We start from the raw sequence: 54,854 nt of genomic DNA, 5'->3' as shown, positions 1-54,854 counted from the left end.
TTGGTTGAAGTTATTAGTCCTTACGGGGAAACTTCATCCCCTTCGCTTAGTAGCGAAGAATTCACCCATTGGCCGTTGTTTGTTATGTTACGGTATTGGATGTTTCCATAGCCTGATTCATTTTTGCAGATTGTGATAGGTATAACTTGATTTCCGGATAAAGAAAATTGACCGAGATCTTGGTTGCAATTTAAATCCTTTACTGCAATTACTCTGGTGTCAGAGCTCAATATGTATTTTCCATTGAGCTTGATTGTCATTGATGCCGCGTGTGCCGACATACTGCCAATGAGCATCACCGTTCCAATAAGTAGGTTCGTGAGCTTCATCAGAGGATTCCTTTAGAAGTCTGCCGAGTAACAGACCAAATAAGCTGTAGCCTCTAGCTACCTAGATGTCCAGTTGCCACTATCTCTGATGAATTGCTGGGGAAAGGTGATGTATCTATGTGCTAATCAATCTCACCTAGCCGAGGATGAAAGAGAAAGAGGATTCAGTGTTAAAGCTTTGTCCAGATGCTCTGGTGCTAGGTGTGCATAGATCATTGTGGTGGTGATGTCGGAGTGGCCCAGGATGTCTTTCAGGGTGCGTATGTCGCCCCCGGCCATGACGAAATGCGAGGCGAAGGTATGGCGCAGGATGTGGGTCAGTTGACCCGGAGTCTTGAAGCCGCAGCGTGCATAGGCTGTCTCATAGGCACCGCGAGCAGGGCCGAATAGCCGCTCAGTCGGCAATGCCACAGATAGCGCCTCTGCGATTAATGCCGGATCGACCGGCACCGTCCTATTCCGGCCGCTCTTGGTCGCTGTGTAGACGATGCGGTCACTCAGTAACTGTGACCGGCGCAGGCGTTCAGCCTCGGACCATCTGGCACCCGTGGCTAGAGCAATCTTGGCGATGATCAACACATAGGGATTCTGAGACTGGCTCAACTCGGCCAGCAGCTGCTTTATCTGTTCGAAGGAGAGGAACGCAAGAGCCTTCTGATCGACACGGAAGCGACGCATGCCATGCAGCGGGTTGGGGCTGTGGTAGTGGCCATGCCGAGCCAGCTCAGCGAACACCGACGAAACATAGATGTGTTCGATGTTGATCGTTGAGGCTGAGGCCGTCTTGAGGCGTTCGGTGCGATAGCGGGACCAGGTGGCGGCAGTGAAGTCGCACACCCGAGGGTTTTTCAGTCGCTCCGTAATCTGCTTGAGCGCCCGGTGACGACGAGCACCGTTTTTCAGGGTGACGCCGTGAACGTGATACCAGAGGTCTACAAGGTCGCTGAATCGCTCAACCGAACGGGCAGGGGAGGCCACGAAGTCACGCTCAAAGCGTTGTGCATGGGCCTTGCTGGCGAAGCCGCCGCGACGTACACGCTGACTACCTCGGCCATCGACGTAGAAGTCTACCGACCATTTGCCGTCAGGCTGCTTTCTGACGGTCATACAGCCCGCCCCCAACGCACATGACGTTCTTCTAGCAGTGCTTTGATGTGCTTGTAGAGGTCGCGTTCGCCCATACCCTTATCCGCGTAGTGGTCGCGGATCACTGGCCAGCATTCCCATTCGGTCAGACGCTTGAAGGCTTGTTTAGCGCCTACCCGTTCCCTGGCGAGCAGGCTGACGAAGTTTCCCAGAAACAGTTCGACGTTCTTGCCGGAGAAGCCGCGAGAGGTCTTGTGGTAGCGCTTGTAGTGGGTCTCATCGAACAGCGAATCAGCGGGGATATCGACTCGCACGTCATCGCGCATCACCGTCCAGATCGGCTCATAGACGCCGGGGCGGGAGAGGTACTTGAACTGATTCAGGCCATAGCGCCATAGGCCGTCCAGATGGCCCGCGAAGGCCGCAAACGAGGTGGTATCAATGGCTGCCCCGGTGTTGATATCTACGGAGCCACTGGCGAACTGCTGGACGATGGAATGGTGGTAGCGAAGCTCTAGACGCCATACGTCCTGCTCGGGGTTGTAGTTGGCCGGGTCGCCCTCGTCGAAGCTGTCACGACGACGCCAGACGGCTTGCCAATAGTCGAGCTTGTCAGACGATCGGGCCTGCTCGGTCTTGTTGTACAGGCAGAGCTGTATGCCATTGGCCGAGCCGAACATAGAAGTTTCGCCACGTCCGTAGACGCTGGATTTGGTGGCCCAAGAAATCTCATTGATGCCCGAGATATCGCGATGGGTGCGCGCTCGGCAGTGCATGCGCGCCACCAGATCCGCCGGAGGTCGCCAGCCTTGCAGGTCTAGGGCGATATGCACGGCACACTGGTTCAACTCGATATGGCTCAGCACCTCAGCGGCATAGAAGTCGAGGCGGGCTTGCAGACGCTCGGGGCTCAGGGAGTCGATTGCGTGGGGTGACACTTCGATTTTCAGGTGTGGGCCAATGGCGTCGATTTTGGCGTTGAAGTTCTTGATCAGGAGGACGAAGCCCAAGTCGGCATTCTGCAGCTTGTACTGGTAGCCGGAGTCACGGCCGACGCGGCCGGAGTGCCAGCGCTGGCCAGCGAAATCGACCAGGGTGCCGGGATTCTCGAATAGCTCCAGCACCTGGGGGCGAATCATGCCCCGATACAGCTGACGGACTGTATCGACACCACAGCGAAGGAGCCGAACGCCTGTGAGGTCGGTCAGCTCGGCTGAATCAGGATCAACGAAAAGCAGCCCCTTGCTGTCTTCCAGGCCAGTGATGGGGTCTAGACGATGATGATCAACCAGCTTCATGAGATTCCCTTTTCTAGATTGTTAGACTTTGCGTGCTGTTTAGATGGGTTTATCTGACGTGTTACAGGGACGTCCCGCGCGTGCTTTTGCGCCGCGCTCGCCGGCTCGCGCTGGCGCAAAAAGCTCCGCGCGCGGGACTGGTCTTCACCACTGAGAACGCCCCTTTTCGTAGTCCGCGACCGTGGTGCTTACCTTGGGTTGCGTAGCGGGTTGCTGCGGTGAGGTGTTGGTCGGTGTCGGGTTCTGTCGCTGCGCCATCTGCTGCTGTCCGAAGGCGTTCTTCGAGCGATCAGGAATGGCGGGATCGAAGTAGCCGTACTCCACCGTTTGCATGCAGAAGGCAAAGTCGGTCTGCACTCGAGTAGCTTGCTGGGTGTAGCACTGACACACCGTCTCCCGGCCGTTAACGATGGCGTGTGGCATGCGTGCAAAGTTGCGGGCGTAGGTGTCGGGATCGGTGCTGGACAGGCAGTACAGCCGCGGGAAGGACTGCGGCTTGGTCAGGTCGTCATACACCGGAGCCGAGGCCGGCAGGTTCGGTACCCGGGGGACATGTCTCGCGATGTACTGAGCCGGTGTCAGGGTCTTGTTCTCAGCCGGCGTGACGCCAGGAATTAGCGACTTGGCGATGTCCGTGACCGGATTGCCGGCCTGCTCCTTCGCGGGCGCATCACTGGGCGCATCAGGTGACTCCTGCCCCCAGATCAGGGCGTAGGCGCGCCAGGCGCAGAACAAACCGATACCAGCGGCCAACAGCAAGAAGACGAGTTTCTTCGAGGGTTTGAACTTGAAGTGATGCTCGGCCTTGGCGCTGCTGTAGACACCGAAGTAGCGTTTATCCAGGCCGATGATGGTGCGACTCGCATCCTTACAACCGTTGATCTTCTCGACGTCGTTGTAGACCCGTTCGATCTCATACCGAGAAACCTTGCTGCTGCCGAAGATTCGCCAGTAGTGGATGTGCTTGTTGCACAGGCGCCGGGCATGTACGTCGATGAAGCGCGGGTCTTGGGTGATCAGGTGCACTTCGTGGCCTTGCTTACGCATGATCTCGAAGCGGCTGATGTGCTCGGGGACTTCCTTGCGTGGATCACGCACACCAAACCAGCCCTGTGCCTCATCCACCACGATCAGGGCGTTATCAGGCAGCTCGAACCACTTGAGCGGATCTTCGAAGGGATACCACTCGGCCTGCAGCCTGCTCGGGTCGAGGTCGGTGACGTTGTGGAAGTAGACGGTGCGGCCCTCGGCCTTGGCCTTGGTATCCACTTCCTTGATGGTGTTGAGGGTCTTGCCATGGCCCTGCAGGCCTGTGCGGATATAGAGCATGATCAGGCCGTGAAGGTGGTGTTGTGCTGGAGCTTGGTACGGCGATCGGCAATGCGATCAATACCGTTGAGGGTCAGCCGGGTGACGATGGCGGCGAAGTAGATGTTCACCGCGACATCAAACTTGGCGAGGCCAAGGATCATTTGCAGTGACTGGGCCATGTTGCCGAGGTTGGCGATGGCGTAGTCCTTGGCCTCGTCGATGACGAGGTTGATGCCGACATAGGCAACCACGCCGATGCTCAGGGCTCGCAGAGCGGTTTTGATCAGCGGAACAACGATGATCAGGAATAGCTGCGCTAGATAGAAGAAATGCATCACTCACCTCCGAAGGCGCGGCCGACGTAGATGGCAGCCCAGATGCTCGCGACCGCGACGATCATCCAAGACAAGTCCGTCGCCAGCCGACAGAACGGCTCATAGCGAAATTCGAGGTTGCGGCCACTGCCCAGGGACAGGGATACCGTCTCCGGTGGTGGGCAGCCGGCAGGAAGAAAGCGGGTAGCTCCGCTGATGATGCTGGGGGCTTCGATCTCGGCTTCTTTCAGCTCGAAGTCGTCACCCTGGAACAACGATTCAATGTCGTTGCGCTTGTTGGGGAAGTCGGCCTGCTCTTCGGCAAAGCAGGTCTGTTTGTGCTGCTCACGTAGAACAGCGCAGTCGATGGCATCACCAGCACAAGCGAAGGTGTTGCTCTCACAGTCGCCCACCGATGCCTCGCGGGGCACCTCTTCTTCGCCTTCCTCTTCCTCTTTGCCGCCTTCGTCCGTGCACCCGGCCCCGGTGCAGGTAGTGGACTCGTTGCCCGGAGAACCATCGGCGTTGGTGCCCGAGGTTTTGGTTTCACTCTTGCCGGTAGTGGTGCACGGAGCGGTGCCCTTGCAGTCGGTTTTCGTGGTGTCGCTCTGGCTGGTGGTGCTGGTCGAGCCATCCGGGTTGTTGGTCTTGGTTTGCGTCTCGGTGGTGTTGGTTTCGCTGTGTGCAGGCGCTGGATTGCCCGAGGTACAACCCACAGTTGAACCACCGGAACCGCAATCCATCTTGCCGGGGTTGGTGGAGCTGGAGGACGACGTACAGGTACGGGTGCCGGTGTTATTGGACGTGGTGGTCCACTCGGTGCAGCCGCTCTCGTTGTTCTGCGTCGGAGTGGTATCGCTGGGTGGCTTCGACGGTGTTTGATCAAACGGATTGCCGGGCGATGGGTTGTCAGCAGTGCAGGAAATGCCGCTGCCCTTGTAGCGGTAACTGCAGTAAGCGCCGTCCTTGTCGGTGTTCTCGACGAAGCGATAGCAGCGCTGTACCTCGAAATCGAAGGAGTACTGGCAGGAGCCATTGCAGACGCTGCCGGGCGGCTCAGTGCGGGCACCACCGCCCAGGCCGCCAATGCGGTGTTCATGGTTGTAGAAGCTGCCTGCCGAAGACTCACAAGGGTCTTCCTTGGGGCCGCAGGTGCCGTTCTCCAGCATCGGGCTACCCTCAGGGCAGCCGCACAGTGCAGAGTTTGCCGTAGTAGGCGTTAAGGCCGTCTGACCAGACTCGCACTGACCCGCCACGCCAACGGTAAACGCCGATCCGTTGCCGTGCGTCCATGAGCACACAGCATCTGCCCCGTTGGGAGACCAGGTACGCACCGTGACGCGCAAGGTGCCCTGATGCAGATCAGTTTTACGGGACAGACAGGCGGCTTCGGCCGTTGCGTGGAGGCCGGTTTTGCCTACCCACATCCGCGCCGCATGGGCATTCAGAGAGACGCAGAAGAGGACGAGACAGATCAGCAGACGTTGCATGCAGGGCCTCACAGGCGCAGCAGCAAGGCGGCAAACGCCAGGGTCACGATGACGAGATAGAAGGTGTTGGGGTCGATGTGCATGGCGAAAGGGAAAACCCCGCCGAAGCGGGGTTTGTTGCCTTACACGGCGCGACGCATGTACTTGAACAGCGCCGCCACCACGACCAGACCGAGGGCGGCGTAGCCGATGGTTTCCACATCGGTTTCAGCGCCAGTGATCTTGGCGGCGGCTGCAGCGGCGTCGGCATAGGCCTGACCGATGCTGGTGGCGCCGATGACAGCGGAAGCACCAATGACGGTGCCGAACTTGCGCAGGGTGTTGCGTACTTTCATGGGAGTTACCTCGCGATTGCTTTGCGGATGACGAGGAACACAAACACCAGTGCGAATAGGCCAATGGCCGCATCGAGCAGGAGCTGGGTTTCTTCGTCAGTAAGGCCGGGAGAGATTTCCTCCCGGATTTCTTCGCCGGTAATGGCCACCAGTTGCCCGGCACACTGGATCTCTCCAGCGGCACCGACCGACCAGCTGCCATCACAGGCGATGAAATTCATGCGATGCGCTCCAGAACCGCAGGCTCGGAGCATTCGCGGGACTCCTGGCAATCCGGACACACCGCGAAGTGCGGTGCAGTGCCCTCGTCAGCCAGGAAGTCCGAATGCGAGGCGGGCTGGTGATGCAGCTGGCCCATGACGCAGAGGCACTCATCACAGAGAACACGGTCATGGATCAGCACGGCCCGCCCCTCCGGTTACGCCTGAGCGTCAGGCTTGTTGGGGGTGGCTGCCGGCTTGTTCGGGGCCGGGGTTTGTGGAGCGGCCTGGGAGGTGGTGCGGGCCTTCACGGGCTCGATGTGCAGCGCCAGATTCTTGCCGAGGTTCTTGCCGCCACGGGCTACGTCGAAGGTGATGCGGACAGGCTCTAGGGGCTCTAGGCCAGCGCAGGAGGAAAAGACCTCATCGGCCACGTCGTCCAAAACGCCCATGCCGATGACAGACAGACCGTGTTCGGTCTTGCCGTCCGGCTCATCGCCGTAGAACAGCTTCACGATCTTCACATCGTCGAACTCGGTCTTTTGAACACCGAGAAATGCAACTTCCATAGTCGAACGTGCCATCGTTTGTTTCCTCGCTAGTTGCGCGTTATTGCGCTGGTTTGCCTTTCTGCAGGCCGAGCGATCCCGGCAGGCGAACTTCGTGTGAAGTTTTTCGCCTGTGGTTACTCGGCTTGCGGGTGGTTATGCGTGCTTAGTTATACGTGCTCAGGAACGGCTTTTATCAGTTATCAATAAATATCATCCGTATTTAGAGATAGTTAGAGATTGAAGTTTTATGACGTTTTCAGATTGGTCTAACTATTAATTTCGTTAATGAAGATCAGGTAAACACCAAGGGCCTCGGCCCTTGTTATCCCGTTTCGCCACCGTCGCCCGCGACTGGTGGACCAGTCCCGGACGCCGGAGGCGATCTGGTCGGGGGATCGGTTGGAGCCGTGCAGGACTCGACCACCGATTGCATAGAGCGGGTGAAGATTTCTTCGATCAAATCGGCCTCTTCAGTGAGCTGCCATGTACTTAGGCCGATCCCGAGAGCGATGCCGATGATTACCGGGATGGCCCACTGGCCCAGGAGCCAGAACATGTAACGACCGAAGCTGACAGTGAGGCTCATTGCTCATCCCCTTCGACATCAGTGGCCGAGGTCTGGAATTGCACAGCCAGACGGCCCATTTCAGAGCAGCAATTGCAGCCGCAGAAGTCCCCGCCACACTTGGGGCAGCTCTCACGGTTCTGATGCTTGTCCAGGGTGTACGGCTCTGCATGGCCGCAATCCTGGCAAAGCACGTAACCGTCAGTGACTTCGGGGGTGCTGCTCATTGGCTCAGCTCTCCAACTCGAACGGCTCGCGGACTGGAACGAAGGGCGTTGGATTGCCCGAGTCGTATATAACGTTCCAGTACTTCGGGGGCCGGGGCGGTGGCGTGTGTTTCGCGCAGAGAAAGGCAGGGCTCGCCTTCCAGACACCATTTACCTTGGCCACTGACGCGGGGCGGCATTGGTCGCAGGGTGTGGACTGGCAGGGAGCGGGCGATGCCGGTAAACGACGGGACCAACATACAGAGCAGTCGCAGGCCTCGGCGTGGGGTAGGTGCAGATACCGATTCAGGCTCATTGGCTGCTACCTCCAGGGCGAAGCTCTGCTCAAGGCGAAGGATCAGCTCTGCATTCAGAGAGCGGTGGGCGCCTTGGGCGGCCAGCTCGACCCGAGAGCGAAGGGCAGGGGGCATGCGGAGCTTGAATTGCTGATCAGTGCGGCTCATGGCAGCGGCCTCAGCTGTAGTCGCCGGGCAAGAACTCGGTCTTGCCTGAGCAGAGGTCTTGAATCAGCTGGTGGACGTTGACAAGGGAGTGGCGGCCAACACGCACAGTGGGGAGGGTGGACTGGTTACACATGCCCAGCACGACGGAGCTGCCCTTTTCCTCAAGGCCGGTCAGACGGGCGAATTCCTCGCGAGTGCAGATCGGGGGAAGGACTATGAAAACGTTGCTCATCTGCTGCTCTCTCCCTTGATTTGTGCGCTTTCCATAGCCGGTAAGCCTCACAATGTCTGATAATCTCTAATCACAGGTGTTGACATAATATTTGTCATGTCGAAGTCATTGTGCGTGACAAAATATATGTCATCAATGACTTTGACGCATATTTTGAGATCAATTTGGAATATGGAAGAGCGTCTAAGAGAGGTTGCTAGGCATATAGGGCCGTCGCGACTTGCTGAGCAAACGTCGATCAAGAACAGGCGTCGCTGGCAAACCGTAGCCACAGAGCTGAAGACGAAGACCCGTGTTGAAGACCTCGTGGAGCTGCTGAAGGCGTTCCCGGAGTACGAGCAGTACATTCTGTTCGGAGTAGTTGACCCAGGTCGGGGGCAGATAAGCCCGACCTACACCGAAGCAGACCGAAAATTGGAAGAACCCAAAGCGGGCAGCAGATAACCGCAGAAGTGGCCCGCCGCTGGTTTAGCAGGGAGAGGCAGGGATGAAGGCTGACTGGGATGATGCCCCGATCTACATCAAGAAGAAGCCCAACGACACCCTACGCATAGGGATAGCCGTCGTTGCAGGCTGTGCAATTACCGCCGGAGCCTTGTTCTTAGGCTCCAAACAGCTTGAGCAGAGTGCTGCTCCAACACCCCCTACTACACAAGCCCAGCCGGAGCCCCAAGCCCAAGGCTCTGTCATGCGCCTCTCCGCCAATATTCAGCCGGACAGGCGAGTGGAAGAGGAGAAGGCCCAAGCGCTAGCCAACAAGCTCTCAAGCAGGCAGCAGCAAAGCCAAGTGCCTAGCTTCCATGATGGGAACTACACGCCGCGAGGCGCTGTGAACGTAGTTCCCTTTGAGCAACCTCAGACACAAGCTCAGAAACGCCAGCTTCAAGTCGTAGTCGTGGAAGAGGAAAAGCGCCCGGAAGATTGGTGCAGCGATTGGCACAGGCCTGGAAGCATTGAGCTGCGAGAATGTCGGATGCACGTTGACCTTGAGAGCAGGAATCAAAGCTATGGAGGCAATAGAGACCGATAGCACTTATTTTTTTGGTGCTATTAAATAGTTTGCGGCTCTTTAGATAGCAACCTATATTTCTTGTGGCGATGAAACATGAAGAGCATGAAAGATCCAAGGAAAAGGAAAAGTTTAAAGGTGATGAATGCTTTTGAGTTTAGGCCGACAAAGCCTTGGGAATGCTCGTAGTCTGCATATAAAAATAAAACCCCAAGGCTAAGTAATATAGAGTAAAAGGCAACTCCTGCCTCGGTATGGGCTTCATGATAGCCCTCTAGTCGTCGTGTCTTTATCTGATCTTTAATTACTTCGATTATGTAGAACACCATGACAAAGCTCCATTCTGCTTTGTATACGACAGATGAATATTCTCCTTTCATAAATAATATAAATAGGAATATCGCTAGCGGAGCCAGAATGAGCATCGCGTCGGAAAGTGCTAGGGCTGCTGGGGATAATTTTAGTGTGGTGGTGTTCATTTGTGAGTACTTGGCGTCGGACGGTATCGTAGTTGCGAAGCTGGGGTAGGGCGGAGGCGAAGCTTATGAGCCCTTCGAAGAAGGTTGGTTTAGCTTTCTTTATCTTGAGATGTTCAGGCGGTATTGGCAAGCAAGACCGTGACGATAAATGAAGTCTGACTCTGGAACGCTTTTTATCCTCTCGTGCCCAGATATGATGGTTTCATTCATGATGCAGAAGTGGCTCGCCGCTGGTTCAGCAAAAAGGGAAGGCTATGAAGGCAGATAAAGACGATGCTCTGGAGTACCTGAGAAAAAGCTAAGGCGTTGGCCGAACTGCTCGGCAAAGAGCAGCAGGGGGAAATGCCAGTAAAGCATGTCTCAAGCGAATGAGTGCGGCGAGTCCCTGCTATTTGCAAAGATAGATGGCGCTCTATTCCTTGTGGCCTCACTGGCTATGGGTGAACTGCTTCTAGTTTGTCCAGAATCTCTTGAAGATAGTTTCTTATAGTTCGAGGTTTCGCCCCGTCGGGCTGGACTGCTTCATAGGCATCTTTCAGCGTTTCTCGTCGACGATTGAGTGCGGGGTCCGCAATGAGAATGGCTAGCGCCTCAAGAGTATTAATCACTGTCTCAGGAGCAAGTTGACGTTGTCCAGGTTGGGATACATCTCGCTGAGTGGTTCTAGGGCTTGAAACGCTGTACCAGGAAAACATGTCCCACCTGCCCGCAAGACGATCTGTAAGATGGTCTCTGACTCGTAGGCCGATAGAGGTCCCAAAGGCCTTTCCTACATAAATTGACTTATAGTCAGAGTGCAGTACATATATGCCCTTTGCGCTCCAGAAATTAATCTGATGAGCTTTACCATTTTTCTTGATATTACCGAGAAGCTCTCCATTGCCGGCGCCACCACCTCCCCACTCTATAATGTCAGGGTTCCAGAGCTGTCCGTAGCATTTTACTAACATTGTGTGGTTGCTCCAATTTAGTTGCGTTTGTTGTGGAGTAGGTTTAGTAAGTTGTTAGGGTCGTTTTGATTGGATAGCGCAGCTGCATGCTCCTCTTTGGTTAAGCCATAAATTCCTATGGTTTCTGGTGATGTTGAGTCGTCCCAGACAAAATTATTGCTAGCATCTAGGTATTTTGCAGATCGAATGACTTCGAACTCTAATAAGCCGAACTGCCTAGGCTTTCCTACTCTTACAATGATGCATGAGGCATTGTGAAAGACTTTGTCGGATTCTTTTGGCATGACTCCAATGTTGAATCCGCCTTTGTCTTTTACGCTTGGAAAGGCAAGGGCTTTTGAGCTGTTTCTTGAATATATGGATTGAGTTAGTGCACGACTAAATAGATAGTTGTTGCCTGCTGCACTCGGGTCTGCAAGTATGTGTGAAAAGAATTTATCTATGTAAATCGTTCTTAGTGCTTCTGCTCTGGGGGCTGAGTTGATCAGCTTTGAAATGGTTAGGTCGGGGTCGCGCCCAGCAAAGTGCATGTAGCCATTTTTTTGAACATTTGAATACTCACCTATAACAGCCAGGTGAAGGGTTTCTTCTTTTAGTATTCTAAAGCCCGCTAATTGTATGAGCTGTCCTTCTTTTGAGTTTACCTCGGCAAGTGCTGTTTCTTTTTTTGCTGCAATATAAAAGCATGGGCTGCCCGTCTCATTTAGTCGGCCGACTTTGGCAAGATGTGGAGGGGGGTAGTCCATCTCTGAGAGATTGGAGTATGGCTCGTTTTCAATGGCGCGGGCACGCCAGAAAATGCTTCCTCTTCCGTATTCTAGTGAAAGTATCTTATAGTGCTTGAATAGTGGGTCTATTATGTAAAGAAACTCAGCCTCTGAAGTGCTGTTAGTCGCCTTTTGAAAAATGCGGTCGCATTCATCTAAATTCATGTTATGTGGTTTTTAGTGGGATGGTAGGAGGTTAGCTCTTTACGCTAACTGCTTTCCAGGCTCCAATGTATTGAAGCACCGCGCAGTCGCCGTCATCATTCCAGACTGCTTTTGTGAGCCCCCAGTAAAAGCGATGTACTGGCGTTCCTTTTTTGTTTTTAGTGGTTGTGTCACTTCCAGTTTTGGTCCAGACAGAAATTAAATCACCTTTCTTTACTTCCTTGTCTGGGAACCAGTAAGTGTGACGTAGTTTATTGGACACCTTCCCATCCCGAGTGAAGGTGGTGTCGCAAAGTTGAAATCTCCCCACGTCGCAGTCTTCAATAGCCTCTAGAAGCACATATTCTTCCTTGTGGTCGCCGTGTCCGTGTACCGAGAGAATTTTTAAGTCCATGGTTTCTCCTCGTTAATCCCAGTCATCATGACTCTGGAACTAATAGCACATCGCTATCTTTTTAACCAAGGAGGCAGTGTGGTGAGGGCGTACAGGTTCGAAGCCACAGAGGGATTCAGTGCCTACAAAGACCAGAGGTAACGAGGTTTTGTTAGCCTTTGGGGCACAAGAGCATAGGCAAGCTACCGTTCTGTGAGGGGTTGTTAGGGAATGTGAGGCTGGGGCTACCATACCGGCAAGTCACATGGAGGCCGTGATGCTGGAAACACAGTTGTACCAGTGCCCTTATTGTTGGGAACAGGCCGAGGCGGTGCTCGATCTCTCGGCTGGGGATCAAGAGTATGTCGAGGACTGTCCGGTGTGCTGCCGGCCGATTGTCTTCGAACTGCATACCGACGGTGAAACCTGGACGCTGGACGTGCGTGGGGAGAACGACTGATGCAGCGCATCTATGAGCCGCAGGACCTGCTGGAGGCCGAACTGCTGGTGGGCGTGCTGGCCAGAGAGGGGGTGGAGGCGCATCTGGCCGGGCGGCATCTGCTCGGTGCGGTGGGGGAGCTGCCGGCGCTGGGGTTGCTCGGTTTGCTGGTGGAGGACGACGATGCCGAGCACGCGCGGCGGTTGATCGCCGCGTACAATGCCGCCGCGCCGCTGCCGGGCGAGGAGCCCGAGGGGTTCCCCGGCGTGCTGCTCTGCTGATTCTTCCTTCCGCTGCCTCCTGTTACTGGAAACACCGCCGCCCATGAGTGGACGCTACGCCCTGTTCCGTTGGCCTCAGGCCCTGTCGAGCCTGCCGGGCTTTCCCGAAGGTTTTCCGCAGCGCTGGAATCTGGCGCCCGGTGCCCAGGTGCTGTTCATCCATCAGCCCGATGGCGAGCTGCAGGCCGCGGCCGGGCGCTGGGGTCTGACCCCTGCCTGGCTCGATGACCTGAGCAAGGCGCCATCTCATGCGCGAGCCGAGACCCTGGCCGAGCAACCGATGTTCCGTGAGGCTTTTCGTGAGCGCCGTTGCCTGCTGCCGGCCAACGGCTTCTACGAATGGCGCGGTCAGGCCAACCGCAAGCGTCCGTACTGGATAAGCAGCGAAGGACTGCAGTATTTCGCTGGGGTGTGGGAGGCCTACCCGACGGCGGGGCAGACCTACCTGAGCGTGGCGATGATCACCGCGCCGGCCAACTACCTGCGCCGCCCGGTGTTGCTTGATCAGGCCGCCACTCGCATCTGGCTCGATCCGCAGGCCTCGGTCGAGCAGTTGCAGGCATTGCTGGCGGCGCCGCAGCCGCCATTGCGCGAGCGGGCGCTGAGCACGCTGATCAACGATCCGGCCTTCGAGGGGCCGGAGTGCCTGACGCCGGCCTAGCCCGGCACCTCCTGATACTCTGGCCGCCGCGCCAAGCCTTCCTTCAATAGCTCCACCAGCAGGCGCACCTTGGGCGAGAGGTGGCGCTGCTGTGGGTACAGCGCCCATACGGCGGTGTGCGGTGGGCGCTGTTGCGGCAGCAGGTCGACCAGCGCGCCGCTGCGCAGGTGTGGCTGCACGTAGTAGTCCGGCAACTGGCACAGGCCGAAGCCGCGCAGGGCGGCGTCGAGCACCGCCTCGCCGCTGTTACAGCGCCAGTTGCCCTGCACCCGTTGGCTCAGCTCGCGACCGTCCTGCTGGAAGCTCCACTGATCGCTGCTGCCGACCAGGCAGTTGTGCCGGCCCAGTTCGGACAGCGAGTGCGGCCGGCCATAGCGCTCCAGGTAGGCGGGCGCTGCGCACAGGTGCATGACCCGCGGCGCCAGACGGGTGGCGACCAGTCGCGAGTCCTGCAATCGACCGAGGCGAATGGCCAGGTCCATGCTGCTGTGCAGCAGGTCTAGGGTCTGGTTGCTCAGTTCGATCTCCACCCGCAGCTGCGGATGGCGCGCCATGAATTCGTTGACCAGCGGAACGATGAAGCGCTCGCCATAGGCCACCGCGCAGGTCATGCGCAGCAGGCCCTTGGGCTCGTCGTTGAGGTCGCCGATGGCGCGCAGGGCTTCCTCGCGGGCGTCCTGCAGGCGCTGGCAGTGCTGCAGGAAGGTCTGCCCGGCCTCGGTCAGGGTCACCTTGCGCGTGCTGCGGTAGAACAGGCGGGTCTGCAGGCGTTCCTCGAGGCGCGCCACCTGGCGGCTGACCTGCGAGGTAGACAGCCCCAGGCGCTGCGCGGCGGCGGCGAAACGGCCGCATTCGGCGACCGCGACGAACTCGTCCAGGCCTTCCCAGTTGCTCATCGATTATCCCTGGCTGGCAATAATGTTTTGCTGATTGCCTGGATTATCCAGAAAAACGCCGAGGTCTACACTCTCGGCACTTTTCATCCACCGGAGAACGTCCATGATCAAGTCCCGTGCCGCCGTCGCGTTCGGCCCCAACCAGCCGCTCAAGATCGTCGAAGTGGACGTTGCTCCGCCGAAGGCCGGCGAGGTGCTGGTGCGCATCGTCGCCACCGGCGTGTGCCACACCGATGCCTACACCCTGTCCGGCGCCGACTCCGAGGGCGTGTTCCCGTCGATCCTGGGTCACGAGGGTGGTGGCATCGTCGAGGCGGTGGGCGAGGGCGTGACCTCGGTGCAGGTCGGTGACCACGTGATCCCGCTGTACACCGCCGAGTGCCGCGAGTGCAAATTCTGCAAATCCGGCAAGACCAACCTGTGCAGCTCGGTGCGTGCCACCCAGGGCAAGGGCCTGATGCCGGACGGCACCTCGCGCTTCAGCTACAACGGCGAGCCGATCTACCACTACATGGGCTGCTCGACCTTCTCCGAGTACACCGTGCTGCCGGAAGTCTCCCTGGCGGTGATCCCGAAGGAAGCGCCGCTGGAGAAGGTATGCCTGCTGGGCTGCGGCGTCACCACCGGCATCGGCGCCGTGCTCAACACCGCCAAGGTTGAAGAGGGCGCTACCGTGGCCATCTTCGGCCTGGGCGGCATCGGCCTGGCGGCGATCATCGGCGCCAAGATGGCCAAGGCCTCGCGCATCATCGCCATCGACATCAACCCGGCCAAGTTCGATGTGGCCCGCGAGCTGGGCGCGACCGACTTCGTCAATCCGAAGGACCATGACAAGCCGATCCAGGACGTGATCATCGAGATGACCGATGGCGGCGTCGACTACAGCTTCGAATGCGTCGGTAACGTGCAGCTGATGCGTGCCGCGCTGGAGTGCGCGCACAAGGGCTGGGGCGAGAGCGTGATCATCGGCGTGGCGGGTGCCGGCCAGGAGATCAGCACCCGTCCGTTCCAGCTGGTCACCGGTCGTGTCTGGCGCGGTTCGGCGTTCGGCGGCGTCAAGGGCCGTACCGAGCTGCCGAGCTATGTGGAGAAGTCGCAGAAGGGCGAGATCCCGCTGGACACCTTCATCACCCACACCATGGGTCTGGACGAGATCAACACTGCCTTCGATCTGATGCACGAAGGCAAGAGCATCCGCACCGTCATTCACTACTGATTGCGCTGACCGGGCGCGCTTCGGCGTGCCCTGGGGGAGATGCCCGTGACTCTGGAAATCGTATCCAGCAATAAAAGCTGCGGCGGCTGGCACAAGCGTTACCGCCACCGCTCCACCGCGCTCAACTGCGACATGGTGTTCGCCGTGTACCTGCCGCCGCAGGCGGAGCAGGGCGCCAAGCTGCCGGTGCTGTACTGGCTGAGCGGCCTGACCTGCACCGACGAGAACTTCATGCAGAAGGCTGGCGCGCAGAAGCTGGCGGCCGAGCTCGGCCTGATCATCGTTGCCCCGGATACCAGTCCGCGCGGCGAGGGTGTGCCGGATGACGCCAACAAGGCCTGGGACTTCGGTCTTGGTGCCGGCTTCTACCTCAACGCCACCCAGGAGCCCTGGGCGCGCCACTACCGCATGTACGACTACGTGGTGCAGGAGCTGCCGGCGCTGATCGAGGCCAACTTCCCGGTCACCGACAAACGCGGCATCGCCGGCCACTCCATGGGCGGCCACGGTGCGCTGATCTGTGCGCTGAAGAATCCCGGTCGCTACCAGTCGGTCTCGGCGTTTTCGCCGATCACCAATCCGCTCAACTGCCCCTGGGGCGAGAAGGCGTTCTCCAATTACCTGGGCGACGACCGTTCGCGCTGGCGCGAGTGGGATGCCTGCGTGCTGCTGGCCGAGGCCACGGAGAAGCTGCCGATCCTGGTGGATCAGGGCGATCGCGACGACTTCCTCGAAGTCCAGCTCAAGCCCCAGGCCCTGCAGGCCGCGGCCAAGGCTGCCGAGCATCCGCTGACCCTGCGTATGCAGCCGGGTTACGACCACAGCTACTACTTCATCGCCAGCTTCATCGACGACCATCTGCGCCATCACGCGGCAGCGCTGGCCTGATCGATGAGCCAGCGCGAAGGGCTCGGGCTCTTGTTGCTGCTGGGCGGGGTGGCGCTGGCGCCGTTCGCCTGGTGGCTGAACCGCGGTTGGCTGATCGTCGCTCTATTGCTGGTGTGTGTTGGCGGGCCGCTGTTCTTCACTGCGCGTCGGGCACGGCGTATGGCGCAGGTGAATGATCGCTCGGGGCCGCTGGTGCTCGGTGAGGCCAGGGGCTTTGCCGGGCATCGCGCCTTCGACGAATCCAGCGATGACTGATGTGTCGGGATGAGAAGGGTTCGCAGGGTGCCGCCCTGCGGTAGAATCGCGGCCTGATTTTTTCTAGGCCAGGTTTTCATGAGCAGCCCTATGCGTATCGGTCACGGTTACGACGTTCATCGCTTCGGCGAGGGCGATTTCATCACCCTCGGCGGTGTGCGCATTCCCCACAAGTTCGGCCTGATCGCCCACTCCGACGGCGACGTGCTGCTGCATGCCTTGAGCGATGCACTGCTCGGTGCCTGTGCACTGGGCGATATCGGCAAGCACTTCCCCGACACCGACCCGACTTTCAAGGGTGCCGACAGCCGCGCGCTGCTGCGCCATGTGCTCGGCCTGATCCACGCCAAGGGCTATGTGGTCGGCAACGTCGACGCCACCATCGTCGCCCAGGCGCCGAAGATGGCGCTGCATATCGACACCATGCGCGGCCTGATCGCCGAGGACCTGCAGGTGGCGCTGGACGCGGTCAACGTCAAGGCCACCACCACCGAGAAGCTCGGTTTCACCGGCCGCGAGGAAGGCATCGCGGTTCACGCCGTGGCGCTGCTGGTGAAGGCATGACCGAACTGGAACTGCTGGGCCCGCGTGCCCATGGCGAGGCCTGTGGTCAGGCCGTGCTCAAGGCAACCGCCGAGGACTTCCAGGTCGACGAGGTGCTGGACATTCCGCTGTCCGGCACTGGCGAGCATCTGTGGCTGTGGGTGGAGAAGCGTGGCCTCAACACCGAGGAGGCGGCGCGCCGTCTGGCCCGTGCGGCCGGGGTGTCGCAGCGCAATATCAGCTATGCCGGGCTGAAGGATCGCCAGGCACTGACCCGCCAGTGGTTCAGCCTGCACCTGCCGGGCAAGGCCGATCCCGACCTGTCTGCCGCCGAGGGCGAGACCCTGGCCATCCTCAAGGCCGTGCGCCACTCACGCAAACTGCAGCGCGGCGCCCACTCGGCCAACGGCTTCACCCTGCGCCTGACTGGCCTCAAGGCCGACCGCGAGCTGCTGGAGCAACGCCTGCAGCGCATCCGCGAGCAGGGCGTGCCCAATTACTACGGCCTGCAGCGCTTTGGCTGGCAGGGCGGCAACGTTGGCGATGCGCGTGGCTTCGCCGAGCGCAGCGAGCTGCCGGAGCAGCGCAACACCCGCTCGCGCCTGCTCTCGTCGGCGCGCAGCTACCTGTTCAACCGTGCCCTGGCGGCGCGCGTGGCGGATGGCAGCTGGAGCCTGGCGCAGGTTGGCGATCTGCTGGCCTTCACCGACAGCCGCAGCTTCTTCATGGCCGGCGAGGCGGAGACCAGTGATCCGCGCTTGGCCATTCTCGACCTGCACCCGACCGGCCCGTTGTGGGGTGAGGGTGCGTCGCCTGCTGCAGGTTCGGCACAGGTGCTGGAGCAGGGGTTGGCCGAGTCCGAACCGGCGTTGACCGCCTGGCTGGCGAAGGCGGGCATGGCGCACGAACGGCGCATCCTGCGCCTCCCCATCGCCGGGCTGACGTGGCATTATCCGGAGCCTGAGATAGTGCAACTGCAATTCGTCCTGCCGGCCGGTTGCTTCGCCACCGCCGTGGTGCGCGAACTGGTCGATCTGCTGCCGGCAGGGCAGACGGACTCTCCATGCGAATTCTGATTTCCAACGACGACGGCGTGATGGCACCCGGCATCGCCGCGCTGCATGACGCGCTGAGCGACTATGCCGAGTGCGTGGTCATCGCCCCGACCGAAGACAAGAGCGGTGCCAGCAGCTCGCTGACCCTGGACCGCCCGCTGCACCCGGCGCCGCTGCCCAATGGCTTCATCGCGCTCAATGGCACGCCTACCGATTGCGTGCACCTGGGACTCAACGCGCTGCTTGATCCGCTGCCGGACATGGTCGTTTCGGGCATCAACCTGGGCGCCAACCTCGGCGACGACGTGCTCTATTCCGGCACCGTGGCCGCGGCGCTGGAAGGGCGCTTCCTGAGCAAACCGGCTTTCGCCTTCTCGCTGGTCTCGCGACGCACCGACAACCTGGCTACTGCCGCCTACTTCGCGCGCAAGCTGGTCGAGGCGCACGACAGGCTCGACCTGCCGCCGCGCACCGTGCTCAACGTCAACGTGCCCAACCTGCCGCTGGAGCATATCCGCGGCGTGCAGCTGACCCGCCTCGGCCATCGCGCGCGCGCCGCCGCGCCGGTCAAACAGGTCAACCCGCGTGGCAAGGAGGGTTACTGGATCTCCGTCTCCGGCGATGCCGAGGACGGCGGCCCGGGCACCGACTTCCATGCGGTGATGCAGGGCTACGTATCGATCACTCCGCTGCAACTGGATCGTACCTTCCACGAGGCCTTCGCGAATCTCGATGGCTGGCTGGAGGGCCTGCTCTGATGCGTGGCCAGGATCACCTGCAACGCCAGGGCGTCGGTATGACGTCGCAGCGCACCCGCGAGCGCCTGATCGAGCGACTGTACGAGGAGGGGCTGTCCAACCCGCGCGTGCTCGAAGTCATCCGTCGCACGCCGCGCCACCTGTTCGTCGACGAGGCGCTGGCGCACCGCGCCTACGAAGACACCGCGCTGCCCATCGGCCACAACCAGACCATTTCTCAGCCTTATATAGTCGGGCGCATGACCGAGCTGCTGCTGGCCGGCGGGCCGCTGGACAAGGTGCTGGAGATCGGTACCGGCTCCGGCTACCAGACCGCTGTCCTGGCGCAACTGGTGGAGCGGGTGTTCTCTGTGGAGCGTATCCAGGCCCTGCAGGATCGTGCCAAGGAGCGCCTGGTCGAGCTCAAGCTGCGCAACGTGGTGTTCCGCTGGGGCGATGGCTGGGAGGGCTGGAATGCTCTCGGCCCGTACAACGGCATCATCGTCACCGCCGCCGCCGCCGAGGTGCCGCAGGCGCTGCTGGACCAGTTGGCCATCGGCGGTCGTCTGGTCATTCCGGTGGGTGCTGGCGAGACGCAGGAACTGCTGCTGATCGTGCGCGAAGAGGATGGCTACTCGCGTCACGTGCTCGACCTGGTGCGCTTCGTTCCGCTGCTCAACGGCCCGTTGGCCTGAGTTTGCTCGTTCCTGCTTCACAGTGCCGGCGCGCAAGACTGGCAGTGCCCGATATTTCCGGCACAATGCATCACAACATTTCCAAGAAACACCGGCAGGGGAGCACGGGGTGAGTCTCACGAGCGGACAGCAGCGAAAGCGCCTGAAGGGCCTAGGCCTGGGGGCAGCGGTTTTCGCGGCAATACTGTCGGGCTGCAGCAGCTCGCCTTCCACACCGCCCCAGGTGGTGGATCGCACCCACGGTGGTAGCGCTGGAACGCCTGCGCGTCCGCAGACCACGGCTGGCCAATATCAGGTTCAGCGCGGCGATACCCTCTACTCGATTGCCTTCCGCTTCGGCTGGGACTGGAAAGCCCTGGCCGCGCGCAACAACATTCCCGCGCCTTACACCATTCGCCCGGGCCAGCGCATTCGCTTCGACGTGCCGCAGCAGGGTAGCGCTCCCGTAGTCGCGCAGCCGAGCAGGCCAGTGGTGAGCACTGTGCCGCCGCAGACCGCGTCGCGGCCGCCGGTGCAGACTCCTGCGCCGGTCAAGACGCCCACCCAGGCGCAGCCTGTCACTCCGGCACAGCCGCCGGTGGCCACCGCAGGTGGCTCTGCTACCGCTGGCAAGGTGCAGCCGGTTCAGCGCTCTGCGCAGGGCTGGGCCTGGCCTGCAAACGGCCTGCTGATCGGTAAATTCTCGTCAAACGGCAGTTTGAATAAAGGAATTGATATCGCTGGTGAATTGGGCCAGCCTGTTTTGGCTGCAGCTGATGGTTCCGTTGTGTACGCCGGAAGTGGTTTGCGGGGCTACGGTGAACTGGTGATCATCAAGCACAGCGATGCCTATGTAAGCGCCTACGGTCATAACCGCAGGCTGCTGGTGCGGGAGGGACAGCAGGTCAAAGTCGGACAGCATATCGCCGAAATGGGATCCACGGGTGCCGATCGGGTGAAGCTCCATTTTGAGATTCGCCGCCAAGGTAAACCGGTAGACCCACTGCAGTATCTGCCACGTCGTTGACTCTGCCGCCAACCTGCTCTCGCATAGGAGGAGCGGGCTTTGGTGTTGCCAGGGAGTCATCCAGCTATTCATCAGGTGCGCAATGATCGGCGGCAGGCCAGTTTTAACGCTGGCTTGGGGGGCCGGTTCTCCCTGATGTCGAACTGGGTTGGGTATCGCCAAGGCTTGTTGTCGAACTCAGTACAGGACAACAACAATGGCACTCAGCAAAGAAGCGCCGGAGTTTGACGTCGACGATGAGGTGCTCCTTATGGAGCCGGACATCGTTCTGGAAGAACTGACAGAGGAAGCCGAGCTGTCACTTTCCAGCGCCAAATCCAAGAACTCGACCACCACACTCAAGCAGCACAAATACATCGACTACACCCGGGCGCTCGACGCGACCCAGTTGTATCTCAACGAGATAGGATTCTCGCCGCTGCTCACCCCGCAGGAAGAAGTGCACTTCGCGCGCCTAGCGCAGAAGGGCGATCCCGCCGGGCGTAAGCGCATGATCGAGAGCAACCTGCGCCTGGTGGTGAAAATCGCCCGACGCTACGTCAATCGCGGCCTGTCCCTGCTGGACCTGATCGAAGAGGGCAACCTCGGCCTGATCCGAGCCGTGGAGAAGTTCGATCCAGAGCGCGGCTTCCGTTTCTCGACCTATGCCACCTGGTGGATTCGGCAGACGATCGAGCGGGCGATCATGAATCAGACCCGCACCATCCGCCTGCCGATTCATGTGGTGAAGGAGCTGAACGTCTATCTGCGCGCGGCTCGTGAGCTGACCCAGAAGCTCGACCACGAACCCTCAGCCGAAGAAATCGCCAACCTGCTGGAGAAGCCGGTCGACGAGGTCAAGCGCATGCTGGGTCTCAACGAGCGGGTCACCTCGGTGGATGTTTCCCTAGGCCCAGACTCCGACAAGACGCTGCTCGATACCCTGACCGATGATCGCCCCACGGATCCTTGCGAGCTGTTGCAGGACGATGATCTCTCGGAAAGCATCGATCAGTGGCTGTCCGAACTGACCGACAAGCAGCGCGAGGTAGTGGTGCGCCGCTTTGGTCTGCGTGGCCATGAGAGCTGCACGCTGGAGGAAGTCGGCCAGGAGATCGGGCTGACTCGCGAGCGGGTGCGGCAGATTCAGGTCGAGGCCCTCAAGCGCCTGCGCGAGATACTCGAGAAGAATGGCCTGTCCAGCGACGCATTGTTCCAGTAGAGCGCACCAAGACAAGAAGCCCGGCCATGGCCGGGCTTTTTATTGCCCGTCGATGTAAGTGATTGCTTACATCGGGTGTAGGAAATCACAGGTTAAACACATTGGTTGCGATCCATTCTTATCTTTGTATTTTTATTAAGATATTGATTTATATCGATTTAATTTTTATGGATGCCTTGTAGACAGTAGGTTTCTGGCGTTTGGGTGGTCTTGTTAGCTTCGGCCGAAAGGCTAATATGAAGCCGTGCCTAGGGATAAGGCACGGTTGCCAGGACGGTGATCGAGGAACCACTGCAGGATGCAGTTCATCAGGAAGATGAAAGGATTCTCAGGGAGTAGGGAAGAAAGAGCGGGCGGCTAACACCGCCCCTTTTTTTTCCCGCAGGAAAGCCAGAAACGAAAAGGCCCGCAGATGCGGGCCTTTTGCGTTTGGGGCGCTTAGCGCTCCAGGTGCTTCAGCTTGTCCTTGGTGCCGTCCCACTCCTCGGCGTCCGGCAGCGCATCCTTCCGCTCGGTGATGTTCGGCCAGACTTCCGCCAGTTCGGCGTTGAGTTCGATGAACTCCTGCATGCCGTCCGGTACTTCGTCTTCGGAGAAGATCGCCTGGGCAGGGCATTCCGGCTCGCACAGGGCGCAGTCGATGCACTCGTCCGGGTGGATCACCAGGAAGTTCGGACCTTCGTAGAAGCAGTCCACCGGGCAGACTTCGACACAGTCGGTGTATTTGCATTTGATGCAGTTGTCGGTAACGACGAAGGTCATTCTGATTCTCTCCTCGTGCGGCGGCACCTGGGTCCCGTCTGCGCAGGGTTTGCAGGCGCTCGATAAAGGCCGCGGCTCAGGCTGTAAACCGGGCAGTCGTAAAAATGCGCGCGATTCTAGCAGCTTGAGCGGATTGGCGTTAGATGCGCGTCTTCCATGTATATAACAACTCCATGGCTCGACGGGGTGTCAGATCATCGGGATTGATCTTGCTCAATTCCTCAAGCACCGGGTGCGGCAGGGCTGCGAACATGTCGCTCTGCAGTGGTGCGGCTAATTGTCCCGGCTCGCTGCGCGGCACCTCGTGAGGCAGGCTGGTGGTCTCCAGGCGGGCCAGATGTTCGCGGGCACGCTGGATCACCGGGCCAGGTACACCAGCCAGTTGCGCCACTGCCAGGCCATAACTCTGGCTTGCCGGGCCGGGCAGCACGTGGTGCAGGAAGACGATGCGCTCGTTGTGCTCGGTGGCGTTGAGGTGCACGTTGGCTACTACCGGCTCGCTCTCAGGCAGTACGGTCAGCTCGAAGTAGTGGGTGGCGAACAGCGTCCAGGCGCGCAGCTTGGCCAGGTGTTCGGCGGCTGACCAGGCCAGCGACAGGCCGTCGAAGGTACTGGTGCCGCGGCCTACTTCGTCCATCAGTACCAGGCTGCGGTCGGTGGCGTTGTGCAGGATGTTGGCGGTCTCGCTCATCTCCACCATGAAGGTGGAGCGGCCGCCGGCCAGGTCGTCGCTGGAGCCGATACGGGTGAAGATGCGGTCCACCAGCGAGAGCTCGCAAGCGGCCGCCGGCACGTAGCTGCCAATATGGGCGAGCAGCACGATCAAGGCGGTCTGGCGCATGTAGGTGGACTTACCGCCCATGTTCGGGCCGGTGATGATCAGCATGCGGGTGCCGTCGTCGAGGCCGAGGTCGTTGGCGACGAACGGCGTCTCCAGCACCTGCTCGACCACCGGGTGACGGCCCTGGTCGATGCGCATGCAGGGCTCATCGACAAAGCGCGGACGGTTCAGATCGAGGTTCAGTGCGCGCTCGGCCAGGTTGGCTAGTACGTCCAGTTCGGCCAGGGCGCCGGCGGTGTCCTGCAGCGGCGCCAGCTGGCCGATCAGCAGTTCCAGCAATTCCTCGTAGAGCTGTTTCTCGCGGGCCAGGGCGCGGCTCTTGGCCGACAGCGCCTTGTCCTCGAAGGTCTTGAGCTCCGGGGTGATGAAGCGTTCGGCACCTTTCAGGGTCTGGCGGCGGATGTAGTCGGCCGGGGCCGACTCGGCCTGTTTGCTCGGCAGCTCGATGAAGTAGCCGTGCACGCGGTTGTAGCCGACCTTGAGGTTGGCCAGGCCGGTGCGCTCCTTCTCGCGCGCCTCCAGGTCCATCAGGTACTGACCGGCGTTCTCGCTGATCGACTGCAGCTCGTCCAGCTCGGCGTCGTAGCCGGTCTTGAGCACGCCGCCATCACGGATCACCGCCGGCGGGTTGTCGATGATGGCGCGGGCCAGCAGGTCGGCCAGTTCCGGGTAGGTGCGGATGTTCACCGCCAGCTCGCTCAGGTGGGCTGCGTCCAGCTCGGCCATCGCGCCCTGCAGCTGCGGCAGCGCGGCGAGGGCGTCGCGCAGGCGCGCCAGGTCACGCGGACGGGCGTTGCGCAGGCCGATACGGGCGAGGATACGCTCGACGTCGCCGATGTCCTTGAGCTGCGGCTGCAGCAGTTCGAAGCGGTAACGGTCGAGCAGGCAGGCGATGGCCTCTTGGCGCGCCTCCAGCACGGAGCGATCGCGCAGCGGGCGGTTCAGCCAGCGGGTCAGCAGGCGCGAGCCCATGGCGGTCTGGCAGCGGTCGACCACCGATTGCAGGGTGTTGTCGCGGCCGCCGGCCAGGTTGGTGTCGAGCTCCAGGTTGCGGCGGCTGGCGCCATCGAGGATGACGGTGTCGTCCAGGCGCTCATGGCGCAGGTTGCGCAGGTGCGGCAGGGCGGTGCGCTGGGTCTCCTTGGCGTAGACCAGCAGGCAGCCGGCGGCACCGATGGCCAGGGTCAGGCCTTCGCAGCCGAAGCCCTTGAGGTCCTGCACGCCGAACTGCTGGCACAGGCTCTTGCGCGCGCTGTCACGCTCGAAGTCCCAGGGCGCACGGCGGCGTACGCCGCGACGCTTCTCAATCGGCAGGCCCTGGGGCCAGTCGTCGGGGATCAGCAGTTCGGCGGGGCTCAGGCGCTCCAGTTCGGCTAGCAGGTTCTCCCAGCCTTTCATCTCCTGCACGCTGAAACGGCCGCTGGTGATGTCCAGCACGGCCAGGCCGAACAGCTTCTCGTCGCCGAGGATGGCGCCGACCAGGTTGTCGCGGCGTTCGTCGAGGAAGGCCTCGTCGCTGATGGTGCCGGGGGTGATGATGCGCACCACCTGGCGCTCCACCGGGCCCTTGCTGGTGGCCGGATCGCCGATCTGTTCGCAGATCGCCACCGCCTCGCCAAATTTCACCAGGCGTGCCAGATAGCCTTCGGCCGAGTGGAAGGGGATGCCGGCCATGGGAATGGCCTGGCCGGCCGACTGGCCGCGGGCGGTAAGGGTGATGTCGAGCAGGGCCGCAGCCTTCTTGGCGTCCTCGTAGAACAGCTCATAGAAGTCGCCCATGCGGTAGAACATCAGCATGTCCGGATGCTGATTCTTCAGCTTCCAGTACTGCTGCATCATCGGTGTGTGGGCTGACAAATCGCTCATGCTGTTCGGTCCGGCTGAAATCGCAAAAGCGCCTAGTGTAGGGTATCCCCCTTGCCCGTTTCACCCCGGAGAGCACATGGATTCCATCACGCAGTTGGCCGAACATCTGGGCGCCGCGCTTCAAGGGCTGGGGGCTCAGGTGAGCACCGCCGAGTCCTGTACCGGTGGCGGCATCGCCGAGGCCATTACTCGCATTGCCGGTAGCTCTGCCTGGTTCGAGGCGGGCTACATCACCTATTCCAATGCGCAGAAGACCGCGCAGCTGGGCGTGCCGACGGAGTTGTTCGTGAGTGTTGGCGCGGTCAGCCGCGAGGTGGTGGAGGCCATGACCGCTGGCGCCCGGCAGCGCAGCGGTGCGCGTTTCGCGGTGGCGGTCAGCGGTGTTGCCGGCCCCGGTGGCGGTTCGCCGGAGAAACCGGTCGGTACTGTATGGCTGGCCTGGGCCGATGGTGAGCAGTGCTTCGCCGAGCGCTGCCAGTTCGCCGGCGACCGTGAGGTCATACGGGGGCAGACTGTGCGGCGGGCGCTGGAGGGATTGCTCCGACTGGCGGCAGGAGAAAATCCCGAGCGGGGGTAGGCGAGCGACTTGCCTTATGGAATACTACTGTCTACTTATACAGTTGTTGGTGAGCGATCGGCTCCCTTTGATCACGTGAGGATGGAAATGGACGAGAACAAGAAGCGCGCGTTGGCGGCAGCCCTGGGTCAGATCGAGAAGCAGTTCGGCAAAGGTGCCGTGATGCGCATGGGCGACCACGAGCGTCAGGCGATTCCGGCCATTTCCACCGGCTCCCTCGGCCTGGACATCGCGCTCGGCATTGGCGGCCTGCCGAAGGGCCGTATCGTCGAGATCTACGGTCCGGAATCCTCGGGTAAAACCACCCTGACCCTGTCGGTCATCGCCGAGGCCCAGAAGGCCGGCGCCACCTGCGCCTTCGTCGACGCCGAACACGCCCTGGACCCGGACTACGCCGGCAAGCTGGGCGTCAACGTCGACGACCTCCTGGTTTCCCAGCCGGATACCGGCGAGCAGGCCCTGGAAATCACCGACATGCTGGTGCGTTCCAATGCAGTTGACGTGATCATCGTCGACTCTGTGGCCGCCCTGGTGCCCAAGGCCGAGATCGAAGGCGAGATGGGCGATGCCCACGTCGGCCTACAGGCCCGCCTGATGAGCCAGGCACTGCGCAAGATCACCGGCAACATCAAGAACGCCAACTGCCTGGTCATCTTTATCAACCAGATCCGTATGAAGATCGGTGTGATGTTCGGCAACCCGGAAACCACCACCGGCGGTAACGCCCTGAAGTTCTATGCCTCCGTACGTCTGGATATCCGTCGTACCGGCGCGGTGAAGGAAGGCGACGAGGTGGTCGGCAGCGAGACCCGTGTCAAGGTCGTGAAGAACAAGGTGGCCCCACCGTTCCGTCAGGCCGAGTTCCAGATCATGTACGGCAAGGGTATCTACCGTACCGGCGAGATCATCGACCTGGGCGTGCAGCTCGGTCTGGTGGAGAAATCCGGCGCCTGGTACAGCTACCAGGGCAACAAGATCGGCCAGGGCAAGGCCAATGCCGCCAAGTACCTGGAGGACAATCCGGAAGTGGGCGGTGCCATCGAGAAGATCATCCGCGAGAAACTGCTGGTGGACTCCAAAGCCCGTGGCGCGGTCGAGGCCGATGCCGACGAAATGGCCGACGCGGACGCCTGATCGGCTGGCCTGAAGCATGGAGCGCTCGGTGAATGGCATGCTCGACAACCCGGTTGCCGTACGTCGGGTTGCCATGGATCTGCTGGCCCGCCGCGAGCATGGACGTGTCGAGCTGGTGCGTAAGCTGCGCCAGCGCGGCGCTCCGCAGGAGCTGATCGACACTGCCCTCGATCGTCTCGCAGCAGAAGGCTTGCTGTCGGAGGCGCGTTATCTCGAGAGCTTCGTCGCCAGTCGTGGGCGGGCCGGCTATGGCCCCATGCGCATCCGTGAGGAACTGGCCCAGCGTGGTTTGCCTCGGTCCGATATCGAGCAGGCGCTGAGCGAGACCAGCATCGACTGGGGCGAGCAACTGCGCGAGCTGTGGCAGCGCAAGTTTTCCGGGCAATTGCCCGCGGATATGCGCGAGAAGGCCAAGCAGGCGCGTTTTCTCGCCTATCGAGGTTTTTCCCAGGAACAGATTGGCCGCCTGCTACGCGGCGCCAGCCTGGACTGATTTCCCCTTGAGCCCGGAGCTTTCCCCTCTCCGGGCTCTGTTTTTTCTGCCGTAGATCAGGCCGGCGCTGGGCACCTTTGTCGTGCGCCTGGCCTGTAGCGGTTCAGCTATTCGCCGCCCAGTTCTGTGGCAGGTTGATGAAGTCCACCAGTTCGCGCAGGCGCCCGTGGTCGCGGGCGTTGAAGTGGAAGGCCAGGCGAACCAGCTCGAGCAGCTCTGGTTCGTCGCGTTCCTTCTCATTAGCAGGTTGCTGCTGATAGCCGCCGCTCAGGCACAGGTCGGAAAACTCCTTGTCCAGAGTGCGTATGGCAGCCTCGCTGAGTGGGTGGCTCATGCGGATCACGAACAGCCCTTTGAGCCAGCGTGAAGAGTGGTAGTTGCGGTAGAAGCGGGCTATTTCCTGGCCGGCTTCCTCCGCGCTGTGCACCAGACGCACCAGGTGCAGATCGCTGGGCAGAATGTAGCGGCGCTCCTGCAGCTGTGCGCGGATCACCTCGAGGAAATGCGCCCAGTAGTTACTGTCCGGTTCGTCGAGCAGGACGATGGGCACGAGAGGGCTCTTGCCCGTCTGCACCAGGGTCATCACCTCCAGCGCCTCGTCCAGGGTGCCAAAGCCTCCGGGGCAGAGCACCAGCGCGTCAGCCTCCTTGACGAAGAACAGCTTGCGCAGAAAGAAGAAGTGGAACGACAGCAGGTTGCCGGAGCCATGCACCGTGGCATTGGCGCCCTGCTCGAAAGGCAGGGTGATATTGAAGCCCAGGCTGTTCTCCAGCCCAGCGCCCTCATGGGCGGCGGCCATCACACCGCCACCGGCGCCGGTGATGACCATCAGATTGAGGCGGGCAAGCGTCTGGCCCAGTTCGCGGGCCAGGTGATAGACGGGGTGATCGGCCGGCGTGCGCGCCGAGCCGAATACCGTGACCTTGCGCCGCCGCTTGAACTGCTCAAGGGTGCTGAAGGCCTGCTCCATCTCGCGCAGGGTTTGCAGCATGATCTTGGCGTCCCAGCGATTGCGATCGGCCTGGGCCATGCGGATCACGGTGGTGAGCATTTCCTGATACAGCGGCAGGTTGGGGCTGCTGGCGGGGACCACCAGAGCGGCCAGCTCTTCTACCTTGCTGGTCAGGTCGACACCGCTGGTGTGGAAGTGGCGAGACAGGTACTCATCCGGTTCGTAAGGCATGTACATCTCCTTCTACTACTGAGGCCGGGCTGCCGACATGTCGATGCCGGCGGCCCTACATGGAGTATGGCCCCGTCCCGTGAATCTTTGCCGTTCGTCCGCTGGCCTGAGCGGGTCACGGGGCTCTGTTTTACTTGCTGGAGACGGCAGGTTTGCCGCAGTCCGCAGGCATGCGGAGGTGAGCAGGAAGGGAGGGGCAGGTATGCCCAAGTTGACGCTGGAGCTGGATCTGGATCTGTACCGCCTGCTGACGCAGGCCGCGCGTACCAATGGTCTTACCCTGGAGGAGGAATGCCTGCGACGGCTGGAGGGCGGTGTGCGCCGCGCCAGCTACATGCAGGCGCTGCTGGCCGAGCTCAGGGCCGACGGCGAGCAGCAGCGCGGCAAGGGCTGAGTCACTGCAGGCCGCAGTCGGCCTTGGCGAAGCGTTCGACGGCGACCGGGCGGTTGCTCTTGTATTCGCTGAACTGGTAGCGCAGGACCGCGCCATTGCCCAGCAGGCGCAGGTAGCCCGGGTTTCTGCAGACGCTCGCCGCCAGCTGCTGGCGCACCATTTCCGGATTGGCACGCATCTGCTCGGCATGCGCGGCGCGCACGCTAAGGTGGTTGACCAGCTCCTTGCCTTCCACCGTATAGCCCTGATCGAGAATGTCCTCGTTGATCGCCCGAGGCGTGCCGGCGCTACTTTCCTTGGCGACCTGTTCCAGCATGCGGGACAGCTCGTGCTCCTGCAGCGAGGCGGCCTGCGCGACGGGCAGGAAGGCGGCTAGGGCGAACAGGGCGATGAGGCGGGGCATGGTGATCTCCATAGAATGCGGTGCTGCCTTCGACCGGCGCTCCTTGGCCGGGTTCAGCAAGCCCCCATCTTACTCCCCGCCCGCGGCGAGGGTAGACTGCGCGCCTTTTCCGTGGAGTCGATCATGAGCCATGCTGTCGCCCGCCTGCGCGCCGAACGCCTGGCGCGCAGCCTCAAGCCCTTTGTGTCCCGTGGTTCGCGCTCCGCGCGCTGCCCCGGCTGCCGGGTTATCCCCAGCTATTGCCTGTGTGCCTGGCGACCCGAGGTCGAGGTACAGGCCGGTGTCTGCCTGCTGATGTATGACGTGGAGGCGCTGAAGCCGAGCAACACCGGCTGGCTGATCGCCGACCTCGTGACTGATACCCATGCCTTCGGCTGGCAGCGCACCGCGGTCGATCCGCGCCTGCTGGAACTGTTGGACGATCCGCAATACGCGCCCTGCGTGGTATTCCCTGGCGAATACGCGGAGCCTGAGCGCGTCATCGAGGAGCTGCCGTCCCTGGCTGCCGGCAAGCGCCCGCTGTTCATCCTGCTCGACGCGACCTGGACCGAGGCGCGCAAGATGTTCCGCAAGAGTCCGTATCTGAATCGCTTCCCGGTGCTCAGCCTGAAGCCGGAGCAGCTGTCGCGCTATCGCCTGCGCCGCTCCAAGCGCGACGAGCACCTGTGTACTGCCGAAGTGGCCGCGCTCTGTCTGGAGCTGGCTGGCGAGTCGCAGGCGGCGGGTGCCCTGGACGCCTGGCTGGACCTGTTCACCGAGCACTATCTGAGTGCCAAGCACCGCCGCGTGCTGGACGAGCAGAGCCCCGCGCACCTGGCGCTGAAACCCTTCCTGGAAAAGTAAGCCGGCGGCTTAGAGCCTGCATAAGAATGCCTGGTAGGGGCCAGGAGGGACGAGGCTGCTGCCTCGAATCCCTCCTTCTACCTCTTATTGCCGGAGCGCCGCTGGTTCTACCGGGTAGCTCAGGCCTTCTTCGGCCACAGCTGTGCCAGCAGCATGCCGGCGAACATCAGCACGCAGCCGAAGTAGCCCTTCAGCGCCAGCGCTTCGCCGAGCAACAGGGCGCCGGCGATGGCGGCGAACACTGCTTCCAGCGAGAGGATGATGGCCGCATGTGAGGCGATCGCGTGCTTCTGCGCCACCACCTGCAGGGTGAAGCCGACGGCCACGCCGAGCAGGCCGCCATAGAGGATGGCCGGGCCGGCGGCGAGGATGGCGTCCAGGCGGATCTCCTCGAATACCACTGCCAGGACCAGGCTCAGCACGGCGCAGGTGGCGAACTGCAGCAGGGCCAGGCGCAGCGGGTCGTGGCGGCTGGCGAAGAAGCTCACCAGCAATACGTGGACGCCCCAGACGAAGGCGCCCGCCAGCTGCAGCCAGTCGCCCGAGGCGACCTGGAAGCCCTCGCCGACGCTGAGCAGGAACATGCCAACCACTGCCAGGCTAGCGCCCAGCCAGGTGCCCAGGCCGGTGCGCTGGCCGATCAGCAGGCCGAGCAGCGGTACCACGATGACGTAGAGGCCGGTGATGAAGCCGGAGTTGGTCACGCTGGTGAACAGCAGGCCGACCTGTTGCAGGTTGATCCCCAGCGACAGGGCCAGGCCCATGGCCAGGCCGCCGAGCAGCAGGCCCCGGCTGACCGGCGCCGGCTTGTGCGCGGTGTCGCGGCTGCCCAGCCAGAGCACCAGCGGCAGCAGGGCCAGGGTGGCGAGGGTGAAGCGCAGGCCGGTATAGAGGAAGGGCCCCACGGCATCCATCCCCAGGCGCTGGGCGACGAAGGAGGAGCCCCAGATCATCGCGGTCAGCAGCATCAACAGGTCGGCGCGCAGGGCTTGGCTTCGCATGGTGGTTCTCGGCAGGCAAAGTCGGCGACTTTGCCGCAAAGCGGGACGCTTGACCACCCCGTCACGGCTGGGCATGCTGGGCGCCGCTTCGCCAGCCAGCCCGCTCGACAACAAGAACAGGAACGCCATGGCCGCATACGAGATTCTCATCGCCGACGACCACCCGTTGTTCCGCAGTGCCCTGCAACAGGCGCTGACCCTGGGCTTGGGGCCGGACGTGCGCCTGGTGGAGGCGGCCAGCATCGCCGAGCTCGAGGCGCGACTGGCCGAGAAAGGCGACTGGGACCTGGTCCTGCTCGACCTCAACATGCCTGGCGCCTACGGCTTCTCCGGCCTGGTGCTGCTGCGCGGGCAGTACCCACAGGTGCCGGTGGTGATGATCTCGGCCCAGGAAGAGGCCGCGGTGGTCTCACGTTCGCGCGAGTTCGGCGCCAGTGGCTTCATTCCCAAGTCCAGCTCGCTGGAGACCATCCAGCAGGCAGTGCGTCAGGTGCTCGACGGCGACGTCTGGTGGCCGGCGCAGGCCTTCGACAGCGTCAGTGTGTCGGCCGAGGCCAAGGCTGCCAGCGCCGGGCTGGCCAGCCTGACGCCGCAGCAGTTCCGTGTGCTGACCATGGTCTGCGAGGGGCTGCTGAACAAGCAGATCGCCTTCGAGCTGAACGTTTCCGAGGCCACCATCAAGGCCCACGTCACTGCCATCTTCCGCAAGCTCGGCGTGCGTACCCGCACCCAGGCGGCGCTGCTGCTGCAGCAGATGGAATCGATTCCCGGGCAGTGACCTTCACGCATTTTTGACGGCGAGCCCTCTAAGGTGCCGCCGTCATCGTCACAGGACTGCAGTACCTCATGTCGCCATTCAAGGGCCAGACCGGCCTGAAACGCATCCTCAACGCCGCCGGCTATTCCTTCGATGGTCTGCGCGCGGCCTTCACCGGCGAAGCCGCCTTCCGCCAACTGGTGCTGCTCAACGTAGTGCTGATACCGCTGGCCTTCTGGCTCGACGTCAGTCCCGTGGAGCGGGCATTGATGGTGGCGGTGAGCATGCTCTCGCTGATCGTCGAGCTGCTCAATTCGGCGGTGGAGGCGGCTATCGACCGCATCTCGCTGGAGCGCCATCCGCTGTCGAAGAACGCCAAGGACATGGGCAGTGCTGCCCAGTTGACCTCCCTGGCGCTGATCACCTTGGTCTGGGCGATCATCCTGATCGGTTGATATGCATAGGGGCGAGCGGCGCTCGCCCTACAGCACCCCGGCCTTCTTCCAGGCCAGATAGCGCCCCACCAGTTCCGGCCCCAGCTCGTTCGGCCTGGCGTCCAGCACCGGCACGCCGTGGGCGAGCAGGCGTTCGTGCAGGCCTGCACGCGCATTCAGGTAATCCACCGTGCCGCAGTAGGCCAGGGCCTGCTCGTAGTCTTGCACCTGGGTGTGGCGCAGGCGATCCAGCACTTCCTCGCGCAGGCTGGCGATCAGCACGCGGTGCTGGCGGCCCAGGCGCTTGACCGCACCGAGCAGCTCCTCGTCGTCCTCGTCGCGCAGGTTGGTCACCAGTACCACCAGGGCGCGGCGACGCTGGCGGGCGAGCAGGGCGTTGATCGCCGCCGCGTAGTCGGCCGGGCGTCGGGTGCTGTCGAGGGTGTACACGGCGTTGAGCAGGTTGCTGATATGCGCCTGGCCCTTGACCGGTGCGAGGTACTGGTCCTGCTCGCCGGCGAAGGTCGCCAGGCCCACCGCATCGCCCTGGCGCAGGGCCACGTAGCTGAGCAGCAGGCAGGCGTTGAGCGCGTGGTCGAAGTGCGACAGCTCGTCATCCTGGCTACGCATGCGCCGGCCGCAGTCGATCAGGAAGACGATCTGCTGGTCGCGCTCGTCCTGGTACTCGCGGGCGATCGGCGTGCGCTTGCGCGCGGTGGCCTTCCAGTCGATCTGGCGCAGGGTGTCGCCCTCACGGAATTCGCGCAGCTGGTGGAACTCCAGACCAAGGCCGCGACGCTGGCGCTGGCGCACGCCCATTTGGCTGAGCCAGTCGTCCACCGCCATCAGCTGGGCGCCGTAGAGGCGGGCGAAGTCCGGGTAGACGCGGGTCTCGCTGGCCTGCTCGAGGAAGCGCCGCGACTGCCACAGGCGCAGTGGGCTGGGCAGCAGCAGCTCGCAGCGCGGAATGTGGAAATGGCCACGCTTGAGCGGACGCACCCGGTAGCCGAACTCGGTCTGCTCGCCCGGATGCAGCTCCACCTGTTGCGGCAGAAACTCGAAGTCCATGTGCTCGGGCAGGTGATCGAAGGCCTGCACGGCCAGCGCCTGGCGATAGTCGTGATGCAGGGTCAGGCGCACCTCGCTCCAGCGCCCCAGTGGCAGGTTGCCCGGCAGCTGGCGCTCCAGGCGCGGCGAAGGCAGGCGGCGCAGCCAGGCGGCGTCCAGGCCGGCGATCAGCAGCAGGGCCAGCAGCAGGCCCCACCACAGCGGCTGCAGGGTCTGCGGCAGCTTGATGCCGAGCAGCGGCAGCGTGCCGAGGACGATGGCTAAGGCCAGCAGGCCGCCGAGCAGGCCGAGGAACAGGCGGGATGGCTTCATGCGCTAATGATCACAGGCGCGGTGCCGGAACCTGGTCGAGCAGCTGCTGCAGCACCTGATCCACCGACAGCCCCTCGATATCCAGCTCCGGAGCCAGGCGCACGCGGTGACGCAACACGGCCAGGGCGCAGCTCTTGATGTCGTCCGGCAGCACGAAGTCGCCGCCGCGCAGCAGGGCGCGGGCGCGACCGCCACGCACCAGGGCGATCGAGGCACGCGGGCCGGCGCCCATGGCCAGGCCCGGCCAGGCGCGGGTGGCGCGAGCCAGGCGCACGGCGTAGTCGAGCACCTGATCGTCGATCGACAGGTCGCTGGCGATCTTCTGCAGGGCCAGCACGTCCTTGGCCTGCAGCAGGGTGCGCAGCGGCGCCACTTCGAGCATGTCGGCCTTGGCCGAGCGGGTCACCTGGCGCACCAGCGACAGTTCCTCGTCGGCCTGCGGGTAGTCCATGCGCAGCTTGAGCATGAAGCGGTCGAGCTCGGCCTCCGGCAGCGGGTAGGTGCCTTCCTGTTCGATCGGGTTCTGCGTGGCCAGCACCAGGAATGGCTGCGGCACTGGCATGGCGCGGCCTTCCAGGGTGATCTGGCGCTCCTGCATCACCTCCAGCAGGGCGGCCTGGGTTTTGGCCGGGGCGCGGTTGATCTCGTCAGCCAGCAGCAGGTTGGTGAAGGCCGGGCCCTTGCGCAGCTTGAACTGCTCGGTCTGCAGGTCGTATACGGCGTGACCGGTGACGTCGCTGGGCATCAGGTCCGGGGTGAACTGGATGCGCGAGAACTCGCCGCCGAAGCACTTGGCCAGGGCGCGTACCAACAGGGTCTTGCCCAGGCCGGGCACGCCCTCGACCAGCACGTGGCCACCGGCGATCAGCGCAGTGAGCACGTCGTCGATCACCTCGCGCTGGCCGACCACTGCCTTCTGCAGTTCCTGGCGCAGGGCCTGGAGCATCTGGCTGGCGCGTTGGCGCTGCTGGCTGGCGGGGTTCACCGGCGCCGCTGCCGGGGCAGCAGGTGCTGCCGGCTGAACCTCGGGGGCGAGGGGGGCGGCAGGCTCTTCGGGGGTAGCGGGTTGCTGCGGGATCTGATCGCTCATGAAATCTGGAACCCTATTAACTGTTACCTGTGATTTATCTTCCATAAATCAATCACTTACCTAAATTAATGTTTTGAGGGGGAGCGTGAAGTGATGGAGGGTTTTCCTGGTTGGTTACCAGTCCCTTGTTTTGAATGCTGTCAATTTCCTTGGGGCGAGCCTTCTTTGAGGCTTGTGGCTCCAGTGTAAACGACTACTAAGTGCCTTTAGCTAGGGGCGGAGCTGAACGAGTACACATTTTCAGGTCAGACGCCGACTTCATCTGGCTGATCGCTACCAGCCAGAAGCGGCCTTTGAAAAAGAACAGGAACCGGCCAATTGAGGATGTTTGTCGGGCCTCTGTCCACGACGTGCCCTCGGGATTGAATGCTCGACGTGAGCAGTCCGCTGACACCTGCCCTTTCCCGCGTGCTCGGGTATGAAGTCTGGAGCTATATCGGCAAAGATTTTGTAGCGTTGTGGCCCGCTTCGAGGGTTGGAGTTAGGTGATAGGAGGAGGTACATCGAAAAGGCGATAAATGTATTGTGTATCGCTACACGATACACTATATTTTTCCGACCCTGCTCATCCCCCTTTACTGCGCCCAGAGGGCTCATAAATGACCTTTCAAGATGTTCCTCACCCAGGTTTGCGAATTAAGGCGGAAGTCATCCCTGCTGGGATGACAGTAACCAAGGCCGCATCGCTAATGGGTGTAGGGCGCCCAGCGTTGTCGAATCTCCTCAATGGCAATTCAGCCTTGTCGGCCGAGATGGCGGCGCGGCTGGAGAGGGCTTTTAAGGTGCCGCTCAAGGATTTGATGGAAATGCAGGCCCAATATGAGGCGGCGCAGGCCAGCAGGAAAGTATCGCCAGCCAGTGCAATGACCTATGTCCCGCCATTTTTGGCGATCAGGGCTAATGCCATCGAAGACTGGGCTTCTCATAACATTCAGGCGCGAACTCGATTTGCGGTGTTTTTGCGCACCTTGGTTCACTCGACCGGTGCTGGGCTCGCTAAGGTTGATTTCCCCGGAAATGATGACGCTGAGCGTCCGGGCTGGGATGGCTTCGTTGAGGCTGGTGAAGGTACGCCATGGATCCCCGAAGGCTCTTCTGGCTGGGAGTTCGGCACCAATGAAGATCCTCGTTCGAAAGCCAATGGAGATTATGAAAAGAGCGTAAAAGCTCTTGGCTTGCCAGCTTGTAAGAAGATGACCTTCATCTTCGTCACGCCCCGCCGTTGGCCTGGCAAAGGCGCCTGGGTGGCTTCTAAGAAAGAGTTGAAACAGTGGAAAGATGTTCGTGCGTATGACGCAAGTGATCTTGAGCAGTGGCTAGAGCAGTCGTTACCTGGGCAGGCATGGTTTGCAAGCGAAACACATATTCCGGCTCAAGATGTACGCTCTCTCGACAAATGCTGGTCCGACTGGGCTGAGGTATCGAGTCCGCCACTGGCGGGAGGTTTATTCGCTTCAGCGATCGAGGCTGCTAAGCGGGCTGTAGATTCTTACCTGTCGAGTCCACCTGCTGGGCCTATCGTGATCGCAGCCGACTCGGTTGAGGAGGCGCTCGCATTCCTTGCTCAGCTACTCAGCGAGTACGGGGGTAGCGAATTGGCTTCATATCGAGATCGCGTGTTGGTCTTCGACAGGCCGGGAGTTCTGTCCCGGCTAGCCCCAGCCAAACAAGCTTTCATACCCGTCGTCTATACGCGTGACGTAGAGCGGGAACTCGCGCCGCACGCCAGGTCCATGCACTCGTTTGTGATTTACCCACGTAATGCGGTGTTCACTTCTCCGAGCATATTGCTCAAGCCGGCCAGTTCGCAGACGTTCACTGCGGCGCTTGAGAGTATGAGCATGAGCCGCGATGAAATTACTCGTCTAGCGAAGGCCTCTGGCCGTTCTCTAACGGTACTCCGCCGCCAGCTTTCTTCACTCCCTGCTGTTAAGTTTCCGGCGTGGGCCGCAGATCCTCAAAACGCAGCCAAGCTTGTTCCATTTCTATTTGTAGGAGCTTGGGACAGCCGCAATGAGGCCGATAAATCTTGGCTGTCGCAGCTGGCTGGGGGACGCCTCTACGAGGAGCTTGAGAAAGACTGCCAGAGCTTGGTCACGCTTAACGATGCACCAGTTTGGATGGCGGGTGCGGCGAGGGGGGTAATTTCAAAGCTGGATCTGCTCTTTGCCGTTGCCGCTGAGGTGACCGCGGCAGATATGAGGCGCTACTTCGAGGTGGCGAGAGTTGTGCTTGGAGAGGACGATCCCGCGCTTGATCTGGATGAGGATCAGCGCTGGAGAGCTGCCGCTGAGGGCAAGGTGCGAGAGTTCTCCAGCGCCTTTAGAGACGGAATCTCGGAGACTCTAGTGCTGCTGTCTGTTCATGGTCATGAGGTGTTCAAGGAGCGCTTTGGTTTTGACATAGAGGCCGAAGTGAACAGTGTGGTTCGCGATCTATTGCGCCCTCCGTTAACTACGCGAGTGCTGGAAGCCAATGATCGAGACCTTCCCACTTATGCCGAAGCAGCTCCCGGCGAGTTCCTATCCATCATTAGGCAAGACCTCCAGACTAAAGATCCGGCGGTGTTTGGTCTTTTGAGGCCGGTGAGCCCTGGGGTCTTTGGCGCCACTCCAAGTCGTACGGGATTGCTTTGGGCGCTTGAGGGTCTTTCCTGGAGCCCGGAAACTGTTTCGCAAGCTGTATCCATTCTGGCGCAGCTCTCGCAGATCGAAATCAAGGACAACTGGCTCAACAAGCCGGCTCACTCATTGGGAGCAATTTTCCGTGCTTGGATGCCCCAGACCGCCGCTAACCTTCAACAGCGTGTGGTCCTGCTGAAGCAACTAGTTGCCAAGTTTCCCGATGTAGCTTGGAACATCTGCATGGCGGAGCTCAGTCTCCACAATAACGTAGGTGACTATAGCCACAAGCCACGCTGGCGTGACGATGGTTACGGCTATGGCGAGCCCTTTGCGACAGGGGAGCCAGTACTAGAGTTCCAGAGGGAAGTGGTAGCACTAGTACTGAGTTGGCCTGCGTACACGTTGGACATGCTCGGTGAGCTGGTCGAGCGCTTGCGGGTATTGAATGAAGAGGATCAGGCTCGAGTCTGGGCGATGATCGAACACTGGGCGAATACTCAAGCCAGTGACGCTGACAAGGCTGCAATGCGAGAGAAGGTTCGGAGATCGACACTGTCGCGACGTGCTGCACTGCATGCGAAAAAAGATGGCGATCATGCTGCGCTGGTTGTAGCAGGTAAGTCCGTCTATGACGCGTTAGCGCCTAATGACGTTGTGAATAAGCATTTGTGGCTATTCCACACTGCATGGGTTGAGGAGTCTGCTGACGAGCTAGAGGACTTAGCGAGCTTCGACCATCGTGGGCGCGATGAAAGGATCAACCGCCTGAGGACAGAGGCTCTAGGCGAAATTCTTGCGCATCGTGGGTCCAGTGGGATTCTTGAGCTGGCTGAGCGTGGAAATGCGGCATGGATTGTCGGCTCTCTTGCCGCCAGAGTCGTGTTGCCTGAGCCTGAATTACTGACGTTACTTCGTAATGCGCTTGAAGCAATCCATTCCGATGGGGACGTGGGGCATTCGCATAGGAATCTTATTAGCGGAGCGCTACGAGCTCTGCCAGATGATCAACGCAATGGAGTGTTGTGCAGTCTGGTGGAGAGCTTGCCAGAAGAGGATGTGGCTAGTTTGTTGTTGCTTGTTCCTTTTGGTCACTCGACTTGGCGTTTGATAGATACCCTGAGTGAGCGCACTCAGTCTCAGTACTGGAGCGAAGTGGTACCAGATTGGATCGGCGACTCAGAGTCTGAGCGAAATGAGGCTATTGAACGACTTCTCAAAGCGGATAGGCCGAGGGCGGCATTTTCTTGCATTCGTTATGCGTTATCGAAAACGGATCCAGAGCTTATCTTCCGGTTGATGTCGGAGATGGCCCGTGGAGGAAGCGACCTGCCTGGGCAATATATGCTTGAGCCTTACTACGTAGAGGAGGCGTTCAAGCGTATGAGCGGCTGTTCGAGTCTGTCGCTTGAACAGAAGGCAGGTTTGGAGTTCGTCTATATCGAGGTTCTGGGTCAGCCTTTTGCGAGGCGAGCGAGCTCGAACATACCGCACCTTGAGCAGTACGTAGAGATGCACCCGGAGCTTTTCGTCCAGGCTATATGTTGGATGTTTAAGCGTGCGGATGGCGCAGTCGACCCAGATGAGTTTTGTGTGCTACCCGAGCGTGTAGGTGAAATGGCTACGCGCGGATACAAGCTGCTGAGTGCACTAGGTCGGATTCCTGGTGAGATGGCCTCTGGCGAGGTTAACGAGGCGCGCTTGGCGGCGTGGGTCGCCAATGTTCGGCAGTCATGTATCGAACTGAGTCGTGCAGATGTTGGGGACAGCCGTATTGGCGAGCTTCTATCACATGCACCGAAGGGTAAGGACGGTGTTTGGCCCTGTGAAGCGGTGCGTGCTGTGATGGAGGACATTCAATCGGAGGCGATGATGCGGGGTGCTCACACTGGAGTTTATAACTCACGTGGCGTGCACTGGCGGGGTGAAGGGGGGGAGCAAGAGCGCGTGCTCGCTGAAAAATATCGGGGCTGGGGAAGGGAGCTACAGATATCTCATCCGTTTGTTGCTTCGAAGCTGCTGATGGCATTAGCCAAGACATATGACTATGAGGCAAGGAGAGAGGACACCGAAGCGGACATTCAGCGGCGTTTGCATCCTTAGGCTTGCTGCCTTGAACTGCCAACTGAATCGCCCCAGCTTTGTAAAAAACTCTATGACTATGACTGCTTTTGGCCGGAAGCGTTCGCCTGTGAGAGGCAGCTATCGGCCAATAGCGAACATTGATGCCTTTGACCTTTCCAAAGGCCTCACCCATAAGCTTCTGTGGAAAAAAGAAGGGCGGATATCCGCCCTTAAAATCCAAAGGCTCTCTTTGGAGTAGTCGTTCTGTAGGTCTGAAATCATTCAGGCTTCGGTGCAATCAACCAAATTTAAATGAAGTTCTGTGAGAGATGCGCGCGCACCAAAGTATTGGCTCAATGTCCGATATCCATGCGCGTCATCATAGAATCCTGCCTGCTGTAGGGCGGGCGATGTCGTCCAATCGTATTCCCCGCCACACGTTCGAAGGATATGACAGGACATCGTATACAGCTGCCTCCATGACTTGTATTTTGATAGAGTCATGTTTACCTGGCTTTTGAATAGGTGGCGAAGCCGTTCAGGCGATGTACTAATTAACGCCGAAAGCCTCTTCAGGTCTAACCTACCAGCTGAATTCTCCGCTAGGTCATTGGCTACGATGGCGACGCGGCGATCCAGGTGCGGAGGTTTGACACCCTTTGTTAAATCCTCACCAAGTTTTTGCACGAGCGCAATGACCTCGCGCGCATTAATATTTCCACTAATAAGCTGGTGGAAATACTCCTCATAGATCGATGTGGCAAATGGAATCGATCTGGCTTCACTATTGTCACTGTAAGTTTGTATTGCGCGACCGGCAAAGGAGAGAGGGTCAAAATAAACAATCACGATGTTTGTCGCAGTTGCGGTGCTCCACTTACCTGCCGGGTGTTTGATGCAGGGCGAGGATACCTCCCTGCCACCGTCGAAATGGCAAGATATGCTGGCTCCAGGCTCGGCCAACAAAAGTGCTGGGGCAAGCATCTCAGATCGCTCAAAGCCACCGGGCCCGGCGTAGATCATCCAGTCCAATCCGACATAAAGGCTTTGCGTGTTATGTAGCATATTGATTGCATCAACAAAGGGGATTCAAGAATCCCCTTTCCTGCACGTTAGAAGTGTTTACTCACGCTAGCAACGACCGTGGCGCTGCACAAGTCGTCATGGCCCGTGAAGTTCATGCACTCCGCCTCAGACATATCGGTGTCAATATAGCTGGCTTTCCAGGTTGCACCCCAATAGTCCTTTTCCAGAGCAATTTCCCAGTCGTCGTATTTCGAGCGAGTATTACCGCTCGCCGAGAATAGTGACTCATCCTTGGTATCGTTGATGCCGTAGCGTGCATATGCCCTAGTAGAATCGTTGATATCGTATGTGTAAGCAAGATAAGTCGCCGATCCAGACTGGTCACCTTCACGGTCGTCAGAGTATTGGAACGAGAACTCAAACCCCTTGTACATGGCGCCAAAGTAATACATGGAAGAATTCATCTCGTTATTCTTCGGGAACATGTACTTGAGCCATCCGATGTCGAGAAGGAGATCATCGGTAACAGGGATATACCAGCCGGCGTAGATGTCCTGTTCCATCCTGGTGTCGGAGCCTTCGCCGAAGTCCACGGAGGAAGCCCAGGCGCCAACATATGCTCCGATGGGAGAGGAAAGCATCGCACCGCCTTGAATTGCAGGATCTCCCAGGGTCTGAGATATCCCTCGGTCTCGGTAATCGCTTACAGCGGTCAGCTCCAGATCAAGATCGAAGCCGCTCCCCAGCTCAACTGCCGAAGCGTTTGCGCACATCAGGAAAGACGCGCACAGCGCGACGAGACTTCCGTATACACGAGTCATATATCACCACGTATTGTTTTTGTTGTTGAGGCCCCCTCATCGCAAGGGGGCAGGCGCAATCAGGCAGTTAGAACAGGGAGCCGAACACCACATCCTGCCAAATCTGGCGACGCTCCGAGTCTGGGTCTGCAACAGTCTTGGACTGCTCGTTCCACACCATGGTGTTGTGGGACTTGTTGTCGTATGGCTTCCACTCCGGCACACCTGGGCCGTTCGGGTTGCCGCTGCGGGCGAAGTTCGTCCACGCAGCCATCATGTGCTTGCTCAAGGCCAGATCAACGCCGCGACTCTCGGCGCCCACCTTCTCGCCACCGGGCATCCAGCCCAGATCCATCGTGCCGAACATGAAGGGCAACTCCAGAGCATGCACCGACCCTAGATCAACCGATCCTTCTGGGAGGTACTTGGTCGGCACCTTCCAAGCGAAGCGGTAGAGGTAGGTATTCGCGTTGTTGCCGTGCTGGTTGTCAGCCAGCTGCCGCAGAGGCTGAATCAGGCCGAAGTCATCGTTCTGGGCTTGGCGCAGTACCGAGTGGTTCGATTCGCCGAGAAGCTTCGCGTACTTGCCATCCAGGCTGATCGATTGCTTCTTCTCGATCTCGGCACGTAGCTCATCCGGGATCGGGGGAGTGGCTGGGCCGGCATCGGTTTCATCAGTGAAGGGATTGCGGAGCTTGCTGTCGTAAAGGCTCCAGTAGTTCAACTCGTTCTGAGTAGCACCTGCCATGAGGTCGATTGCTTTCGCATGACCCGATTTGATCAGCTCGTGGGGTTCGCCGACGATGGTCGTACCGTCGATGAACGGGGCGAAAAGAAGGTCACCAATGGCCGCCTCCCTGAATGCCGCTTCCTGGGTCTCCAGCAGTTCCAATGGCGTCGCCTTGAGCACTTCATCGATTGAGCCATACCCCCCGATCTTGACGATCTCTTGTCCCGACGAGACGGCGAACTCCTTCGTATGGATCATGTTGGAGTGACCGCTCTGTGCGATGGCGCGTTTGAAGAGCTTTTCAGGGGACTTGATCGAAAGCAGCGCATTCACTGACGCACCGCCCGCCGACTCGCCGAAGATAGTGATGTTGTCTGGATCGCCACCGAACGAAGCAGCGTTGCGCTTAACCCATTCGATTGCGGCAATTTGATCGCGCAGACCGTTATTGCCACTGCCGGCATAGCGCTTGTCCACCCCACCCAGCTCCATGAAGCCGAACAGGCCAACGCGGTAGTTCAGGGTGACAACGACGACGTCGTGGCTAGCCAGCTTCTTGCCGTTGTAGAAGTCGGACGAGCCGTTACCAACGATAAATGCGCCGCCCGGAATGAAGACCATGATCGGACGTTTCGCGTTGTCGATCTTGGGAGTCCATACGTTGAGATGGAGGCAATCTTCGCTCTCGTATACCTCGTGCTCCTGGCCGTCTTTCAGCTTCACGACACGACCAGGGTACGGATACTCCTCAAGAACGTCTTGCACCTGAGGGCAAGTAGAGCGGAATTTGGCTGCGTCCAATACCCCGCTCCAGGGCTGTACAGCTTGCGGCGGACGGAAGCGAAGTTCGCCAGTAGGAGCCGCTGCGTAAGGGATACCTTTGAAGGAAAGGACTTCACCATCTTGGTGTCCTTTAACCGCACCACTATCCACTTGGGTGCAGGTCTCACAATCAGTTTTTGCAATCAAACCAGTGCTCGCTCCAAGGCTCGCCAACAGTGCACCCAGAGCTGCCGCATTTCTTATTTTCATCAGGATTACCAGCTGTGTAAGGGAACCCTGATGGTCTGACGCATTTTGAAATAAGTATTGTACGAGACGGTCAAAGACGGGCTTGGCGAGTCGACCCTTCTCGCCTCTGGTAGGAGTGCGTATCGTAATTAGCAGGGACGGCAAGCATGCCGCTATCGAAGCCCACCTTAGTGAGTGGAAGGTGTAGAAATTGTTGGCCAAAGAAGCGCGTTCGACATTGCAGCTTCAACTTCAAGAGCTCGGCGTGACCGATGAAGGGCTGCTTACCCTGCTCTCAGATGCGGCTCGCATCAAGGAGGTCGAACGGGGTGAGATCATCATCAAGACCGGTGAGCAGCCCACGCACTTTTTCATGATCCTGTCTGGATTGGCCCGGTATTACTACCTGGCGCATGACGGCAAGGAATGGAACAAGGCGTTCTTCCGAGAGGGCCAGCTGATAGGCTCACTCAGCGCCTTCCTCACGCACCAACCTTGCACCTACACCATCTCGGCGATGGAGAAGTGCCAGCTGGCAGTGATTCCGACGAGCCTGTTCGAGCAGGGCACTGAGATACACCCGCAGCTGGATAGGCTGCTGAACAGCTATGTTCAGCTGATAATGCTGCGCAATGAGGCCCGTGAAGCCATGCTGCTAACGTGCAACAGCGAAGCTCACTATCGCTGGCTGATGACAAATCAGGAGTGGTTGGTCAGGCGGGTTCCGCAATACCAGCTAGCCAGCTACCTGGGCGTTGAACCCGCCTCGCTATCGAGGATCAAGCGTCAGCTGGGGTTACCCGACAGCTAACTCGTCGACCACGAGATTGATCCGTCTCACTTGCTCGGAGCACCAAAGCGCCTCGCTCTGGGGAACTCGCCAGAGCTTTACGACCAATTGGCCATTTTCAGTGTGGCGACTTTCGATACCAATGCGACCCAGGCGCGGTACGAGCAGCTCTTCCAGTAAGAGATCCGTGGCAATCTCCCGTAGCTTCGGCTTGAAAACCTTCCCTACGGCGGTGACCGGTAGAGCGTCGAGAATGATGATCTTCTTCGGGCATGCGGGCCTCTCTGCGATGTGCTCCATCGCGTAAGCCTGTAGGTCGTCCCTGCTAACACTCATACCCTCTCGCAGCTGCACAAAAACTACCGGTAGCTCGCCTGCATATTCGTCAGGCATGCCAACTGCGGCTGCCATGCTTACAGCCGGGTGCTCCTCCAGACATCCCTCAATTAGGGCCGGATCGATGTTATGCCCGCTACGGATAATGAGGTCTTTGGCGCGCCCGGTGATGAAGAGATTTCCCGCCTCATCCAAGTGCCCAAGGTCTCCTGTTTTGAGCCAGCCATCTGGCGTGACAGGCGAGTCAAGACCAAGGTAACCGGGGAAAACCATCGGGCTGCGCACGCAGATTTGGCCCGACTCGATGGAGACCTCAACAGGTGAGGACACATGCCCAACACTGCCCCAAACCGCTGGTATGGCCAGGTTTGGCAAAGCGATCACGCCGCTCGACTCAGTCATGCCGTACGCCTGATAAAGCTGACGATCCAGCTTCTCCAAGGCCAATTCATGGAGCTTGAGCGGCACTGGTGCTCCACCTGTCAGGAGGAATCGAAGGCTGCTGATATCTGCCCCCTCAAGTGGGGCATCAAGCATTGAGGCCATTGACGTAGGAATCCCGCTGCTGATCGTGACGCGCAGAGTCTGGATAAGGCGCCAGTGTTGGCGAATTACCTCAGGGTTGCGGAAGCCGGACACGGTGGGAAGAACGAGTTGTCCCCCGGCACCGAGAACCGCCAGGCTATTAACGATGGCCCCTGCGACATGAAAGATTGGCAGACCATTGATGGCGATATCGGCGCCCGTGAGTTGCATGCTGCGTATCACTGCCATAGCAGCAGTGGTCTGATTTTCATGCGTGTGACACGCCAGCTTCGGAGTTCCCGTTGTACCTCCGGTGTGGAAGTAAGCGGCGATATCCTTTGGAGTAGGAGCGTCCTCCCCTACGAGGGGAACGTCTTTGTAGCGATTTACCTCGGAGTCGTAGTGCATCGCTCCAGCAGGGCTGAAGACGGATACACAAAGGGGCCTGTTGGGTAGCCGACTAGCAACGCTCACAGCCTTATCCCAAAGCTCACTGCCGTGCAGAGGGCCTAGAGCGAAAACAATATCCGTCTGGGCCTTCGACATCAGCTGGAGCAATGCTTCCTCATTCAAGAGAGGATTGAGTGGGTTAGCTACGCCAGCAGTTTCGGCGGCCCAGAGAAGCGTTTGGGCTTGAGGAATGTTTGGCAACAAAAGCGAAACCACAGGGCGCGATTTGCCCGTGAGTTTCCTCATCATTTGCACCGTCTTATGTATCTTGCTCAGCAGTTGCTCATGGCTCAGGCGATACGAAAGAGCGACCTCATCTAGATCATCGATGAAGGCCAGAGCAAGTGCCTGGGGAGCTTGTTGCGTCGCAGCAACAAGGAGTTCGTAGACAGTTTGAGGAGATGGATTTGTCATTGTTATGAGCTTCGTTACGGCAGAAGGCGCGGATGATGCTCCGCTGGTTTCTATGGCTCATTAACATTTGTTAATCATGGGTGATTGCTTGCCGCAACGGTAAGCTGAGCGTCGGCTTCTGGCCGGTTGCTGCCATTGTCGACAGGCAGAAGTCGGCCAAAAGCGGACGCCCACGATGAGAACGTCTTTTAAGTCGCCCGGCTCCACTAGACAGATCTCATGTAATTTTAATAGCGTTTCGCCATCTTCTTCATTGTGGGCTGGATGATGCGCGCCATCACAACCTTTGCTGCCTTAGTTGTTCTTCAGTCTGCCCTTTTCGGTTGCGTCGCCTCACCGGTTGATCCGCAACACCTTGGCGTACAGACCCCTCCGCCAAGCTTCACGGTCGACCCGCAAGCCAACCCCGAGGTCTGGGGCGTCTATTCCCGTCTCGTTGGGCATCGCTACGCCCCACCAACCGGTGGTTTTCCGGGTTTTGAGGTGCGGTGGAGCGAGCCCGGTAAGGCCATCATTGAAACCAGCTTGTTCTTGGAAGGCGCAATCGTCGGGCCGGATGTGAAATGGAGCCGGACCATTCGCCCGGGCAGCAAAGCCGGCGAACTGAATATGGACTTCAATGGCACGCCGTGGCTCGGCACGATCGAGTCGGATGGCTCAGTGGTGTTTAAAGCGGTTACGCCGCGATCAGGTGACTTTCCTTACCGGATTCGCCTGTCATCGCGTGGCGAGATGCTTGTGCAAAATTTGCAGTGGGTGAATGGCTCGCTGTCAGATGTCATCTACTCAACGCCCTATCCGGTCGAATCCGTGCCGAGTGGTCCGGGCCCAACCGTGGCTGAGGTGTCGCGCGGCGCACCACCCACGACACATTCCGACGCGGGCGTGAAGCCGCTGGAGCTGGGGCAGAAGGTCATCGGCAAGCTGGATGACAACAGTCAGAAAACCTCGATCATGCGCACGCGCTATGACCTCTACCGCCTGCCGGCGCGCAAAGGTGAAAGCGTTGTAGTTGGTCTCGACTGCGATATCTCTAGTTTCTACGGCTGCTACTACACATTCGTAAACCTGCGCGAAGGCTACGGCAACACCTACGAAGCGATGGTCGATGCACCAAAGCGCAAGGCCTACCGCTTCACCCTCACTGAAGACCATCAGGTGCTGAAGGTTGAGAGCAATGGCAGACTCGATTATGGCTTGGTGGTCGAACAGGGAGCGGCAGGCAACGAACTGTGGGCGGCGACTCAGGCCGAGCGGACTGCCTTCGACCAAGCAAGAGCACGGCAAGACGCCGCAGACAGCGCCGAGAACGCGCAATTCTTAGGTGCCGTAATGCAGGGTTTGAATCAGGGCCTGACGGCGGCCAACCAGGAAGCCAGTGCCAACACTGCGCAATCCGGTGCCAGCCTGGCCGCCACGCTCGCCCAGGCCCGGGCACAACCGCCGGTAAGTCCATCCGTGCAAGCCAGCCAAACCTCTAGTTCGTCGAGCGACCATAGCACCGCACAGGACGCCCAAGTGGCAGCCCTGATGGCGCAGAACCAAGCACTGATGCGCGAGATGGGCATCGAGAACGAGGCCAATGCCATGGCGGCGGATATGTTGGCGCAGATCGAGCGCCAGCAGGCTCCCAGCCGTGTGACAAGCGTTGTCGAGGAGCAAGAAGACGAGGCTCCGACCGCCGAGCCCGAGAAACCTGCCGCCGAGGCTGCGCCCGCAAAACATGGCGAACTCATCAAGACGGTCAAGGGCCAGAGCTACAGCGTCGGCGCAACGCTCCCGGCGCAAATCGAGGGTCGTTACCTCTATGAGGGTGAAGGCGAGCCCATCGTCCTTATCGAATCGGGAAGCATGCAAAGCCGCTTTCAGCCCCACCAAGACCCCGAGATACCGATGACCGCCTGGATTGTGCAAGGGCCGGACGGCAGCCCTTTGCGTGAGAAGGGAGTCGGCGAACGCTACCAGGTCACCCTGGTGGTCGAATATGGTGCCGGCGGTGGCGGAAACTATCCCGAAGGCAGTCTTGACCTGCTGCCCGTTATGGTCGCACCCGATATGAAAAAAGCCTTCATCCTCGGGGAGCGGGTCAAGAATGGCCTGTAACCGCCATACTCGGCCAGCGCATTTAAGTCGACCTCCAATCAACCCGCATGGCCAACACCCGTGTGATTCCTTGCGTTCCGAGCAGCTGTCGACCAAGCCCTGGTGAGCGGGCAGCAGAATTTACCTGTGCAGCCATATCCATGACATCGCTGCGCCCCTCAGCGCAGCGCCTGGCCAATCTTAGATTTCATAAGCCGACGCATGCATGGCGACGGTCCGGTTCGGTCCGTCGCTAACCGGCCATCAGCAGTCATCGCAGTGCCTGTGTTGCAAGCAGACTGGGACATAAACTTCTTGATCGCCGCGACCAGCCGATAGAGCCTGAGGCGACCTGACCAAGGAGCGGATCACTCATGCAGACATATTCGATAGAAGCACTTTCACCTGCCGATTTCGATGAGTTCATCACCTATCTCGACGACCATCTGCGCGAGAACGGCTCGCCGGATGTTGGGTATTTCCAGCCGCTCTCCCGCAGTGCTTCCTCGTTCCCTGAGGAGCGAAAAGCCGCATTCCGTGCCGGGCTGGAGATTGCGGTGGGTGAGTCCGGCTGGCGCCGGGCATGGGTTGCGCGGGGAACGGAGGCGCAAATCCTCGGGCACATCGACCTCCGAGGCCACGCTGAGCGCTATGCGGCACACCGTTGCCTGCTGGGCATGGGAGTTCACTGCAACCTCCGACGCCAAGGCCTGGGAACAGCCCTGATCGAACATGCGGGGCTTTGGGCTGCATCCTCGGGGCTGGAGTGGGTTGATCTACAGGTGCTCAGCAACAACCAGGCTGCTCTCGCCCTCTACCAACAGGCCGGATTCGTCCAAGTGGGCGAGGTGCCAAACATGTTCAAGATCGATGGGCACGCTTTCTCGTACACGACGATGACTATGCCCTGCTCGAGTCAGGAGTAGCGCTGGAGGCGACGACTGCTTCTGGCCGGTAGAGGCCCATCATCACCGGCTACAGGCGCCCAGAAGCAACCACGCTCTCTGAGCCCCGCTAATGGGCGTAAGGGCGCGACTAGCGTTTCGCCACATTATTGGGTTTGTAGAACACGAATTCGCCGACTTCCTTGGTCTTGGTGTACGTCTTTGACCAATCCACAGAAGCGCTGCGGTCGTGGAAGAACAGCGCACCCTGTGTGCTGTCTGGCAGCTCCTGGTTGAGCGCTTTGCGGGCAATGTCTTTAGCGATGGTGTAGCGGCTTTCCTCCTCAACCTGATCCGATCGGCCGTCACACCACCACGAGAACTGACAGGGACTTTTTTCTGAGCCTTGTTTGACCACTTCGCACACCGTGTCGGGAAAACCCTCATGACCTAGACGGTTCAGAACGACACTCGCCACCGCTTCCATCTCTTCGCTCGCACCACCTTTGGCTTCCCAGTAGATCGTCCGGGAAAGACACGTGATGGCGTCGTCCATTGGCGCTTTGCCTTCGGGGTCGACGGCCTCGACTTCGCTTTTGCGCAGGGGCGTCGCTTGAGGCGCGGTGTTCAGGCTGTCCTTCTCTGCGGCTTTTTGCTCCAGAGCTTCGGCCTTGTCTTCGGTGGCCGCTTGCACCGCAGGCTGGGCGTCGGAGGCCAGAAGCTGGCCCGCAAAGAAAAGGAGGCTGAGGCCAACAACTTTCGAGAAGAGGTGCATGATCGATTGTCCGTAATCGCAGAAGAACGGTTTCGTCGGCCCACCAGAGATAGGCTTGGAAAAGCCGAGGAAAGGCCAAGATAAAAACAACCACTCAAACATAGCTGCCGTCGCACCGCTGCGCACAATACGAAACGCCAAGGTGTTTTGCTGGGCATGAGGAGGGTTTGTGTTCGACTGTGAGCGGATTGTTCCGGTTGGTAGCTGACGGTTGTGAGCAGCTCTGCTGCCTATACCAATGCCATTACCTGACCATCGCCGGGAATCAGTAGCCTACTGGCAACGCCGGCTTCGACTGCTGCGCTTGCCAGCTCCTTGCGGGTAACAGGACAGTGGTTGATCGCTTCCAGGTGGTTGGCGATAACAATGCCTCTGCTCAAACGAGTGAATTCGAGCACATCGGACAAACCCATGATGATGTCGCCCCCTACGTCGAAACGCGCCCCTCCTGCAGGCACCACGCTTACCTGTGGCTGATGCTGCAACACGAAGTCACTCACTGTAGAGGTCAAAATCGTATCGCCGGCCAGATACAGGCTAGGCTCGCCTGGCAGCTCAATCAGATAGCCGACGCCGTGTTCCATCAGGCGGCCAACCACTCCCTCGCCATGTGTGCAACGGACTGTGCGAATCACCCCGCCCAGGAAGGGTTTCGGGTTTCCATGACCTTCCGGCAATGGCTGTACGTTCAAGCCCAGCTTTTCCAGATGAGCCGCGTCATGTGGCGTGCAGATAACGGGGGTCTGCCGCTCCCTTAGCCAGCGCGTACCCGCTCTGTCCAGGTGGTCGAAGTGGCCTTTTTGGCAATGGGTGATCAGGCAGTGAGTGATGGACTCCAATGCTTCGCGAGCACCCTCCGGGAGTTCGACGGTCGGGTTCCTTTGCCGCCCCATAAAGACCCGCAGAGAAGGCAGCGCACCTTTGCGTGCCAACATCGGATCGACCAGGATGCGGTGTGCGCCTAGCTCGAGAATGATCGTAGCGTTGCGGATCTGCTGAATTTTCATCATGGGCCTCCTTGAGTGTGGGCTCATGGTGCCGGGGTAGCGCAACGCTCATAATGGCAGGAGCTGCCATAAACAATTCATTTATAGCCATGACCACCCTTCTACGAATCGGCCTTTTGCTCTTCCCCGGCTGCATGCCAGCAGGACTGCTGGCTTTCGCGGATATGCTCCATGCAACGAACCGGCGAACCGGGCGCTCGCTGTTCGAAACAGACTTTGTCGCCGAGCAAGATGGTGCGGTCACTTGCGCTCACGGCCTGGTTCTGATGGCCAATCATCGATTCACAGAGCTTGCTCTAGACGCGATCCTGATCCCTGGATTCTGGGCGGAGTCGGCACAACATGTTGGTGCGACCCTGCATGACAGCGCCTCGCTTTTGGCTGGCCTGGCGAAGCTCAGTAAGCGCTGCCGTATCTGGAGTTATTGCACCGGAGTGTGCCTGGCTGCTGCCAGTGGCCGCCTTAATGGCGAGCACGCCACCGCGACATGGTGGCTGGCAGATATGCTGGTTCAGCACTATCCCAAGGTGCGCTGGCAGTATGAGCAGAATTGCATCTTCAACGAGCGTACGGGCACTGCCAGCGGCGTCAACGGCTACCTACCGCTCGCTCAGGCGCTGATTGAACGACAGGTCGATGCAACGGTGTTCAACGACCTCAATCGGTTGATGGTACTTCCCCGTCCGATTCAGTCGCACGATGCGTTCCAGGCCCTAAGCCTCATCGAGCAATCCAGCCAACTCCTGCGTAGGTTGCATACCCTAGTGCAAGGGTTACCAGCCGAGCGAATCACTGTTGGCAGCTTGGCGGGCGAGTTGGGAATGACGGAACGGACACTGGCGCGCAAGGTCAGGGAGGAGACGGGGAGTGCGATAGCCACCTATGCGCGTCGCATCAAGCTGAGCCAGGTGAGCGAACGATTGATCCTGACGTCTGTCCCCCTAAAAACCATCAGCAGTGAGCTGGGCTTCAGCAGCGATTCGAATCTCAGAAGAATGTTCAAGGAACTGACCGGGCTGACACCCGCGCAGTACCGGCAGCGATTCGCCCGGTTCTAGAGTCGAAAGCAGCTAGTCAACAGGTGCCTGATATCGGTCACAAGCACCCGGCTCCTTATTCTCTTAGCTGAGAGGATGGAGATCTAACGCTGACGCGCAGATGGAGTGACGCGAACATACTCCCAGATCGCCCTTTCAGCCTCGGCAGCCGCTAACGCTAGCTGACGAAGTGCGAGCTCTTTATCCAGAGTATCGATGGGGTGATTCTCGAAGATGTAAAGCTCGACCTCACGCTGGGCTTGCCGCCACTCCTCCAGGAGTAGATTCATGCCTGGGGTGCTATTCCTCTGCATGCTGGCCGGCTCCAATAGGCCTCTAGATAGGGTTCAAGAAAGGTTAATTAGCGACTGCAGAGACTGCAAGTCACTCCCCAGAAGACGTGCAAAACGGATGGCTGCTAATGGCCGATGGCTGTCGTTTAGCTCTTCGATGGGAGAAGCCTGGTGTATTACAAGCCGTTATAGCTGCCATGAGTCAGTGGTATTGGCAACCGCTCTGGCCAGCCCATAGAGTCGGGCGCGATTCTCATATCTAACAACCAGAATGAGTCCTTTCATGCCCAGCTTCCGCCTCAGCGCCCTCGCCCTGGCGCTCATCGTTTCCTCTGCCCATGCCGAACCGCCCGCCGCCGGCAAGCCCGCCAGCGAGATCACCCGCGAGCGCAACCAGGCCTGGTTGCAGCGTCTGCCGTTCAGTGACCGGGCCGACTTCGACAATGCCCGCCGTGGGCTGATCGAGCCGTTCACCGGGGTGGTCGAGAATGCCGAGGGCCAGCCGGTGTGGAACCGCATGGCCTACAATTTCCTCGATGGCAACGATGCCCCGGCCAGCGTCAACCCGAGCCTGTGGCGCATCGCTCAGCTGAACAACATCGCCGGGCTGTTCGAGGTGCGCGAGCGCGTCTACCAGGTGCGTGGTCTGGACCTGTCGAACATGACCATCATCGAAGGCGACAGTGGCCTCATCCTCATCGATCCGCTGATCAGTACCGAGACCGCTCGTGCCGGCCTCGAGCTGTACTACAAGCATCGCCCGCGCAAGCCGGTGCTGGCGGTGATCTACAGCCACTCGCATGTCGACCACTTTGGTGGCGTGCGCGGGGTTATCGATGAGGCCGACGTCAAGGCCGGCAAGGTCCAGGTCATCGCTCCGGAGGGCTTCTACGAGCATGCGGTCAGCGAGAACGTGCTGGCCGGCCCGGCGATGATGCGCCGCGCCCAGTACATGTATGGCTCGCTGCTGCCGCGCGATGAGCGGGGCCAGGTCGACGCCGGCCTCGGTAAGGGCACGCCGAGCAATGCCACGGTGACGCTGATCGCACCGACCGTGCTGATCGCCAAAGCGCTGGAGACGCGCAACATCGATGGCGTGGAGATCGAGTTCCAGCTCACTCCCGGCACCGAGGCGCCGGCCGAGATGAACATGTACTTCCCGCAGTTCAAGACCCTGTGCATGGCCGAGAACGCCACCCACACCCAGCACAACGTGCTGACCCTGCGCGGCGCCCTGGTACGCGACGCCAAGGTCTGGGCGCACTACCTCGACGATGCCCTGGTGCGCTACGGCGACAAGGCCGAGGTGCTGTTCGCCCAGCACCACTGGCCGACCTGGGGTGGCAGCGAGATCCGCGACTACCTGGCTGACCAGCGCGACATGTATGCCTTCCTCGACAGCCAGACGCTGCGCCTGATCAACCAGGGACTGACGCCGACCGAGATTGCCGCCCGGCTGGAGTCGCTGCCGCCGCGCCTGGCCAGCAAGTGGTACAGCCGCGACTACTACGGCTCGCTGAGCCATAACGTGCGCGCGGTGTACCAGCGCTACATGGGCTTCTACGACGGCAACCCGGCCAACCTCGATCCGTTGCCACCGGAGGATGCTGGACGCCGCTACGTGGCCGCCATGGGCGGTGCCGACGCGGTGCTGCAGAGCGCGCGCCAGGCCTTCTCCTCCGGTGACTACCGTTGGGCCGCGCAACTGCTCAACCACCTGGTGTTCGCCGAGCCGGATAACGCGGCGGCGCGCGAGCTGCAGGCCGACACCCTGGAGCAGCTCGGCTACCAGAGCGAGAACGCCACCTGGCGCAACGTCTACCTGAGCGGTGCCTTGGAGCTGCGCCAGGGCGTGGCTGAGGCGCGTGCGCGCAACGGTGCACCGGACATGATCCGGGCGCTGACTCCGAGCATGTTCTTCGATTACCTGGCGGTACGCATCGATGCGCTGAAGGCGGCCGATGAGGACCTGCTGATCAACTGGCGCTTTACCGACCTCGGCGAGGACTACGCCCTGACCCTGCGCAACGGCGTGCTGACCCAGCGCAAGGACTCGCGGCATGCCCAGGCGGACATCAACGTGAGCATGACCAAGGCGCTGCTCGACCGCATCGCGCTGAAGGAAACCGGCTTCCTCAAGGAAGCCACCATTGGCGATATCGAGATCGAGGGCGGGCGGCTGAAGCTGCTCAAACTGCTTGGCGGTATGGACGAGCCGAACCCGCAGTTCAACCTGGTCAGCCCCTGAGTTCTGCGAGATCGACGCCCCGCACGGCAATCGTCGTGCGGGGCGTTTTTGTGTGTGCGGTTAGAGGCGAGCTAGCAGCGAGCAGGTATGCGCATCCGGCGCTGTAGCACTGGGCTCAGGTTGCGGCGAACCGCAGCAGGGCGCCGAATATTGCCAGCAGTGCCATGGCCAGTAATGCTAGGCAGGTGCCGAGCACGCTGAACAACCGGGCCTGACCGCGTTCGGCGCGGAGCATCGCCAGGCTGCGCCGATAGCGGCTGCCCTGGCCGAGCCATAGCAGCGCCACGCTGGCGAGGGCGACCAGGAGTACCGCGAGGTCCTGCCCGCGCAGTGCCAGGCAGGCGATCACCAGCAGCGACAGCTGCGTGCGGCGCCAGGCCAGTTCGGTGCGTTCGGCCTGCAGGCCGGGGTCGTTCGAGGTATCAGACATGCCAGCGTGGCCAGAACAGACCAGCCAGGATCAGCGCCGCCAGGCAGCAGCCGAGCGCCAGCAGAGGCACCAGCCCGGATAGGGGGAGAGCGTGCCGATGGCGCAGCGCGCGCTCCACCGCCAGCCAGCGCAGGCAGGCTCCGACACTGACCAGGATGCTCAGTGCCAGCAGGCTG

Annotated in this window: 55 protein-coding genes and 1 pseudogene (1 of these 56 only partly in view); 25 read left to right on the top strand and 31 right to left on the bottom strand. The window is 60.2% G+C overall.

Annotation, left to right across the window (positions count from 1 at the left end):
- Positions 1 to 20: 20 nt before the first annotated feature.
- From PTT45_RS01900 to PTT45_RS01830, 15 genes and pseudogenes are all read right to left on the bottom strand, one after another.
- Positions 21 to 329, bottom strand: a complete 309-nt coding sequence (locus PTT45_RS01900; RefSeq protein ID WP_273811209.1) for a hypothetical protein — start codon at positions 327 to 329, stop codon at positions 21 to 23.
- A 132-nt stretch (positions 330 to 461) separates the two neighbouring features.
- Positions 462 to 1,436, bottom strand: a complete 975-nt coding sequence (locus tag PTT45_RS01895; RefSeq protein ID WP_273811208.1) for a phage integrase — start codon at positions 1,434 to 1,436, stop codon at positions 462 to 464.
- Complete coding sequence (locus PTT45_RS01890) at positions 1,433 to 2,713, bottom strand: hypothetical protein (RefSeq protein WP_273811207.1); 1,281 nt, start codon at positions 2,711 to 2,713, stop codon at positions 1,433 to 1,435. Before PTT45_RS01890 ends, PTT45_RS01895 begins: the two co-directional genes overlap by 4 nt.
- A 144-nt stretch (positions 2,714 to 2,857) precedes the next feature.
- On the bottom strand, positions 2,858 to 4,042 hold the full coding sequence (locus tag PTT45_RS01885; RefSeq protein WP_273811206.1) for a zonular occludens toxin domain-containing protein: 1,185 nt from the start codon (positions 4,040 to 4,042) through the stop codon (positions 2,858 to 2,860).
- A gap of 2 nt (positions 4,043 to 4,044) precedes the next feature.
- A complete protein-coding gene (locus PTT45_RS01880; RefSeq protein ID WP_273811205.1) occupies positions 4,045 to 4,359 on the bottom strand; it encodes a DUF2523 domain-containing protein in 315 nt (104 codons plus the stop codon).
- Positions 4,359 to 5,828 (bottom strand): virulence factor TspB C-terminal domain-related protein, encoded by a 1,470-nt coding sequence (locus PTT45_RS01875; RefSeq protein WP_273811204.1) that lies wholly within the window; start codon positions 5,826 to 5,828, stop codon positions 4,359 to 4,361. Before PTT45_RS01875 ends, PTT45_RS01880 begins: the two co-directional genes overlap by 1 nt.
- A gap of 122 nt (positions 5,829 to 5,950) precedes the next feature.
- Positions 5,951 to 6,163, bottom strand: a complete 213-nt coding sequence (locus PTT45_RS01870; protein WP_273811203.1) for a major capsid protein — start codon at positions 6,161 to 6,163, stop codon at positions 5,951 to 5,953.
- A 5-nt stretch (positions 6,164 to 6,168) separates the two neighbouring features.
- The gene (locus PTT45_RS01865; RefSeq protein WP_273811201.1) at positions 6,169 to 6,384 is read right to left on the bottom strand and encodes a hypothetical protein; all 216 of its coding nucleotides are present in this window, start codon (positions 6,382 to 6,384) and stop codon (positions 6,169 to 6,171) included.
- Positions 6,385 to 6,581: 197 nt separating this feature from the next.
- Positions 6,582 to 6,947, bottom strand: coding sequence for a hypothetical protein (locus PTT45_RS01860; RefSeq protein ID WP_273811200.1), 366 nt, complete (start codon positions 6,945 to 6,947; stop codon positions 6,582 to 6,584).
- Positions 6,948 to 7,710: 763 nt separating this feature from the next.
- Positions 7,711 to 8,001 carry a lysogeny maintenance protein PflM gene (pflM, locus tag PTT45_RS01855; RefSeq protein ID WP_273811317.1) on the bottom strand — a complete coding sequence of 97 codons (291 nt, stop codon included), beginning with the start codon at positions 7,999 to 8,001 and terminating at the stop codon, positions 7,711 to 7,713.
- Between the two features lie 22 nt (positions 8,002 to 8,023).
- Positions 8,024 to 8,149: pseudogene (locus PTT45_RS01850) on the bottom strand (Arc family DNA-binding protein); the annotation flags it as partial.
- Between the two features lie 10 nt (positions 8,150 to 8,159).
- Positions 8,160 to 8,381: a hypothetical protein gene (locus PTT45_RS01845; protein ID WP_273811199.1), complete on the bottom strand. Its 222-nt coding sequence runs from the start codon at positions 8,379 to 8,381 to the stop codon at positions 8,160 to 8,162.
- Between the two features lie 1,050 nt (positions 8,382 to 9,431).
- Positions 9,432 to 9,869 (bottom strand): hypothetical protein, encoded by a 438-nt coding sequence (locus PTT45_RS01840; RefSeq protein ID WP_273811198.1) that lies wholly within the window; start codon positions 9,867 to 9,869, stop codon positions 9,432 to 9,434.
- 967 nt (positions 9,870 to 10,836) lie between these two features.
- Positions 10,837 to 11,751, bottom strand: coding sequence for an RES domain-containing protein (locus PTT45_RS01835; RefSeq protein WP_273811197.1), 915 nt, complete (start codon positions 11,749 to 11,751; stop codon positions 10,837 to 10,839).
- Positions 11,752 to 11,782: 31 nt separating this feature from the next.
- Positions 11,783 to 12,145 (bottom strand): hypothetical protein, encoded by a 363-nt coding sequence (locus tag PTT45_RS01830; RefSeq protein ID WP_273811196.1) that lies wholly within the window; start codon positions 12,143 to 12,145, stop codon positions 11,783 to 11,785.
- Between the two features lie 256 nt (positions 12,146 to 12,401).
- On the opposite strand from PTT45_RS01830, the gene PTT45_RS01825 reads away from it, so the two are divergent.
- From PTT45_RS01825 to PTT45_RS01815, 3 genes are read left to right on the top strand one after another with little or no spacing between them, the layout of a single operon-like run.
- Positions 12,402 to 12,584 carry a CPXCG motif-containing cysteine-rich protein gene (locus PTT45_RS01825; protein WP_192318138.1) on the top strand — a complete coding sequence of 61 codons (183 nt, stop codon included), beginning with the start codon at positions 12,402 to 12,404 and terminating at the stop codon, positions 12,582 to 12,584.
- Positions 12,584 to 12,844 carry a putative signal transducing protein gene (locus PTT45_RS01820; protein ID WP_273811194.1) on the top strand — a complete coding sequence of 87 codons (261 nt, stop codon included), beginning with the start codon at positions 12,584 to 12,586 and terminating at the stop codon, positions 12,842 to 12,844. The genes PTT45_RS01825 and PTT45_RS01820 overlap by 1 nt, the downstream gene beginning before the upstream one ends.
- Before the next feature lie 43 nt (positions 12,845 to 12,887).
- Positions 12,888 to 13,505 (top strand): SOS response-associated peptidase, encoded by a 618-nt coding sequence (locus PTT45_RS01815; protein WP_273811192.1) that lies wholly within the window; start codon positions 12,888 to 12,890, stop codon positions 13,503 to 13,505.
- Here the strand turns inward: PTT45_RS01815 and PTT45_RS01810 are convergent.
- Positions 13,502 to 14,401 (bottom strand): LysR substrate-binding domain-containing protein, encoded by a 900-nt coding sequence (locus PTT45_RS01810; protein ID WP_273811190.1) that lies wholly within the window; start codon positions 14,399 to 14,401, stop codon positions 13,502 to 13,504. The two genes, PTT45_RS01815 and PTT45_RS01810, sit on opposite strands and share 4 nt — an antisense overlap.
- A 103-nt stretch (positions 14,402 to 14,504) precedes the next feature.
- Here PTT45_RS01810 and PTT45_RS01805 point away from each other — a divergent pair, with 103 nt between their 5' ends.
- From PTT45_RS01805 to rpoS, 9 genes are all read left to right on the top strand, one after another.
- On the top strand, positions 14,505 to 15,617 hold the full coding sequence (locus PTT45_RS01805) for an S-(hydroxymethyl)glutathione dehydrogenase/class III alcohol dehydrogenase (protein ID WP_273811189.1): 1,113 nt from the start codon (positions 14,505 to 14,507) through the stop codon (positions 15,615 to 15,617).
- A gap of 39 nt (positions 15,618 to 15,656) precedes the next feature.
- On the top strand, positions 15,657 to 16,505 hold the full coding sequence (gene fghA / locus PTT45_RS01800; RefSeq protein WP_273811187.1) for an S-formylglutathione hydrolase: 849 nt from the start codon (positions 15,657 to 15,659) through the stop codon (positions 16,503 to 16,505).
- 3 nt (positions 16,506 to 16,508) lie between these two features.
- Entirely contained in the window at positions 16,509 to 16,760 is a 252-nt protein-coding gene (locus PTT45_RS01795; protein WP_273811185.1) for a hypothetical protein, read from the top strand.
- A gap of 90 nt (positions 16,761 to 16,850) precedes the next feature.
- Positions 16,851 to 17,324, top strand: a complete 474-nt coding sequence (ispF, locus tag PTT45_RS01790) for a 2-C-methyl-D-erythritol 2,4-cyclodiphosphate synthase (protein ID WP_273811183.1) — start codon at positions 16,851 to 16,853, stop codon at positions 17,322 to 17,324.
- Positions 17,321 to 18,379, top strand: a complete 1,059-nt coding sequence (gene truD, locus PTT45_RS01785) for a tRNA pseudouridine(13) synthase TruD (RefSeq protein ID WP_273811181.1) — start codon at positions 17,321 to 17,323, stop codon at positions 18,377 to 18,379. The genes ispF and truD overlap by 4 nt, the downstream gene beginning before the upstream one ends.
- A complete protein-coding gene (gene surE / locus PTT45_RS01780; protein ID WP_273811179.1) occupies positions 18,367 to 19,116 on the top strand; it encodes a 5'/3'-nucleotidase SurE in 750 nt (249 codons plus the stop codon). Before truD ends, surE begins: the two co-directional genes overlap by 13 nt.
- A 38-nt stretch (positions 19,117 to 19,154) precedes the next feature.
- On the top strand, positions 19,155 to 19,790 hold the full coding sequence (locus PTT45_RS01775) for a protein-L-isoaspartate(D-aspartate) O-methyltransferase (protein ID WP_273811316.1): 636 nt from the start codon (positions 19,155 to 19,157) through the stop codon (positions 19,788 to 19,790).
- Between the two features lie 109 nt (positions 19,791 to 19,899).
- Positions 19,900 to 20,796 (top strand): peptidoglycan DD-metalloendopeptidase family protein, encoded by an 897-nt coding sequence (locus PTT45_RS01770; RefSeq protein WP_443218138.1) that lies wholly within the window; start codon positions 19,900 to 19,902, stop codon positions 20,794 to 20,796.
- Between the two features lie 196 nt (positions 20,797 to 20,992).
- Positions 20,993 to 21,997, top strand: coding sequence for an RNA polymerase sigma factor RpoS (rpoS, locus tag PTT45_RS01765; protein ID WP_273811177.1), 1,005 nt, complete (start codon positions 20,993 to 20,995; stop codon positions 21,995 to 21,997).
- Between the two features lie 438 nt (positions 21,998 to 22,435).
- On the opposite strand, the gene fdxA is transcribed toward rpoS, so the two are convergent.
- Both fdxA and mutS read right to left on the bottom strand, forming a co-directional pair.
- On the bottom strand, positions 22,436 to 22,759 hold the full coding sequence (gene fdxA, locus PTT45_RS01760) for a ferredoxin FdxA (protein WP_043308572.1): 324 nt from the start codon (positions 22,757 to 22,759) through the stop codon (positions 22,436 to 22,438).
- A gap of 139 nt (positions 22,760 to 22,898) precedes the next feature.
- Positions 22,899 to 25,466, bottom strand: coding sequence for a DNA mismatch repair protein MutS (gene mutS, locus PTT45_RS01755; protein WP_273811173.1), 2,568 nt, complete (start codon positions 25,464 to 25,466; stop codon positions 22,899 to 22,901).
- A gap of 76 nt (positions 25,467 to 25,542) precedes the next feature.
- Between mutS and PTT45_RS01750 the strand changes: the two genes are divergently transcribed.
- The 3 genes from PTT45_RS01750 to recX all read left to right on the top strand — a co-directional run bounded on the left by PTT45_RS01750 (position 25,543) and on the right by recX (position 27,670).
- The gene (locus PTT45_RS01750) at positions 25,543 to 26,043 is read left to right on the top strand and encodes a CinA family protein (protein ID WP_273811172.1); all 501 of its coding nucleotides are present in this window, start codon (positions 25,543 to 25,545) and stop codon (positions 26,041 to 26,043) included.
- 87 nt (positions 26,044 to 26,130) lie between these two features.
- Positions 26,131 to 27,177, top strand: coding sequence for a recombinase RecA (gene recA / locus PTT45_RS01745; protein ID WP_273811171.1), 1,047 nt, complete (start codon positions 26,131 to 26,133; stop codon positions 27,175 to 27,177).
- Between the two features lie 37 nt (positions 27,178 to 27,214).
- Entirely contained in the window at positions 27,215 to 27,670 is a 456-nt protein-coding gene (gene recX, locus PTT45_RS01740; protein ID WP_443218141.1) for a recombination regulator RecX, read from the top strand.
- Between the two features lie 103 nt (positions 27,671 to 27,773).
- Here the strand turns inward: recX and PTT45_RS01735 are convergent, their stop codons facing one another.
- Positions 27,774 to 28,853: an LOG family protein gene (locus tag PTT45_RS01735; RefSeq protein WP_273811169.1), complete on the bottom strand. Its 1,080-nt coding sequence runs from the start codon at positions 28,851 to 28,853 to the stop codon at positions 27,774 to 27,776.
- Positions 28,854 to 29,055: 202 nt separating this feature from the next.
- Between PTT45_RS01735 and PTT45_RS01730 the strand changes: the two genes are divergently transcribed.
- Positions 29,056 to 29,247, top strand: coding sequence for a hypothetical protein (locus PTT45_RS01730; protein WP_273811168.1), 192 nt, complete (start codon positions 29,056 to 29,058; stop codon positions 29,245 to 29,247).
- A gap of 1 nt (position 29,248) precedes the next feature.
- Here PTT45_RS01730 and PTT45_RS01725 read toward each other — a convergent pair whose 3' ends face one another.
- Positions 29,249 to 29,650 carry a quorum-sensing-regulated virulence factor family protein gene (locus PTT45_RS01725; protein ID WP_273811167.1) on the bottom strand — a complete coding sequence of 134 codons (402 nt, stop codon included), beginning with the start codon at positions 29,648 to 29,650 and terminating at the stop codon, positions 29,249 to 29,251.
- Between the two features lie 123 nt (positions 29,651 to 29,773).
- Between PTT45_RS01725 and PTT45_RS01720 the strand changes: the two genes are divergently transcribed.
- Positions 29,774 to 30,493 (top strand): tRNA-uridine aminocarboxypropyltransferase, encoded by a 720-nt coding sequence (locus PTT45_RS01720; RefSeq protein WP_273811166.1) that lies wholly within the window; start codon positions 29,774 to 29,776, stop codon positions 30,491 to 30,493.
- Positions 30,494 to 30,612: 119 nt separating this feature from the next.
- Here the strand turns inward: PTT45_RS01720 and PTT45_RS01715 are convergent, their stop codons facing one another.
- Positions 30,613 to 31,494 (bottom strand): DMT family transporter, encoded by an 882-nt coding sequence (locus PTT45_RS01715; protein WP_273811165.1) that lies wholly within the window; start codon positions 31,492 to 31,494, stop codon positions 30,613 to 30,615.
- Positions 31,495 to 31,621: 127 nt separating this feature from the next.
- On the opposite strand from PTT45_RS01715, the gene erdR reads away from it, so the two are divergent.
- Both erdR and PTT45_RS01705 read left to right on the top strand, forming a co-directional pair.
- Positions 31,622 to 32,272, top strand: coding sequence for a response regulator transcription factor ErdR (gene erdR, locus PTT45_RS01710; protein ID WP_273811164.1), 651 nt, complete (start codon positions 31,622 to 31,624; stop codon positions 32,270 to 32,272).
- A gap of 68 nt (positions 32,273 to 32,340) precedes the next feature.
- The gene (locus PTT45_RS01705) at positions 32,341 to 32,706 is read left to right on the top strand and encodes a diacylglycerol kinase (RefSeq protein WP_273811162.1); all 366 of its coding nucleotides are present in this window, start codon (positions 32,341 to 32,343) and stop codon (positions 32,704 to 32,706) included.
- A 27-nt stretch (positions 32,707 to 32,733) separates the two neighbouring features.
- On the opposite strand, the gene PTT45_RS01700 is transcribed toward PTT45_RS01705, so the two are convergent.
- Together PTT45_RS01700 and PTT45_RS01695 are read right to left on the bottom strand one after the other, a co-directional pair.
- On the bottom strand, positions 32,734 to 34,065 hold the full coding sequence (locus PTT45_RS01700) for a DUF58 domain-containing protein (protein WP_273811161.1): 1,332 nt from the start codon (positions 34,063 to 34,065) through the stop codon (positions 32,734 to 32,736).
- Positions 34,066 to 34,075: 10 nt separating this feature from the next.
- Entirely contained in the window at positions 34,076 to 35,155 is a 1,080-nt protein-coding gene (locus PTT45_RS01695; RefSeq protein WP_273811160.1) for an AAA family ATPase, read from the bottom strand.
- A 599-nt stretch (positions 35,156 to 35,754) separates the two neighbouring features.
- Here PTT45_RS01695 and PTT45_RS01690 point away from each other — a divergent pair.
- Complete coding sequence (locus tag PTT45_RS01690) at positions 35,755 to 39,879, top strand: HigA family addiction module antitoxin (RefSeq protein WP_273811159.1); 4,125 nt, start codon at positions 35,755 to 35,757, stop codon at positions 39,877 to 39,879.
- 243 nt (positions 39,880 to 40,122) lie between these two features.
- On the opposite strand, the gene PTT45_RS01685 is transcribed toward PTT45_RS01690, so the two are convergent.
- From PTT45_RS01685 to PTT45_RS01675, 3 genes are all read right to left on the bottom strand, one after another.
- Complete coding sequence (locus PTT45_RS01685; RefSeq protein ID WP_273811157.1) at positions 40,123 to 40,863, bottom strand: hypothetical protein; 741 nt, start codon at positions 40,861 to 40,863, stop codon at positions 40,123 to 40,125.
- 89 nt (positions 40,864 to 40,952) lie between these two features.
- Complete coding sequence (locus PTT45_RS01680) at positions 40,953 to 41,687, bottom strand: TorF family putative porin (protein WP_273811156.1); 735 nt, start codon at positions 41,685 to 41,687, stop codon at positions 40,953 to 40,955.
- A gap of 67 nt (positions 41,688 to 41,754) precedes the next feature.
- Complete coding sequence (locus tag PTT45_RS01675) at positions 41,755 to 43,428, bottom strand: carboxylesterase/lipase family protein (protein WP_273811155.1); 1,674 nt, start codon at positions 43,426 to 43,428, stop codon at positions 41,755 to 41,757.
- Positions 43,429 to 43,618: 190 nt separating this feature from the next.
- Here PTT45_RS01675 and PTT45_RS01670 point away from each other — a divergent pair, with 190 nt between their 5' ends.
- Positions 43,619 to 44,218 carry a Crp/Fnr family transcriptional regulator gene (locus PTT45_RS01670; protein WP_273811153.1) on the top strand — a complete coding sequence of 200 codons (600 nt, stop codon included), beginning with the start codon at positions 43,619 to 43,621 and terminating at the stop codon, positions 44,216 to 44,218.
- Here the strand turns inward: PTT45_RS01670 and PTT45_RS01665 are convergent.
- Positions 44,204 to 45,922 carry an AMP-binding protein gene (locus PTT45_RS01665; protein WP_273811151.1) on the bottom strand — a complete coding sequence of 573 codons (1,719 nt, stop codon included), beginning with the start codon at positions 45,920 to 45,922 and terminating at the stop codon, positions 44,204 to 44,206. The genes PTT45_RS01670 and PTT45_RS01665 overlap by 15 nt on opposite strands.
- A 264-nt stretch (positions 45,923 to 46,186) precedes the next feature.
- On the opposite strand from PTT45_RS01665, the gene PTT45_RS01660 reads away from it, so the two are divergent.
- Both PTT45_RS01660 and PTT45_RS01655 read left to right on the top strand, forming a co-directional pair.
- Complete coding sequence (locus PTT45_RS01660) at positions 46,187 to 48,025, top strand: hypothetical protein (RefSeq protein WP_273811149.1); 1,839 nt, start codon at positions 46,187 to 46,189, stop codon at positions 48,023 to 48,025.
- Positions 48,026 to 48,378: 353 nt separating this feature from the next.
- A complete protein-coding gene (locus PTT45_RS01655; RefSeq protein WP_273811148.1) occupies positions 48,379 to 48,930 on the top strand; it encodes a GNAT family N-acetyltransferase in 552 nt (183 codons plus the stop codon).
- 109 nt (positions 48,931 to 49,039) lie between these two features.
- Here PTT45_RS01655 and PTT45_RS01650 read toward each other — a convergent pair whose 3' ends face one another.
- Together PTT45_RS01650 and PTT45_RS01645 are read right to left on the bottom strand one after the other, a co-directional pair.
- Positions 49,040 to 49,663, bottom strand: a complete 624-nt coding sequence (locus PTT45_RS01650) for a cell wall hydrolase (protein WP_273811314.1) — start codon at positions 49,661 to 49,663, stop codon at positions 49,040 to 49,042.
- 230 nt (positions 49,664 to 49,893) lie between these two features.
- On the bottom strand, positions 49,894 to 50,670 hold the full coding sequence (locus PTT45_RS01645; protein WP_273811147.1) for an MBL fold metallo-hydrolase: 777 nt from the start codon (positions 50,668 to 50,670) through the stop codon (positions 49,894 to 49,896).
- A gap of 89 nt (positions 50,671 to 50,759) precedes the next feature.
- On the opposite strand from PTT45_RS01645, the gene PTT45_RS01640 reads away from it, so the two are divergent.
- Both PTT45_RS01640 and PTT45_RS01635 read left to right on the top strand, forming a co-directional pair.
- The gene (locus PTT45_RS01640; protein WP_273811146.1) at positions 50,760 to 51,728 is read left to right on the top strand and encodes a GlxA family transcriptional regulator; all 969 of its coding nucleotides are present in this window, start codon (positions 50,760 to 50,762) and stop codon (positions 51,726 to 51,728) included.
- 555 nt (positions 51,729 to 52,283) lie between these two features.
- Positions 52,284 to 54,248, top strand: coding sequence for an alkyl/aryl-sulfatase (locus PTT45_RS01635; RefSeq protein ID WP_273811145.1), 1,965 nt, complete (start codon positions 52,284 to 52,286; stop codon positions 54,246 to 54,248).
- 115 nt (positions 54,249 to 54,363) lie between these two features.
- Here PTT45_RS01635 and PTT45_RS01630 read toward each other — a convergent pair whose 3' ends face one another.
- Together PTT45_RS01630 and PTT45_RS01625 are read right to left on the bottom strand one after the other, a co-directional pair.
- Positions 54,364 to 54,678 carry a DUF202 domain-containing protein gene (locus tag PTT45_RS01630; RefSeq protein WP_273811143.1) on the bottom strand — a complete coding sequence of 105 codons (315 nt, stop codon included), beginning with the start codon at positions 54,676 to 54,678 and terminating at the stop codon, positions 54,364 to 54,366.
- On the bottom strand, positions 54,671 to 54,854 hold the 3' end of the coding sequence (locus tag PTT45_RS01625; protein WP_273811142.1) for a YidH family protein. Its footprint extends 200 nt past the window's final position; 184 of the gene's 384 nt are visible here — the last part of the coding sequence; the start codon falls outside the window, past its right edge; it ends in the stop codon at positions 54,671 to 54,673. The genes PTT45_RS01630 and PTT45_RS01625 overlap by 8 nt, the downstream gene beginning before the upstream one ends.

Origin of the sequence: Pseudomonas sp. Gutcm_11s, assembly GCF_028649395.1 — a bacterium.
GTDB lineage: Bacteria > Pseudomonadota > Gammaproteobacteria > Pseudomonadales > Pseudomonadaceae > Aquipseudomonas.
Note: the sequence above shows the minus strand (reverse complement) of the source record. Positions and strands in the feature narration are given on the sequence as shown.

Excerpts from the sequence above, each read along its gene's own strand:
- PTT45_RS01900 (WP_273811209.1), bottom strand. The coding sequence starts at position 329 with ATGAAGCTCACGAACCTACTTATTGGAACGGTGATGCTCATTGGCAGT.
- PTT45_RS01895 (WP_273811208.1), bottom strand. The coding sequence starts at position 1,436 with ATGACCGTCAGAAAGCAGCCTGACGGCAAATGGTCGGTAGACTTCTAC.
- PTT45_RS01890 (WP_273811207.1), bottom strand. The coding sequence starts at position 2,713 with ATGAAGCTGGTTGATCATCATCGTCTAGACCCCATCACTGGCCTGGAA.
- PTT45_RS01885 (WP_273811206.1), bottom strand. The coding sequence starts at position 4,042 with ATGCTCTATATCCGCACAGGCCTGCAGGGCCATGGCAAGACCCTCAAC.
- PTT45_RS01880 (WP_273811205.1), bottom strand. The coding sequence starts at position 4,359 with ATGCATTTCTTCTATCTAGCGCAGCTATTCCTGATCATCGTTGTTCCG.
- PTT45_RS01875 (WP_273811204.1), bottom strand. The coding sequence starts at position 5,828 with ATGCAACGTCTGCTGATCTGTCTCGTCCTCTTCTGCGTCTCTCTGAAT.
- PTT45_RS01870 (WP_273811203.1), bottom strand. The coding sequence starts at position 6,163 with ATGAAAGTACGCAACACCCTGCGCAAGTTCGGCACCGTCATTGGTGCT.
- PTT45_RS01865 (WP_273811201.1), bottom strand. The coding sequence starts at position 6,384 with ATGAATTTCATCGCCTGTGATGGCAGCTGGTCGGTCGGTGCCGCTGGA.
- PTT45_RS01860 (WP_273811200.1), bottom strand. The coding sequence starts at position 6,947 with ATGGCACGTTCGACTATGGAAGTTGCATTTCTCGGTGTTCAAAAGACC.
- pflM (WP_273811317.1), bottom strand. The coding sequence starts at position 8,001 with ATGAGCCTGAATCGGTATCTGCACCTACCCCACGCCGAGGCCTGCGAC.
- PTT45_RS01845 (WP_273811199.1), bottom strand. The coding sequence starts at position 8,381 with ATGAGCAACGTTTTCATAGTCCTTCCCCCGATCTGCACTCGCGAGGAA.
- PTT45_RS01840 (WP_273811198.1), bottom strand. The coding sequence starts at position 9,869 with ATGAACACCACCACACTAAAATTATCCCCAGCAGCCCTAGCACTTTCC.
- PTT45_RS01835 (WP_273811197.1), bottom strand. The coding sequence starts at position 11,751 with ATGAATTTAGATGAATGCGACCGCATTTTTCAAAAGGCGACTAACAGC.
- PTT45_RS01830 (WP_273811196.1), bottom strand. The coding sequence starts at position 12,145 with ATGGACTTAAAAATTCTCTCGGTACACGGACACGGCGACCACAAGGAA.
- PTT45_RS01825 (WP_192318138.1), top strand. The coding sequence starts at position 12,402 with ATGCTGGAAACACAGTTGTACCAGTGCCCTTATTGTTGGGAACAGGCC.
- PTT45_RS01820 (WP_273811194.1), top strand. The coding sequence starts at position 12,584 with ATGCAGCGCATCTATGAGCCGCAGGACCTGCTGGAGGCCGAACTGCTG.
- PTT45_RS01815 (WP_273811192.1), top strand. The coding sequence starts at position 12,888 with ATGAGTGGACGCTACGCCCTGTTCCGTTGGCCTCAGGCCCTGTCGAGC.
- PTT45_RS01810 (WP_273811190.1), bottom strand. The coding sequence starts at position 14,401 with ATGAGCAACTGGGAAGGCCTGGACGAGTTCGTCGCGGTCGCCGAATGC.
- PTT45_RS01805 (WP_273811189.1), top strand. The coding sequence starts at position 14,505 with ATGATCAAGTCCCGTGCCGCCGTCGCGTTCGGCCCCAACCAGCCGCTC.
- fghA (WP_273811187.1), top strand. The coding sequence starts at position 15,657 with ATGCCCGTGACTCTGGAAATCGTATCCAGCAATAAAAGCTGCGGCGGC.
- PTT45_RS01795 (WP_273811185.1), top strand. The coding sequence starts at position 16,509 with ATGAGCCAGCGCGAAGGGCTCGGGCTCTTGTTGCTGCTGGGCGGGGTG.
- ispF (WP_273811183.1), top strand. The coding sequence starts at position 16,851 with ATGCGTATCGGTCACGGTTACGACGTTCATCGCTTCGGCGAGGGCGAT.
- truD (WP_273811181.1), top strand. The coding sequence starts at position 17,321 with ATGACCGAACTGGAACTGCTGGGCCCGCGTGCCCATGGCGAGGCCTGT.
- surE (WP_273811179.1), top strand. The coding sequence starts at position 18,367 with ATGCGAATTCTGATTTCCAACGACGACGGCGTGATGGCACCCGGCATC.
- PTT45_RS01775 (WP_273811316.1), top strand. The coding sequence starts at position 19,155 with ATGACGTCGCAGCGCACCCGCGAGCGCCTGATCGAGCGACTGTACGAG.
- rpoS (WP_273811177.1), top strand. The coding sequence starts at position 20,993 with ATGGCACTCAGCAAAGAAGCGCCGGAGTTTGACGTCGACGATGAGGTG.
- fdxA (WP_043308572.1), bottom strand. The coding sequence starts at position 22,759 with ATGACCTTCGTCGTTACCGACAACTGCATCAAATGCAAATACACCGAC.
- mutS (WP_273811173.1), bottom strand. The coding sequence starts at position 25,466 with ATGAGCGATTTGTCAGCCCACACACCGATGATGCAGCAGTACTGGAAG.
- PTT45_RS01750 (WP_273811172.1), top strand. The coding sequence starts at position 25,543 with ATGGATTCCATCACGCAGTTGGCCGAACATCTGGGCGCCGCGCTTCAA.
- recA (WP_273811171.1), top strand. The coding sequence starts at position 26,131 with ATGGACGAGAACAAGAAGCGCGCGTTGGCGGCAGCCCTGGGTCAGATC.
- recX (WP_443218141.1), top strand. The coding sequence starts at position 27,215 with ATGCTCGACAACCCGGTTGCCGTACGTCGGGTTGCCATGGATCTGCTG.
- PTT45_RS01735 (WP_273811169.1), bottom strand. The coding sequence starts at position 28,853 with ATGCCTTACGAACCGGATGAGTACCTGTCTCGCCACTTCCACACCAGC.
- PTT45_RS01730 (WP_273811168.1), top strand. The coding sequence starts at position 29,056 with ATGCCCAAGTTGACGCTGGAGCTGGATCTGGATCTGTACCGCCTGCTG.
- PTT45_RS01725 (WP_273811167.1), bottom strand. The coding sequence starts at position 29,650 with ATGCCCCGCCTCATCGCCCTGTTCGCCCTAGCCGCCTTCCTGCCCGTC.
- PTT45_RS01720 (WP_273811166.1), top strand. The coding sequence starts at position 29,774 with ATGAGCCATGCTGTCGCCCGCCTGCGCGCCGAACGCCTGGCGCGCAGC.
- PTT45_RS01715 (WP_273811165.1), bottom strand. The coding sequence starts at position 31,494 with ATGCGAAGCCAAGCCCTGCGCGCCGACCTGTTGATGCTGCTGACCGCG.
- erdR (WP_273811164.1), top strand. The coding sequence starts at position 31,622 with ATGGCCGCATACGAGATTCTCATCGCCGACGACCACCCGTTGTTCCGC.
- PTT45_RS01705 (WP_273811162.1), top strand. The coding sequence starts at position 32,341 with ATGTCGCCATTCAAGGGCCAGACCGGCCTGAAACGCATCCTCAACGCC.
- PTT45_RS01700 (WP_273811161.1), bottom strand. The coding sequence starts at position 34,065 with ATGAAGCCATCCCGCCTGTTCCTCGGCCTGCTCGGCGGCCTGCTGGCC.
- PTT45_RS01695 (WP_273811160.1), bottom strand. The coding sequence starts at position 35,155 with ATGAGCGATCAGATCCCGCAGCAACCCGCTACCCCCGAAGAGCCTGCC.
- PTT45_RS01690 (WP_273811159.1), top strand. The coding sequence starts at position 35,755 with ATGACCTTTCAAGATGTTCCTCACCCAGGTTTGCGAATTAAGGCGGAA.
- PTT45_RS01685 (WP_273811157.1), bottom strand. The coding sequence starts at position 40,863 with ATGATCTACGCCGGGCCCGGTGGCTTTGAGCGATCTGAGATGCTTGCC.
- PTT45_RS01680 (WP_273811156.1), bottom strand. The coding sequence starts at position 41,687 with ATGACTCGTGTATACGGAAGTCTCGTCGCGCTGTGCGCGTCTTTCCTG.
- PTT45_RS01675 (WP_273811155.1), bottom strand. The coding sequence starts at position 43,428 with ATGAAAATAAGAAATGCGGCAGCTCTGGGTGCACTGTTGGCGAGCCTT.
- PTT45_RS01665 (WP_273811151.1), bottom strand. The coding sequence starts at position 45,922 with ATGACAAATCCATCTCCTCAAACTGTCTACGAACTCCTTGTTGCTGCG.
- PTT45_RS01660 (WP_273811149.1), top strand. The coding sequence starts at position 46,187 with ATGATGCGCGCCATCACAACCTTTGCTGCCTTAGTTGTTCTTCAGTCT.
- PTT45_RS01655 (WP_273811148.1), top strand. The coding sequence starts at position 48,379 with ATGCAGACATATTCGATAGAAGCACTTTCACCTGCCGATTTCGATGAG.
- PTT45_RS01650 (WP_273811314.1), bottom strand. The coding sequence starts at position 49,663 with ATGCACCTCTTCTCGAAAGTTGTTGGCCTCAGCCTCCTTTTCTTTGCG.
- PTT45_RS01645 (WP_273811147.1), bottom strand. The coding sequence starts at position 50,670 with ATGAAAATTCAGCAGATCCGCAACGCTACGATCATTCTCGAGCTAGGC.
- PTT45_RS01640 (WP_273811146.1), top strand. The coding sequence starts at position 50,760 with ATGACCACCCTTCTACGAATCGGCCTTTTGCTCTTCCCCGGCTGCATG.
- PTT45_RS01635 (WP_273811145.1), top strand. The coding sequence starts at position 52,284 with ATGCCCAGCTTCCGCCTCAGCGCCCTCGCCCTGGCGCTCATCGTTTCC.
- PTT45_RS01630 (WP_273811143.1), bottom strand. The coding sequence starts at position 54,678 with ATGTCTGATACCTCGAACGACCCCGGCCTGCAGGCCGAACGCACCGAA.